The 57671-nt window shown below is 62.5% G+C and carries 50 protein-coding genes, 1 other RNA gene and 1 riboswitch (2 of these 52 only partly in view); of the genes, 32 read left to right on the top strand and 19 right to left on the bottom strand.

Translation table 11 applies throughout. The features are described from left to right. From ASD02_RS13080 to ASD02_RS13110, 7 genes are all read left to right on the top strand, one after another. On the top strand, positions 1 to 240 hold the 3' end of the coding sequence (locus ASD02_RS13080) for an FGGY-family carbohydrate kinase (protein ID WP_025427782.1). The gene continues 1047 nt to the left of window position 1, outside the view; the window shows 240 of its 1287 coding nt (coding positions 1048-1287); its start codon lies beyond the left edge, outside the window; the stop codon is at positions 238 to 240. Then, positions 237 to 1076: a TIGR01459 family HAD-type hydrolase gene (locus ASD02_RS13085; RefSeq protein ID WP_025427781.1), complete on the top strand. Its 840-nt coding sequence runs from the start codon at positions 237 to 239 to the stop codon at positions 1074 to 1076. The genes ASD02_RS13080 and ASD02_RS13085 overlap by 4 nt, the downstream gene beginning before the upstream one ends. Before the next feature lie 14 nt (positions 1077 to 1090). Next, positions 1091 to 2029, top strand: coding sequence for a TIM barrel protein (locus ASD02_RS13090; protein WP_025427780.1), 939 nt, complete (start codon positions 1091 to 1093; stop codon positions 2027 to 2029). Positions 2030 to 2133: 104 nt separating this feature from the next. Then, positions 2134 to 2919, top strand: coding sequence for a DeoR/GlpR family DNA-binding transcription regulator (locus ASD02_RS13095; RefSeq protein WP_025427779.1), 786 nt, complete (start codon positions 2134 to 2136; stop codon positions 2917 to 2919). After that, the gene (locus ASD02_RS13100; RefSeq protein ID WP_025427778.1) at positions 2916 to 3683 is read left to right on the top strand and encodes a triose-phosphate isomerase; all 768 of its coding nucleotides are present in this window, start codon (positions 2916 to 2918) and stop codon (positions 3681 to 3683) included. Before ASD02_RS13095 ends, ASD02_RS13100 begins: the two co-directional genes overlap by 4 nt. Positions 3684 to 3725: 42 nt before the next feature. Then, positions 3726 to 4163 (top strand): RpiB/LacA/LacB family sugar-phosphate isomerase, encoded by a 438-nt coding sequence (locus ASD02_RS13105; RefSeq protein WP_025427777.1) that lies wholly within the window; start codon positions 3726 to 3728, stop codon positions 4161 to 4163. 357 nt (positions 4164 to 4520) lie between these two features. After that, the gene (locus ASD02_RS13110) at positions 4521 to 5798 is read left to right on the top strand and encodes a low temperature requirement protein A (protein WP_025427776.1); all 1278 of its coding nucleotides are present in this window, start codon (positions 4521 to 4523) and stop codon (positions 5796 to 5798) included. A gap of 240 nt (positions 5799 to 6038) precedes the next feature. Here ASD02_RS13110 and ASD02_RS13115 read toward each other — a convergent pair whose 3' ends face one another. The 6 genes from ASD02_RS13115 to ASD02_RS13145 form a co-directional block, all read right to left on the bottom strand. Then, positions 6039 to 6512 (bottom strand): 6,7-dimethyl-8-ribityllumazine synthase, encoded by a 474-nt coding sequence (locus ASD02_RS13115; RefSeq protein ID WP_025427775.1) that lies wholly within the window; start codon positions 6510 to 6512, stop codon positions 6039 to 6041. Between the two features lie 91 nt (positions 6513 to 6603). Then, a riboswitch (FMN riboswitch) is annotated at positions 6604 to 6753 on the bottom strand. 712 nt (positions 6754 to 7465) lie between these two features. Continuing rightward, complete coding sequence (locus ASD02_RS13125; RefSeq protein ID WP_025427773.1) at positions 7466 to 8527, bottom strand: ABC transporter ATP-binding protein; 1062 nt, start codon at positions 8525 to 8527, stop codon at positions 7466 to 7468. Between the two features lie 4 nt (positions 8528 to 8531). Further along, positions 8532 to 9320: an ABC transporter permease gene (locus ASD02_RS13130; RefSeq protein WP_025427772.1), complete on the bottom strand. Its 789-nt coding sequence runs from the start codon at positions 9318 to 9320 to the stop codon at positions 8532 to 8534. Further along, complete coding sequence (locus ASD02_RS13135; protein ID WP_025427771.1) at positions 9317 to 10192, bottom strand: ABC transporter permease subunit; 876 nt, start codon at positions 10190 to 10192, stop codon at positions 9317 to 9319. The genes ASD02_RS13130 and ASD02_RS13135 overlap by 4 nt, the downstream gene beginning before the upstream one ends. Positions 10193 to 10474: 282 nt before the next feature. Further along, a complete protein-coding gene (locus tag ASD02_RS13140; RefSeq protein WP_025427770.1) occupies positions 10475 to 11578 on the bottom strand; it encodes an ABC transporter substrate-binding protein in 1104 nt (367 codons plus the stop codon). A gap of 187 nt (positions 11579 to 11765) precedes the next feature. After that, complete coding sequence (locus ASD02_RS13145; RefSeq protein ID WP_025427769.1) at positions 11766 to 12644, bottom strand: MurR/RpiR family transcriptional regulator; 879 nt, start codon at positions 12642 to 12644, stop codon at positions 11766 to 11768. A 173-nt stretch (positions 12645 to 12817) separates the two neighbouring features. Between ASD02_RS13145 and ASD02_RS13150 the strand changes: the two genes are divergently transcribed. The 7 genes from ASD02_RS13150 to ASD02_RS13180 all read left to right on the top strand — a co-directional run bounded on the left by ASD02_RS13150 (position 12818) and on the right by ASD02_RS13180 (position 22118). Next, on the top strand, positions 12818 to 13591 hold the full coding sequence (locus ASD02_RS13150) for an N-formylglutamate amidohydrolase (RefSeq protein ID WP_025427768.1): 774 nt from the start codon (positions 12818 to 12820) through the stop codon (positions 13589 to 13591). A 111-nt stretch (positions 13592 to 13702) separates the two neighbouring features. Continuing rightward, entirely contained in the window at positions 13703 to 15250 is a 1548-nt protein-coding gene (locus ASD02_RS13155) for an amino acid permease (protein WP_025427767.1), read from the top strand. 95 nt (positions 15251 to 15345) lie between these two features. Next, the gene (locus tag ASD02_RS13160) at positions 15346 to 16710 is read left to right on the top strand and encodes a glutamine synthetase family protein (RefSeq protein ID WP_025427766.1); all 1365 of its coding nucleotides are present in this window, start codon (positions 15346 to 15348) and stop codon (positions 16708 to 16710) included. An 86-nt stretch (positions 16711 to 16796) separates the two neighbouring features. Further along, positions 16797 to 18182 (top strand): aldehyde dehydrogenase family protein, encoded by a 1386-nt coding sequence (locus tag ASD02_RS13165; protein WP_057220757.1) that lies wholly within the window; start codon positions 16797 to 16799, stop codon positions 18180 to 18182. Further along, positions 18179 to 19327, top strand: coding sequence for an iron-containing alcohol dehydrogenase (locus ASD02_RS13170; protein ID WP_025427764.1), 1149 nt, complete (start codon positions 18179 to 18181; stop codon positions 19325 to 19327). The genes ASD02_RS13165 and ASD02_RS13170 overlap by 4 nt, the downstream gene beginning before the upstream one ends. A 234-nt stretch (positions 19328 to 19561) precedes the next feature. After that, positions 19562 to 20281 (top strand): ParA family protein, encoded by a 720-nt coding sequence (locus ASD02_RS13175; RefSeq protein WP_025427763.1) that lies wholly within the window; start codon positions 19562 to 19564, stop codon positions 20279 to 20281. Between the two features lie 289 nt (positions 20282 to 20570). After that, complete coding sequence (locus ASD02_RS13180) at positions 20571 to 22118, top strand: globin-coupled sensor protein (protein ID WP_057220758.1); 1548 nt, start codon at positions 20571 to 20573, stop codon at positions 22116 to 22118. Positions 22119 to 22522: 404 nt separating this feature from the next. Here the strand turns inward: ASD02_RS13180 and ASD02_RS13185 are convergent, their stop codons facing one another. Beyond that, on the bottom strand, positions 22523 to 23812 hold the full coding sequence (locus ASD02_RS13185) for an FAD-binding oxidoreductase (protein WP_025427761.1): 1290 nt from the start codon (positions 23810 to 23812) through the stop codon (positions 22523 to 22525). Positions 23813 to 24302: 490 nt separating this feature from the next. Beyond that, on the bottom strand, positions 24303 to 25730 hold the full coding sequence (locus ASD02_RS13190; RefSeq protein WP_025427760.1) for a L,D-transpeptidase: 1428 nt from the start codon (positions 25728 to 25730) through the stop codon (positions 24303 to 24305). 166 nt (positions 25731 to 25896) lie between these two features. Here ASD02_RS13190 and ASD02_RS13195 point away from each other — a divergent pair, with 166 nt between their 5' ends. The 3 genes from ASD02_RS13195 (at position 25897) to ASD02_RS13205 (ending at position 27666) form a co-directional block, all read left to right on the top strand. Next, positions 25897 to 26742 carry a DUF4432 family protein gene (locus ASD02_RS13195; protein ID WP_025427759.1) on the top strand — a complete coding sequence of 282 codons (846 nt, stop codon included), beginning with the start codon at positions 25897 to 25899 and terminating at the stop codon, positions 26740 to 26742. A gap of 77 nt (positions 26743 to 26819) precedes the next feature. Beyond that, on the top strand, positions 26820 to 27158 hold the full coding sequence (locus ASD02_RS13200; RefSeq protein WP_025427758.1) for a TIGR01244 family sulfur transferase: 339 nt from the start codon (positions 26820 to 26822) through the stop codon (positions 27156 to 27158). Positions 27159 to 27315: 157 nt separating this feature from the next. Further along, on the top strand, positions 27316 to 27666 hold the full coding sequence (locus ASD02_RS13205) for a cupin domain-containing protein (protein ID WP_025427757.1): 351 nt from the start codon (positions 27316 to 27318) through the stop codon (positions 27664 to 27666). A gap of 276 nt (positions 27667 to 27942) precedes the next feature. On the opposite strand, the gene ASD02_RS13210 is transcribed toward ASD02_RS13205, so the two are convergent. The 3 genes from ASD02_RS13210 to ASD02_RS13220 are packed head-to-tail and all read right to left on the bottom strand — an operon-like array spanning position 27943 to position 31584. Continuing rightward, positions 27943 to 29589, bottom strand: coding sequence for a thiamine pyrophosphate-binding protein (locus tag ASD02_RS13210; protein ID WP_025427756.1), 1647 nt, complete (start codon positions 29587 to 29589; stop codon positions 27943 to 27945). 45 nt (positions 29590 to 29634) lie between these two features. Next, positions 29635 to 30588, bottom strand: a complete 954-nt coding sequence (locus ASD02_RS13215) for a DMT family transporter (RefSeq protein WP_025427755.1) — start codon at positions 30586 to 30588, stop codon at positions 29635 to 29637. Between the two features lie 12 nt (positions 30589 to 30600). Then, positions 30601 to 31584 (bottom strand): alpha/beta hydrolase, encoded by a 984-nt coding sequence (locus tag ASD02_RS13220; RefSeq protein ID WP_057220759.1) that lies wholly within the window; start codon positions 31582 to 31584, stop codon positions 30601 to 30603. A gap of 217 nt (positions 31585 to 31801) precedes the next feature. On the opposite strand from ASD02_RS13220, the gene ASD02_RS13225 reads away from it, so the two are divergent. From ASD02_RS13225 to metF, 4 genes are all read left to right on the top strand, one after another. Beyond that, the gene (locus ASD02_RS13225; RefSeq protein WP_082555541.1) at positions 31802 to 32548 is read left to right on the top strand and encodes a ribonuclease; all 747 of its coding nucleotides are present in this window, start codon (positions 31802 to 31804) and stop codon (positions 32546 to 32548) included. A gap of 118 nt (positions 32549 to 32666) precedes the next feature. Beyond that, entirely contained in the window at positions 32667 to 34316 is a 1650-nt protein-coding gene (gene ettA / locus ASD02_RS13230; RefSeq protein ID WP_025427752.1) for an energy-dependent translational throttle protein EttA, read from the top strand. 660 nt (positions 34317 to 34976) lie between these two features. Next, entirely contained in the window at positions 34977 to 35996 is a 1020-nt protein-coding gene (locus tag ASD02_RS13235; protein WP_057211113.1) for a metalloregulator ArsR/SmtB family transcription factor, read from the top strand. A 2-nt stretch (positions 35997 to 35998) separates the two neighbouring features. After that, positions 35999 to 36940 (top strand): methylenetetrahydrofolate reductase [NAD(P)H], encoded by a 942-nt coding sequence (metF, locus tag ASD02_RS13240; RefSeq protein ID WP_057220761.1) that lies wholly within the window; start codon positions 35999 to 36001, stop codon positions 36938 to 36940. A gap of 512 nt (positions 36941 to 37452) precedes the next feature. On the opposite strand, the gene ASD02_RS13245 is transcribed toward metF, so the two are convergent. The 5 genes from ASD02_RS13245 to ASD02_RS13265 all read right to left on the bottom strand — a co-directional run bounded on the left by ASD02_RS13245 (position 37453) and on the right by ASD02_RS13265 (position 43038). Beyond that, positions 37453 to 38391 carry a DMT family transporter gene (locus tag ASD02_RS13245; RefSeq protein WP_025427749.1) on the bottom strand — a complete coding sequence of 313 codons (939 nt, stop codon included), beginning with the start codon at positions 38389 to 38391 and terminating at the stop codon, positions 37453 to 37455. A gap of 412 nt (positions 38392 to 38803) precedes the next feature. Continuing rightward, positions 38804 to 39997, bottom strand: a complete 1194-nt coding sequence (locus ASD02_RS13250) for a lytic murein transglycosylase (protein ID WP_057220832.1) — start codon at positions 39995 to 39997, stop codon at positions 38804 to 38806. Positions 39998 to 40150: 153 nt separating this feature from the next. Continuing rightward, positions 40151 to 40936: a glycoside hydrolase family 25 protein gene (locus tag ASD02_RS13255; RefSeq protein WP_025427747.1), complete on the bottom strand. Its 786-nt coding sequence runs from the start codon at positions 40934 to 40936 to the stop codon at positions 40151 to 40153. 120 nt (positions 40937 to 41056) lie between these two features. Continuing rightward, positions 41057 to 41791 carry a class I SAM-dependent methyltransferase gene (locus tag ASD02_RS13260; RefSeq protein ID WP_025427746.1) on the bottom strand — a complete coding sequence of 245 codons (735 nt, stop codon included), beginning with the start codon at positions 41789 to 41791 and terminating at the stop codon, positions 41057 to 41059. Further along, positions 41788 to 43038: a DUF3419 family protein gene (locus ASD02_RS13265; RefSeq protein ID WP_025427745.1), complete on the bottom strand. Its 1251-nt coding sequence runs from the start codon at positions 43036 to 43038 to the stop codon at positions 41788 to 41790. The genes ASD02_RS13260 and ASD02_RS13265 overlap by 4 nt, the downstream gene beginning before the upstream one ends. Before the next feature lie 177 nt (positions 43039 to 43215). Here ASD02_RS13265 and ASD02_RS13270 point away from each other — a divergent pair, with 177 nt between their 5' ends. Continuing rightward, positions 43216 to 44778: an EAL domain-containing protein gene (locus ASD02_RS13270; protein WP_057220762.1), complete on the top strand. Its 1563-nt coding sequence runs from the start codon at positions 43216 to 43218 to the stop codon at positions 44776 to 44778. Between the two features lie 64 nt (positions 44779 to 44842). After that, complete coding sequence (locus tag ASD02_RS13275) at positions 44843 to 46198, top strand: serine hydrolase (protein WP_057211116.1); 1356 nt, start codon at positions 44843 to 44845, stop codon at positions 46196 to 46198. Positions 46199 to 46236: 38 nt separating this feature from the next. On the opposite strand, the gene ASD02_RS13280 is transcribed toward ASD02_RS13275, so the two are convergent. From ASD02_RS13280 to ASD02_RS13290, 3 genes are all read right to left on the bottom strand, one after another. Further along, positions 46237 to 47229: a lytic transglycosylase domain-containing protein gene (locus ASD02_RS13280; RefSeq protein WP_057211119.1), complete on the bottom strand. Its 993-nt coding sequence runs from the start codon at positions 47227 to 47229 to the stop codon at positions 46237 to 46239. Between the two features lie 116 nt (positions 47230 to 47345). Further along, positions 47346 to 47981, bottom strand: coding sequence for a LysE family translocator (locus tag ASD02_RS13285; protein ID WP_057220763.1), 636 nt, complete (start codon positions 47979 to 47981; stop codon positions 47346 to 47348). A 94-nt stretch (positions 47982 to 48075) separates the two neighbouring features. Continuing rightward, positions 48076 to 49290 (bottom strand): pyrophosphate--fructose-6-phosphate 1-phosphotransferase, encoded by a 1215-nt coding sequence (locus ASD02_RS13290; protein ID WP_025427741.1) that lies wholly within the window; start codon positions 49288 to 49290, stop codon positions 48076 to 48078. 406 nt (positions 49291 to 49696) lie between these two features. Between ASD02_RS13290 and ASD02_RS13295 the strand changes: the two genes are divergently transcribed. From ASD02_RS13295 to ASD02_RS13330, 9 genes are all read left to right on the top strand, one after another. Next, a complete protein-coding gene (locus ASD02_RS13295; RefSeq protein WP_057220764.1) occupies positions 49697 to 50404 on the top strand; it encodes a DnaJ family molecular chaperone in 708 nt (235 codons plus the stop codon). Beyond that, positions 50401 to 51165: an N-acetylmuramoyl-L-alanine amidase gene (locus ASD02_RS13300; RefSeq protein ID WP_025427739.1), complete on the top strand. Its 765-nt coding sequence runs from the start codon at positions 50401 to 50403 to the stop codon at positions 51163 to 51165. The genes ASD02_RS13295 and ASD02_RS13300 overlap by 4 nt, the downstream gene beginning before the upstream one ends. 228 nt (positions 51166 to 51393) lie before the next feature. Next, the gene (locus tag ASD02_RS13305; RefSeq protein ID WP_025427738.1) at positions 51394 to 51921 is read left to right on the top strand and encodes a transglycosylase SLT domain-containing protein; all 528 of its coding nucleotides are present in this window, start codon (positions 51394 to 51396) and stop codon (positions 51919 to 51921) included. A gap of 330 nt (positions 51922 to 52251) precedes the next feature. Then, a complete protein-coding gene (locus ASD02_RS13310) occupies positions 52252 to 53442 on the top strand; it encodes an FAD-binding oxidoreductase (protein ID WP_025427737.1) in 1191 nt (396 codons plus the stop codon). 97 nt (positions 53443 to 53539) lie between these two features. Then, positions 53540 to 53939, top strand: an RNA gene (gene rnpB / locus ASD02_RS16715) — RNase P RNA component class A. Between the two features lie 588 nt (positions 53940 to 54527). Next, entirely contained in the window at positions 54528 to 54968 is a 441-nt protein-coding gene (gene mraZ / locus ASD02_RS13315) for a division/cell wall cluster transcriptional repressor MraZ (RefSeq protein WP_025427736.1), read from the top strand. 14 nt (positions 54969 to 54982) lie between these two features. Continuing rightward, on the top strand, positions 54983 to 56008 hold the full coding sequence (rsmH, locus tag ASD02_RS13320) for a 16S rRNA (cytosine(1402)-N(4))-methyltransferase RsmH (RefSeq protein ID WP_025427735.1): 1026 nt from the start codon (positions 54983 to 54985) through the stop codon (positions 56006 to 56008). 7 nt (positions 56009 to 56015) lie between these two features. Next, the gene (locus ASD02_RS13325; RefSeq protein ID WP_025427734.1) at positions 56016 to 56399 is read left to right on the top strand and encodes a hypothetical protein; all 384 of its coding nucleotides are present in this window, start codon (positions 56016 to 56018) and stop codon (positions 56397 to 56399) included. Next, positions 56399 to 57671, top strand: partial view of a penicillin-binding protein 2 gene (locus tag ASD02_RS13330; protein ID WP_025427733.1) — the 5' portion only. 476 nt of this gene lie beyond the right edge of the window; only the first 1273 of its 1749 coding nucleotides appear in the window; it begins with the start codon at positions 56399 to 56401; its stop codon lies off the right edge, out of view. Before ASD02_RS13325 ends, ASD02_RS13330 begins: the two co-directional genes overlap by 1 nt.

Consider the following 57671-nt stretch of genomic DNA (forward strand, 5'->3'; position numbering starts at 1 on the left):
AAGGCAATCTTCGAAGGCATCGCCGGTATCGAAAGCCTTGCTTATCACAGGCTGACATCGTTCGGCGGACCCAAGCTCGGTTCCATACGCACCGTCGGTGGCGGTGCAAGAAATGCGGCGTGGTCGGCAATCCGCGCGCGCAAGCTCGGCGTGCCGTTCCTGACGGTACGTTCGGAAGAGGCCGCAGCCGGCACGGCGCGGCTGGCGCTTGCCGGTGCAAGACAGGCAGGTGTGTTATGAGTACTGTCATCTCAGGCCTCGGCGATATCGCCGATCGTTATGACGCCTTTCTGATCGACCAGTTCGGCGTGCTGCGCGACGGCCGCAGGCCCTATCCTGGTGCTGCCGAAACGCTGGTGCGGCTGAAGAATCAGGGCAAGCGCATCATCATTCTCTCGAATTCCGGCAAGCGCTCGGCGGAAAACGACCGCCGTCTCGTCGATCTCGGCTTCGTCGCCGGCAGCTGGGACTGGTTCCTGACCTCGGGCGAAGTGGCGTGGCAGATCCTGAAAAAGGAAGGCGGGCAGGCAAGCGGGCCTCCGAAAAAGTGCCTGCTGGTCAGCCGCGACGGCGATCTGTCGCCGCTCACCGGGCTCGACCTCGAGCGCACCGAAGATGGCGCGGATGCGGACTTCGTGCTTCTGGCTGCGAGCGAAGGCGATGTCCTGCCGCTGTCGCACTATGAGGCGCTGCTGGCGCCTGCGGCACGGCGCGGCGTGCCGTGCCTCTGCACCAACCCCGACAAGGTGATGCTGACCAAGAGCGGAATGGCTTTCGGGGCTGGGCGGATTGCGGAGCTTTACGAGGAACTCGGCGGCACGGTGCGCTGGATCGGAAAACCATTCGCCGACATCTACGATTTTGCCCTCGACTTTCTCGGTCATCCCGATCCGTCGCGCGTCTGCGCAATCGGCGACAGCATCGAACACGATATCGCCGGGGCGGCAAGTGCCGGCCTTGAGTCGGCGCTGGTGACCACCGGGATACTGGAGCATGCCTCCGACAAGGAGCGGCAAAAACTCTTTGCCGAGCATGGCGCCACGCCCGATTTCATCCTCCCGAAATTTCTCTGGTAGTCAGGAGTACGGTCTTGGCTTTCACGCTGTCGCTCAACACCAATCCGCTGGTCAATCGTTTTGCCGAGCCTGATGATCTGATCGAGACAATCGGGGAGCAGATCCGCATCGGCTACGTGCAGCTGACGCATGAGTTCGTCAATCCGGGCTGGCCGGCGGCAACGATCTCCAAGACCATCCGTCAGTTCAGGGCAGCGCTTAGCCGCACCGGCGTCAGGATCACCTCGGGCATGACCGGGCCCTATGGCAGGCTCAACCACTTCGGCCACCCCGACCCGGATGTGCGACGCTACTATGTCGACTGGTTCAAGACCTTTGCCGATATCTCCGCCGAGCTTGGCGCATCCGGCATGGGCACGCAGTTTGCGATCTTCACGCTGAGGGACTATGACGACCCGGCCCGGCGCGAGGAGATGATGAAGATCGCCATCGACTGCTGGCGCGACGTGGCGGAACACGGCAAGGCGGCCGGTCTTTCCTATGTGTTCTGGGAACCGATGTCGGTCGGGCGCGAGTTCGGCCACACGATCGCCGAGTGCCGCTCGCTCGACCGGCGGCTCGCCGAGGCGGAGTTGCCGCTCCCAATGAAGATGATGGTCGATATCGACCATGGCGACGTCACCTCCGACGACCCCGATGACATCGACCCCTATGCCTGGGCGGGCGCATTTCCCGAGCGCTCGCCGATCATCCACATCAAGCAGTCGTCGATGAACAAGGGCGGGCACTGGCCGTTTACCGCTGCCTACAACCGGGATGGCCGCATCACGCCGGAGAAGCTGATCGATGCGGTCAAGGCCGGCGGCGGCACCGACAACGAGATCTGCCTGGAGCTGTCCTTCCGCGAGCGGGAACCGACCGACCACAACGTTGTGGAGATGATCCGCGAATCCGTGGAGTTCTGGGAGCCCTACATCGATACCGGGTTCAACCGATCATCAAAATCACACTGAAATATCACAAAGTATCATTAGCTAGATTGAAATATAACATAAAGGTGTTATCTTCTCAGGTGTGATGTCGCGCTCTCGCGGCATCGGGATCGAGGCGGATGACGATGAAGCCGGAAGACAGGCGACAGGCGATCATGGATGTTTTGATGGAGGCCGGCACGGCGTCCGTCGAGGATCTGTCACTCCGTTTCGGCGTCAGCAAGATGACGGTGCATCGCGACCTCGACGATCTCGAACAGGCTGGCCTGTTGCGCAAGGTGCATGGCGGCGCTTCGATCCAGTCGAGCCCGCAGTTCGAAAGCGATTTCCGCTACCGCGAGAAGATTGCCGCCGCCGAGAAGAACCGCATTGCCGAATATGCGGCGAGCCTGATCGAGCCGGGGCAGAGCATCCTCATCGACGACAGTTCGACGGCCGGCGCGATTGCCGGCTGCATCAGGGACATCAGGCCGCTGACCGTCATCACCAACAACCTCGGCGTCATCACCGGTCTGTCCGGTGCGCCCGGCATCAACGTCATCGCGCTCGGCGGCCAGTACAGCAAGAAGTTCAACGGCTTTTTCGGCATCGTCACCGAAGAGGCGCTGCGCTCGCTGCGCGTCGATATCGCCTTCCTCTCCAGCTCCGCAGTCGCGGGAACGGCAGCCTTCCACCAGGACCAGGAGGTCGTGCAGGCCAAGCGGCTGATGGTGAAGTCGGCGGCGCGCAAATATCTCATGGTCGATCACGACAAGTTCGGGCGTTCCGCCCTGCATTTCCTGACAGGGCTCGACGCCTTCGATGCGGTGCTGACCGGCGCCGAGGTGGCGGATGAGCATGCCGCGACGCTCCGCGAGGCCGGAATCCCCCTGGTGACGGTCGACAATCGAAAAGCATCGGAGAAAGCATGAACAAGCCGCAGCTCTGGGTGGGCACAAGCTGGAAGATGAACAAGACGCTGGCGGAGGCCATGGTCTTTGCCGAGAGGCTGGCCGCAGCGGACGGAGCGCGCGACGAGCGCATCCAGCGTTTCGTCATTCCACCCTTTACCGCCGTCAGACAGGTCAAGGAACGGCTCGTGCAAACGGGCGTCAAGGTCGGTGCGCAGAACATGCATTGGGACGACGCCGGCGCCTGGACCGGCGAGGTTTCGCCGGTGATGCTGAGGGACTGCAACCTCGATGTGGTCGAGCTTGGCCATAGCGAACGGCGCGAGCACTTCGGCGAGACCGACCGTACCGTGGGCCTGAAGACGGCAGCGGCGGTGCGCCACGGCCTGGTGCCGCTGATCTGCATTGGCGAGACGCTCGCCGAGCGCGAGGCGGGCGAGGCGGATGCCGTCCTGAAGCGGCAGGTTGAAGGCGCGCTGGAACTGCTGGAAGGCGACGCGCGCAAGGCGACGATCCTGCTCGCCTACGAGCCGGTCTGGGCCATCGGCGTCAACGGCATTCCGGCAACATCAGACTATGCCGACGAGCGCCATAAGCGGATCGCCGACGTGGCGCAAGGCGCGCTCGGCGTGCGCGTTCCCGTCCTCTACGGCGGCAGCGTCAATCCCGGCAATTGCGAAGAACTGATCACCCAGGGGCACATCGACGGCCTGTTCATCGGCCGCTCCGCCTGGGACGTCAATGGCTATCTCGACATTCTGCAGCGCGTCTCGAAGGCGATCTGAGCCCTCGTACCCCGCAGATCAACAAGACGGAAAGGAACAATCATGAAGATCGCAATCGGAGCAGACAGCGCCGGCAAGCCCTTGCTCGACGTCATCGCCGCCCATCTCAAGGGCAAGGCCGACCTCGAAGTCAGCGACCTCAGCCAGTCCGGTTTCTACGCCGACCTGTCGCAGAAGCTGGCGCAGACCATCGTCGATGGCGACAACGAGCGCGGCATCCTGTTCTGCGGCACCGGTATCGGCGTCTGCATCTCGGCCAACAAGGTGCCGGGCATCCGCGCCGCGCTGACCCACGACACCTATTCCGCTGAGCGGGCGGCAAAGTCGAACAACGCACAGATCATCACCATGGGCGCGCGCGTCATCGGGCCGGAGCTGGCGAAGTCGATCGTTGATACCTGGCTCGCCTCCGAATTCGACGCGAACGGCCCGTCGGCCGGCAATGTCGACGCGATCGATCGTCTCGACGCGGCGAAGTAAGCGAGCCAACTGCTAGAGCGTTTCCGGTTTAAACGGAGCCACAGACCCGCTCTATCTCTTTGTTTTTACGCATTTCCTGGCGGAAAGCCGATTCGCACTTTTCCTGGAAATGCTCTAATACCGCAATGCACGTTGATCCTCCCTCGCGCATCGCGGCGAGACGCCCGGCAGAGATGCCGGGCGTCTTTTCCTGATTTGCCACTGCCTAATTCGTTTCAGCGTCGTTTGCGCGTCATGTTTGAGGCGCGGCGCTGTCGGGTGTTTTGGCAGACCGCCGGGGCACTGCCGGCTTGACGAAGCTTCTGTAAATATTTGAACATGCTTGCATATCGTCACGTCAGCGAGGAATGCCGCCCCATGCCCGACGCCCCAACGACACCGCCGCATGCCGGAAGCCACCGCCTGGCGCGCATGAGCGGCCGCGACACGCACGAACACCACCGCACAGCCACGACGCTCGAGCTTCTGTTCGACCTGACCTTCGTCATCGCCTTCAGCCTTGCGGCATCGCAGCTTGCGCATCTGATGGCCGAAGGACATTTCAAGGCGGGGCTGATCGGCTTCTTCTTCGCCAGCTTCGCCATCTGCTGGGCCTGGATCAATTTCACCTGGTTTGCTTCCGCCTATGACACCGACGACTGGGTGTTCCGGTGCGTGACCATGGTGCAGATGGTCGGCGTGCTGATCCTGGCGATCGGCCTTCCCGCCATGTTCCGCTCGGTCGACGAGGGTGCCCATCTCGACAATGGCGTGATGGTGCTCGGATACGTCGTCATGCGGGTGGCGATGATCTTCCAGTGGCTGCGCGCCGCCGGCCAAGATCCGGCACGACGGCAGGCCTGCATGACCTATGTGGTAGCGATCACGGTTGCGCAACTCGGCTGGGTCGTGCAGATCTTCGTCGACTTCTCGATCGTTGTCACCTTCGCCATGGTCGTGGCGCTCACCGTCATCGAGATGCTCGGGCCCTATATCGCCGAGACGCGGCATGGCGGCACGCCCTGGCATGCCCACCATATTGCGGAACGCTACGGCCTTCTGGCAATCATCGCGCTCGGAGAAGGCGTCGTCGGCACGGTCGCCTCGATCACGGCGGTGGTGGATGGGGAGGGCTGGAACCTCGACGTGGCGCTCGTCTGCCTTGCGGGCACCGGGCTTACCTTCGGCATGTGGTGGATCTATTTCCTGTTGCCGAGTGCCGAGGTCCTGCACGTGCACCGCAGACGCTCCTTCGTCTGGGGCTATGGTCACATGTTCATTTTCGCCGCGATCGTTGCGACCGGTGCGGGCCTGCATGTCGCCGCCTATTACATCGAGCACAAGGCGCATATCGGGTCGCTTGCGACCGTGTTGACGGTGGCGGTCCCGGTCGCGGCCTATATCGCTCTGGTCTACGGCATGTATGCCTATCTGCTGCGGCAGTCGGAACCGCTTCATGCCTGGCTGCTCGCCGGCACGATGCTGCTGCTTGCGGCGTCGATCGCGGCCGCGATGGCGGGCGTCGACATGGCGATCTGCCTGATCATTCTGATGTTTGCGCCGTTCGTGACCGTCGTCGGTTTCGAGGCGGTCGGTCATCGCCACCGGATGGCGGCGCTGGAACGGTGCCTTGATGAGGCAGAGCCGGTGCATTGAACGCCGGGAATTGGCTATTCGAAACAGCGGTTTGCCGGCTGTTGCTGGCGGCTTGATTCAGGTGGTTCAGAGGTTGATTCAAGCAGGCGCCGCGAAGCGGCTCGATGGTTGCGCATCGGAGCGCTGAGCGAGCCTTGCCCCTCACCCTAGCCTTCTCCCCGCAGGCGGGGAGAAGGTGGCCGGCAGGCCGGATGAGGGGTGGCGGCCGGATACGGCGCGGGCTTGCGGCCCGCCAGCAGATCAGGCGTTGAGCAGCGCCAGCTTGGCGCGGGCGTCGAGGATCTGGGCGCAGGCATTGGCGGCTTCTTCGCCCTTGGCGACGAAGTGTTCGCGGAAGAAGGCGATCAGCGGCGCGCTTTCCTGGAAATTGTGCGGCGTCAGCACGGCCGACAGCACCGGCACGTCGGTATCGAGCTGGACGCGCATCATACCGTCGAGCACCGTGCCAGCGACGAAGTCATGGCGGTAGATGCCGCCATCGACGACGAAGGCGGTGCCGAGGATCGCGGCGTAACGGCCGGTCCTGGCAAGCTTCTGCGCGTGCAGCGGGATTTCCAGCGCGCCTGGCACGTCGAAGATCTCGACGTCGGCGGCACTGCCGCCGAACTTCGTCCATTGGGCGACGAAGGCATCGACACAGCGGTCGACGATGTCGGCGTGCCAGCGGGCACGGACAATCGCAATCTTGGCGGTGGGGTGGGAAAGAATAGTCATGGTCTCAAGCCTTCCAGGGTTTGGCGTTTCCAATTTTCCCGTCGGGCGAACATGCACGCGCGCGAAACCCCGGTGTGGGGTCCACGTTCCTGCTTGCTCTCTTCCATCCGGACTGTGACCGTCGGCTCCGGAATCTGACCGGATCTGCTGACCTCCGAAGTAGACCTCCGAAGCGCTCGCGGGCTTCGATCTTTCGATCGCTACCGCCGGTGGGGAGTTTCACCCCGCCCTGAGAACAAGAGCGACTATATAGATCGGCCGTGCCTGGTCAAACGCATGACGCGACGAAAATCCGGGAAATCGCGACAGATTTTTTCCGTGCCGTATCGCTCCCGGACAAATCTGTTCCCGTCGGGAGCCGCCGTAGTCTGACCTCGGCCGCGTGCCGCGTCGCCGCCACGAGACATTTATCTGCGGACGCGACGCGGGGCTTCGTCTTCGGCGGCGATCGCGCGTGCGGACCAATGGAGCAGCGCCTGCCTGTCATCAAGGCAAGTGACCGGTGCTTCGTAGTAGCGGTGCACGACCACCGGTTTGCCGCCCTTGTTGTAGGTGAACGGCTGACATCCTTCGCTGAGAAGCGCATCTCTCAGGGGCTGATCAACCCTGAAATAGAGGCGATCCTTGATGCTGATGGCGAACTGGCGATCAGCGACAAGATAGGCCCAAGCCGAAGAAGCGGCCTATGTCAACGGGACCGATATCCGCGAGTTCTTCGTGGATATGGGTGACGAACGCACTCGGCTGCGCTTTAGTCATGGCGGCCGCCGGTGCAAAATGCGCTGTTTTTCATTCGACGGTTCAGGCAATCTCTCCACGGCATGTGCAAGGCAGCTACTGCATGTTTCCTTAAATCCTATTCGATTTAGGGATAAAAACATGCAGCACTTCAAAGCGCTACAGCGACCTTTGCGCGTAACAAGACGCACGCGCTGTAGGGGGACGCTGGAGATCTACTCGCGGATGACGAGCAGGTCCTTGGCGGCAAAGCGGAGCGTGACGTTCGAGCCGAAGGCCGGCGGCGTCAGGCCGGGGTCGTTGAACATGTCGAAGGAGATGACGTCGCCGCCGATGCGCAGCTTGGTGCGGATGACCGAGCCGAGGAAGCTGGTCGAAACCACCTCGCCGGTCAGCGCGGTGTCGCCCCTGGCGCTGTCGGCGATCGAGCCTGCCTCCGGGCGCAGCGCCAGCGAAATGTTGTCGCCACCCTTCATGCCGGCGATCGGCTCCTTCAGCGACACCTGCTGGTTGCCGATGGTGACAGCACCGGCGGCCGGGTCGGCGACCTTGGCTTCGATGATGTTGAGCGTGCCGACGAAGGAGGCGACGAATCGGGTCGCAGGGGTGTTGTAGATCTCGAACGGCGTGCCGATCTGGTCGGCTCGCCCGGAATTCATGACGACGATGCGGTCGGAGATCGACAGGGCTTCTTCCTGGTCATGGGTGACGAAGACAGTGGTGATGCCGAGCTGCTGCTGGATCTGGCGGATTTCCTCGCGCAGCGACACGCGGATCTTGGCGTCGAGCGCCGACAGCGGCTCGTCGAGCAGCAGCACCTGCGGCTTGACGGCGAGGGCGCGCGCGAGCGCCACGCGCTGCTGCTGGCCGCCGGAAAGCTGGTAGGGGAAGCGGTCGGCCAGGTGCTCGAGCTTGATCAGGCTCAGCATCTGCTTGACGCGTGTATCGATCTCCGACTTCTGCGCCCCGGCGACTTTCAGGCCGAAGGCGACGTTGTCGTTGACGTTCATGTTGGGAAACAGCGCATAGGCCTGGAACACCATGCCGATGTTGCGCTGGTTGGGCTTCAGCGTTCCCTGGTCCTTGCTGTCGATGGTGATCGTGCCGCCCGACGGCGTCTCGAAGCCGGCGATCATGCGCAGGATCGTCGTCTTGCCGCAGCCTGACGGGCCTAGGAACGAAACGAACTCGCCCTTGTCGATGACCATGTTGAAGTTGTGCACGACCTGAACCGGGCCGAAGGACTTCTGGATATTGTTCAGTGTCAGGAATGCCATGTGATCAAGCCTTGGCCGGAGCGGATTTCTGGATGCGGGAAACGAGCTGGATCAGACCCATGCTGAGCCAGGTGATGGCGAATGCGATGACCGCGAGCGCCGAAGGCTCATAGGCCTTGTTGGCGCCGACGAGCTGCAGGTACGGACCGAAGGCCGGGCGGTTGAGCAGCGCGGCCATGGTGAATTCGCCCATGACGATCGCAAAGGTGATGAAGGCGCCGGAGAGCACGCCACTCATGACGTTGGGGAAGATGCAGCGAAACAGGATCGTCGGCCATTTGGCGCCGAGGCTTTCGGCGGCTTCCGTCAGCGTGCGGACGTCGATCGCCCGCATCGCGGTATCGACCGCCCGGTACATGTAGGGCAGGGACAGCGTCATGTAGGAGAACATCAACAGCGCATTGGTGCCGGAGATCGAGCCGGTCAGCGGGATCCACGACGAGGAGTTGTAGAGGCGCAGATAGCCGAAGACGATGACGATCGCCGGGATGACCAGCGGCAGAAGGGTGATGAATTCGATGATCGGGCGCACCTGCGGCAGGCGAAGGCGGACCCAATAGGCGGTCGGCACCACCAGCAGCATGCCGAAGACGATGGTCAACACGGCCATCATCATCGAATAGCCGAAGGTCTCGCGGAACTGCAGGTCGGAGAAGACCGAGCGATAGGCGTCGAACGAGTATTCGCCGCGGCGCATGCGCAGCGAGAATTCCAGCGTGCCCAGCAGCGGGATGATGAAGTAGCTTGCACCGATGGCGATGGCGATCCAGGCGCCGAGACGTTGTGCTTTCATTTCTGCCACCGTTCGGCGCGCATACGCAGCCAGATATAGAGAACGTTCGAGATGCCGGTGATGACGATCATGCCGAGCGCCAGCGCATAGCCGAGGTTCGGATTGTGCAGCACGTCGCCGCGGATCTGCGCATAGAGCAGGATCGGCACGATGTTGAGCGAGGACCCGGTCAAGGCATAGGCCGTGGCGATCGCGCCGAAGGCGTTGGCAAACAGCAGGAGCGTGGTGCCGAGCAGGCTCGGCCACAGGATCGGCAGCGCCACCATGCGCCAGTACTGCCAGGTCGAGGCGCCAAGGATTTCAGAGGCTTCGCGCCATTCTTTCTTCAGACCATCGAGCGCCGGCGTCAGGATCAGCACCATCAGCGGGATCTGGAAATACATGTAGGTGATGGTCAATCCGAAAAACGACAGCAGGTTGAAGCCGGTCGAATAGAGATTGAAGCCGAACCATTCGCGCAGGAAGACGGTGACGAGGCCGGTGCGCCCGAGGGTCGCGAGGAAGGCGAAGGCGAGCGGCACGCCGGCGAAGTTCGAGGCGACGCCCGAAAAGGTCAGGAGGCCCGAGCGGATCCAGGTCGGCACGCCGCCGAGCACGATTGCCCAGGCGAGGAAGAAGCCGATCAGCGCGCCGCCGATCGAGGACGCGATCGAGATCCGGATCGAGATCCAGTAGGCGCTGAGGATCGAGGGCGTGAACAGATCGCCGATGTTCTTGAAGGTAAAGCTGCCATCGGGCGTCAGGAACGCGCCGGTGACGAGATAAAGCGTCGGGATGATCAGGAACAGCAGCGCGAAAAGCATGAAGGGGGCAATGCCGAGCCAGTCGATGACGGCTCGCTTGCTGATCAAGGTCGGTGAAGCGGTGCTCATATAGGCTTTCTGTCCCGAGGCTTGCAGTGACCTTTGCGCGTCCGCATGAACGCACAAAGATCGCCTTAGCGCTTTGATTTGCTGCAAAATTCCTTAGATCGATACCGAGCTAAGGAATTGTGCACGAGATTAAACCATGTCGCGCAAAAGCGTGTTGCGGTTTGCGACAACGACATGCGCAAAAACAAGACCTTAAAGCGCAGCAAGCGAATCCTGGTGATCGTGACGCGCTTTAGGGAAACCTCCCCGCGCCGAGGCGCGGAGAGGCGGAAGTCATGGATATTACTGCACGTTTGCGCCGACGACGCTATCCCACTTGGTGGTAATCGCTTCCTTGCCCTTGGCCTGCTCTTCGAGCGTCGGGAAGACAGCCTTTTCGTAGGCTGCTGCCGGCGGCAGCTTGTCGAGCAGTTCCTGCGGGATCTTGCCGTTCTTGGCGAGGTCGTTGAAGCGGATCGGGTGGCAATAGCCCTTCAGCCAGCCGAGCTGACCTTCGTCGGAATAAAGATACTCCATCCACAGCTTTGCCGCGTTCGGGTGCGGCGCGTAGGCCGAGATCGCCTGGACGTAGACGCCGGCGACGACGCCCGAAGCCGGAACGACGACTTCAACCGGCGGGTTGCCGTTGAGGCTGTCGCGCCAGGAAAGGCCGTTGTAGTCCCAGGCGATCACGACCGGGGTCGAGCCCTGCGCGAGCGAGGCGGACTTGCCGATAACCGGAACGAAGTTGCCGGCCTTGTTGACTTCGGCGAAGAAGCCGAGGCCCGTTTCACCAGCCTTGACGGCATCGGTTTCGCCAGCGGCGAGGCCGGCGGCGTAGACGGCCTGAACCGCCTGGTTGGAGGCGCGCGGGTCGCCGGCCATGGCGACCGAGTTGGCGTAGTCCGACTTCTTCAGGTCGGCCCAGTCCTTCGGCACGTCCTTGACGATGTCGGTGTTCACCACGAAGGAGAGAACGCCGTAGTAGTCGCCGTACCAGTAACCTTCGGCGTCCTTGGCCGAATCCGGGATCGAATCCCAAGTGGAGACCTTGTAGGGCTGGATCAGGCCTTCGGCCTTGGCCGACGGACCGAAGGAGAGACCGACGTCGATGACGTCAGGCGCCTGCGGGCCGGTGTTGCCCTTGTTGGCCTTGATGGCTTCGATTTCGTCGCCCGAACCGGCATCCGGGTTCAGCTCGTTGACTTCCAGGCCATACTTGGCCTTGAAGCCTGCGATGACGTCGCCATAGCCGCACCAGTTGTGCGGAAGTGCGATGGTGGTCAGCGAGCCTTCCTTTTTGGCGGCGGCGATGAGCTCTTCGCTCGGCTCGGCAGCGGCGATGGCCGTCGTTGCCAGAAGCATGGCGGTGGAAAGCGAGAGCAGGCGTTGAGTCGTTGAAATCACTGGCGTTCTCCTTATGGGTTTTCAGTCAATTTCGGCGATGCTGTTAAAGAGATGCGATGAAACTTGTGTGACAGCGATCTGTCTGTTCGCGCCGCGCATGTCGTTGGAAGAACAATTCTTTTTTCGACACGGCGCCTTCACTGAAACACACGTGCATAAAATTCCGTGAACGTGCCGGCCACTCCTCCTAAACCGGTTTGCGAAAGATGCGGGTCGAATCGAACAATCCCTCTAGCGTCTTCATCCGGTCGCGGGTTGCGTCCCAGTTGGTGCTCTGGACGGCCTCGATCAGGGCCTCGACCAGAAACAGGATCACCACTGAACTGTCCCAGGCCGAGGGCACCTCGATCTGCGAGCGGAAGACCTTGGAGGCGGATTTTGCCACCGGCGAGCTCCAGCGATCGGTGAAGAGGACGATCTCGACGCCGCGTTCGCGCGCCGATTTCGCCAGCGTCTCCATTTCCTGCTCGTAACGGCGGATGTCGAAGAGAATCAGCACGTCGCCGTGGCGCATGTCGAGCACGTAGTGTGGCCATGCGCTGGCATTCGACGCGATTTCGGTGACACCAGGGCGGATCACCTGCAGATGGGTGAAGAGATAATCGGCAACGGCGCGGGTGATGCGGCCGCCAAGCAGATAGACGTTGCGCTTGCGGTCGGCGATAAGGGCGACCGCCTCGTCGAATTCGCGCGGCTCGATCTGCGCCAGCGTCTCGCGCATGTTGTTCATGGCGGCATCGGCAAAGCGATTGAGCGTGTGGGTGCCCGGCGCGCTTGCGGCCCAGCGGTCATGCTTGGTGATCGGGTTGGAAATCGTGGCTTCCAGCTCCTGGTGCAGCCGCGACTGGAAATCGGGAAAGCCTTTGAAACCAAGCTTTTGCACCATGCGGGCGACGGTCGGAGTCGATACGCCAGCGTTCTCGGCGACCGTGGTGATCGAACCGAGTCCCGATACGGGATAGTTGTCGAGAAGTGTCTCTGCCAACTGTCTTTCCGCGCGGGTCAGCGCGGCGAAGTGGGCGTTGATCACATCCGACACCGTCGTGGGTGTCGCCTTGCTAGTCATAGTCTCCCCTGAACTGGTCTAACGCCAGTTTGTGACAGATTAAACATCGCTGTCACAATTGGAGTCAATCGCAATTTTGAAGAGATCGTTTCAGATTTCGATTGACACTCGCTAATCTCTGAACAAATCTTTTCATTAACGAACGTCTAACGGGGCAAGAGGGGATGCCGGTGTTGACGCGACTTTTGACCGATACAGATGGCGATCCGGTTGCGATCGAGAACGCGGCCGGGAGAGGCGATATCGTTCTCGTTTGCGAACATGCGTCGCGCCGGGTGCCGGAGCGTCTCGGTTCGCTCGGCCTTTCGCCGCAGGCGCTCGAAAGCCACATTGCCTGGGACCCGGGCGCGCTCGCGGTTGCAGAGTTTCTGTCGCGCAAGCTCGACGCGGTCCTGATCTACCAGCGCTTTTCGCGCCTTGCCTATGATTGCAACCGCCCGCCGGAGGCCGACGGCGCCATGCCTGCCGTCAGCGAAGTCTATGAGGTTCCGGGCAACCGCGACATGGCGGAGGAGGAGCGCCGGGCACGGGTCGACGAGATCTACCTGCCGTTTCACGACGCCATCAGCCAGTTCGTGACCGAGCGCAAGGCCAAAGGCCGACCGCCGGTGGTCGTCACGATGCATTCGTTCACGCCCGTCTATTTCGGCAAGCCGCGTTCCGTCGAAGTGGGCATCCTGCATGATGCCGACAGCCGGCTCGCCGATCAGATGCTGACCTTCGCAACCAGGGGCAAGGTCGCCTACGATATCCGCCGCAACGAGCCTTACGGGCCGGCCGACGGCGTTACGCACAGTCTGATCGAATACGGCGTCCACAACGGGCTGCCGAATGTGATGATCGAGATCCGCAACGATCTCATTCGAAACGAGATCGGCCAGAGGGTCATGGCCGATTATCTGGAAGGGCTGCTCAGCAAAGGCGTGGCAGCGCTTTCAGCAAAATAAAGACCCTGGGGAGCGGCTTTGCCGCGGTCCTGTTCCGGCTTGCCGGGGCAGGTGGTGATGGGACCCTGCTGCAATGGGGCGGTCGGGTCTGAAGAAATCAGGGGAAGAAAAATGTCAGACTACAGTGATCTCGACAAAAAGCAGGACATGCAGGTCCTGCATTCGATGGGCTATGCCCAGGAGCTCGAGCGGCGAATGAGCCAGTTCTCGAACTTCGCGGTCTCATTCTCCATCATCTGCATTCTCTCCGGCGGCATCAACTCGCTGGCGCAGGCGACGTCGGGTGCGGGTGGGGCCGCAATCGGCATCGGCTGGCCGCTTGGCTGCTTCATTTCGCTCGTCTTTGCCGTCGCCATGGCGCAGATAAGCTCGGCCTATCCGACGGCCGGCGGCCTTTATCACTGGGGCTCGATCCTCGGCAACCGCTTCACCGGCTGGGTAACCGCCTGGTTCAACCTGCTCGGTCTCGTCACCGTTCTCGGCGCCATCAACGTCGGCACCTATTACTTCTTCATGGGCTCGTTCGGCACGCCGTATTTCGGTCTTGCGGATACGACGCTCACCCGCATCATCTTCCTTGCGGTCATCACGGGCGCTCAGGCGCTGGTAAACCACATGGGCATCGGGCTTACGGCCAAGCTCACCGACTTCTCGGGTTACCTGATCTTCGCAACGGCGATCCTGCTTGCGCTCGTGTGCCTTGCCGTCGCCGACAGCTACGACATCGCCCGCCTCTTCACCTTCTCCAACTATTCCGGCGAGACGGGTGGAAACGTATGGCCGGCGACCTCGGGCACCTGGGTGTTCCTGCTCGGCCTGTTGCTGCCGATCTACACGATCACCGGCTACGACGCCTCCGCGCACACCTCGGAAGAAACCGTAAAGGCGGCAGAATCCGTGCCGCGCGGCATGGTCTCGTCGGTGCTGTGGTCGGCGCTGTTCGGCTACATCATGCTTTGCTCCTTCGTGCTGATGCTGCCGAACATGGACGAAGCCGCCAAGCAGGGCTGGAACGTGTTCTTCTGGGCAATGGACGCGCAGGTTCACCCTGTGATCAAGGACGTGCTCTACCTCGCCATCCTCGTCAGCCAGTGGCTGTGCGGCCTGGCAACCGTCACGTCGGTCTCGCGCATGATCTTCGCCTTCTCGCGTGACGGCGGCCTGCCGGCGTCCAAGGCTCTGGCCAAGGTCAGCCCGAGCTACCGCACGCCGGTGGCTGCGATCTGGACCGGTTCGATCCTCTCCGTGCTCTTCGTCTGGGGCTCGTCGCTGGTCTCGATCGGCGAAACGCCGGTCTATACGATCGTCGTATCGTGCACCGTCATCTTCCTGTTCTTCTCCTTCGCGATCCCGATCACGCTCGGTCTGTTCGCCTGGGGTACGTCGAAGTGGGACAAGATGGGTCCGTGGAACCTGGGCGAGGGCATGTTCAAGCTCTTCGCGGTGCTCTCGATCATCGCCATGGTGCTGATCTTCGTTCTCGGCATCCAGCCGCCAAACGACTGGGCGCTCTACATCACCGTCGGCTTCTTGGCGCTGACTGCGATCATCTGGTTCGGCCTGGAAAACCGCCGGTTCCGCGGTCCGCCGATCGGCGATGAAGTGGCTCGCCGCCAGGCGGAAATCGCCGCTGCCGAAAAGGCGGTCGGCCAAGTCTAACCAATAATGAAATGGGCGGGAGCGCATCTGCAGCTTCCGCCTTTCTTTTTGCGGCCACGGGAACGGCCGCTTGCCGAAACATGGGATGAAATTTGATGAGCTATTCGTTCGAGCAATTGAAAGAGGATGTCGCCGCCGGCCGCATCGATACGGTTCTCGCCTGCCAAGTCGACATGCAGGGCCGGCTGATGGGCAAGCGCTTCCACGCGCAGTATTTCGTCGACAGCGCCTGGCAGGAAACGCATAGCTGCAACTACCTGCTGGCGACCGACATGGAGATGGAGACCGTCTCCGGCTACAAGGCGACGAGCTGGGAGAAGGGCTATGGCGACTACACGATGAAGCCGGACCTTTCGACGCTGCGGCGCATTCCGTGGCTCGAAGGCACCGCACTCGTGCTGTGCGACATGCTCGATCATCACACCCATGCCGAAGTGCCGCATTCACCGCGCGCCATCCTGAAGAAGCAGATCGCGCGGCTGGAGGCGATGGGCCTCAAGGCGTTCATGGCGAGCGAGCTCGAATTCTTCCTGTTCGATCAGACCTATGACGACGCGCGCCAGTCCGGCTATCGCGACCTGCAGCTGGTCAGCGGCTACAACGAGGACTACCACATCTTCCAGACCACCAAGGAAGAGGATGTAATGCGGGCGATCCGCAACGGCCTGCAGGGCGCGGATATCCCGGTCGAGAATTCCAAGGGCGAGGCGTCCGCCGGCCAGGAAGAGATCAACGTGCGCTATGCCGACGCGCTGACGATGGCCGACCGGCATGCGATCATCAAGAACGGCTGCAAGGAGATTGCCTGGTCGCGCGGCAAGGCGATCACCTTCCTCGCCAAGTGGAACTATTCGGCCGCGGGCTCCTCCTCGCATATCCACCAGTCGCTGTGGAGCCCTGACGGCAAGACGCCGAAATTCTTCGACAAGGACGGCAAATACGGCATGTCGGAGCAGATGCGCCAATATGTGGCCGGCCTGCTCAGCCACGCCAGCGAGATCACCTATTTCCTCGCGCCCTACATCAACTCCTACAAGCGCTTCATGGCCGGCACCTTCGCGCCGACCAAGGCGGTGTGGAGCAAGGACAACCGCACGGCCGGCTACCGCCTCTGCGGTGAAGACACCAAGGCGATCCGCATCGAGTGCCGCGTCGGCGGCTCCGATCTCAACCCTTATCTCGCCTTCGCGGCTTTGCTCGCGGCCGGCATTTCCGGTATCGAAGGCAAGATGGAACTGGAAGCGCCCTTCGTCGGCGATGCCTACGGCGGCAAGAACGTGCGCGAGATCCCGCGCACCCTGCGCGCCGCCACCGAGGCGCTGACGGGGTCCAAGATGCTGCGTGCCGCCTTCGGCGACGACGTCATCGACCACTATGTCCGCGCGGCCGAGTGGGAGCAGGAAGAATACGACCGTCGCGTCACCGACTGGGAAGTGGCGCGCGGCTTCGAGCGGGCCTGACAAGGCCGGAAACTTAGATCTCAGTGGCCGGTCCGGTACCAAGGGCCGGCTACGCCGTCATTCGAAATGGAAGCAGGAAGACGATCATGAGCATGATCAAGTGTATTTCTCCGGTGAACGGAGAGGTTTATGCCGAGCGCCCGGCGCTGCCGCTGGAAATGGCCAAGCAGGCCGTCGCCCACGCGCGCCAGGCGCAGAAGAGCTGGGCCCGCCGTCCGCTGGACGAGCGCGTCAACCTGGTACTATCAGGCGTTGCCCGTCTCAACGAGATGGTCGACGAGGTCGTGCCGGAACTGGCCTGGCAGATGGGCCGGCCGGTGCGCTACGGCGGCGAGTTCAAGGGTTTCAACGAGCGCTCGAACTATGTCGCTTCGATTGCTGCCGACGCGCTGAAGCCGATCCTCGTCGAAGAGAGCGACCGCTTTGGCCGTCGTATCGAGCGCGAGCCGCATGGCGTGGTCTTCGTCATCGCGCCGTGGAACTACCCCTACATGACCGCGATCAACACGGTCGCGCCGGCGCTGATGGCCGGCAACACGGTGGTCATCAAGCATGCCAGCCAGACGATCCTCGTCGGCGAACGCATGGTGCGCGCCTTCGTCGAGGCCGGCGTTCCGGCCGACGTGTTCCAGAACGTTTTCCTCGACCATGAGACGACGGCGGCGCTGATCGCGGCGAAAAGCTTCGACTTCATCAACTTCACCGGCTCGGTCGAAGGCGGCCGGTCGATCGAGCGCGCGGCCGCCGGAACGTTCACCGGTCTCGGCCTCGAACTCGGCGGCAAGGATCCGGGCTATGTCATGGAAGACGCCGATCTCGATGCGGCCGTCGACACGCTGATGGATGGCGCTACCTTCAATTCCGGCCAGTGCTGCTGCGGCATCGAGCGCATCTATGTGCATGAATCGCTCTATGACGCCTTCGTCGAGAAGTCGGTTGCCTGGGTGTCGAACTACAAGCTCGGCAACCCGCTCGATCCGGAAACGACGCTTGGCCCGATGGCGCACAAGCGCTTCGCCGCAACTGTGCGCGAGCAGATCGCCGATGCGATCGCCAAGGGCGCCAAGGCGCTGGTCGATCCGAAACTATTCCCGCAGGATGATGGCGGCGCCTATCTCGCGCCGCAGGTGCTTGTTGATGTCGATCACTCGATGGCCTTCATGCGCGAAGAAACCTTCGGTCCGGCGGTCGGCATCATGAAGGTGAAGAGCGACAGCCAGGCGATCGAGCTGATGAACGATTGCCAGTACGGTCTGACCGTGTCGCTGTGGACCCAGGATGCGGACCGCGCCTCGCGCATCGGCCGCGACCTTGAAACCGGCACCGTTTTCATGAACCGCGCCGACTATCTCGATCCGGCCTTGTGCTGGACCGGCGTCAAGGAAACCGGCCGCGGCGGCTCGCTTTCGGTCATCGGCTTCCAGAACCTTACCCGTCCGAAATCCTACCATCTGAAGAAAGTCACAGCATGACGATCACCGCGAACTGGAGCTACCCGACCGCCATCAAGTTTGGCGCCGGCCGGATCAAGGAGCTTGCCGAACATTGCAAGGCTGTCGGCATGAAGAAGCCGCTGTTGATCACCGACCGTGGCCTGGCGCCGATGCCGATCACGCAGAATGCGCTCGATATCCTCGAGGCCAACGGCCTTGGCCGGGCGATCTTCGCCGACGTCGATCCGAACCCGAATGACGTCAACCTCGCCGCCGGCGTCAAGGCGTTCAAGGACGGCGGCCATGATGGCGTCGTCGCCTTCGGCGGCGGTTCCGGCCTCGATCTCGGCAAGTGCGTGGCCTTCATGGCCGGCCAGAGCCGCCGCCCGGTCTGGGACTTCGAGGATGTCGGCGACTGGTGGACACGTGCGAGCGTCGAAGGCATCGCGCCGATCGTCGCGGTGCCGACGACAGCGGGCACCGGCTCAGAGGTTGGCCGCGCCAGCGTCATCACCAACTCCGCCAGCCATGTGAAGAAGGTGATCTTCCACCCGAAGTTCCTTCCAGCCGTCACCATCTGCGACCCGGAACTGACGGTCGGCATGCCGAAAGTGATTACCGCCGGCACCGGCATGGACGCCTTTGCCCATTGCCTGGAAGCCTATTCTTCGCCGTTCTACCATCCGATGTCGGCCGGTATCGCGCTTGAAGGCATGCGCCTGGTCAAGGAATACCTGCCGCGCGCGTACAAGGACGGCACCGATATCGAAGCACGCGCCAACCTGATGAGCGCGGCCGCCATGGGTGCCGTCGCCTTCCAGAAGGGGCTCGGCGCGATCCATTCGCTGTCGCATCCGGTCGGTGCGATCTACAACACCCATCACGGCATGACCAATGCCGTGGTGATGCCGCCGGTGCTGCGCTTCAACCGCAGCGCGATCGAGGACAGGATCGTCAGGGCGGCCGCCTATCTCGGCATTTCCGGTGGCTTCGACGGTTTCTACGACTACGTGCTGAAGCTGCGCGAGGAACTCGGCGTTCCCGACAAGCTTTCCGCACTCGGCGTCGGCACCGACCGTATCGACGAGATGTCGGAAATGGCGATCGTCGATCCGACCGCCGGCGGCAACCCGGTTGAACTGACGCTCGATGCGGCCAAGAAGCTGTTCAGGGAGTGCATTTGACCGCCGGCAAGTCGCTCTAAAGTAACTGACCGTTAATTTTCTTCGGCCCGGGAAACCATTGGTTTTCCGGGCTTTTTCGCGCCCTGCCTGCGGATTTGGCAGGGCGGGGGTTAATCTTCGCCAACGAAAATTTCCAATTCGTTAACCATGTTCTGAAAGGTTCTATTAAGCGGCATTGCCCGGCGAAGCATCGGTTGGGCAGGCCACGGAACACAGGACAGAATGAGGAAGAAGATGGCGGTCATCACATTCGCCAATGCAAAGGGCGGCGCGGGCAAGACGACGGCGGCGCTGATCCTGTCGACGGAACTGGCGAGACAGGGACACCGTGTTGTGGTCCTCGATGCCGATCCGCAGCGTTGGATCACCAGCTGGGCGGAAAACTCCGGCCAGATCGCCAATCTCTCCGTCATCTCGCATATCACGCCGGCATCGCTGGAATGTCATATCCGGGAAATGAAGGACGAAGCCGACTACATCATCATCGACCTCGCCGGCGCCAAGGATCAGATCGTCGCTTTGGCTCTCGCTCTTTCCGACCAGGTGCTGATCCCGGTGCAGGGCTGCGCGATGGATGCGCGCGGTGCCGTGCAGATCCTCGAGCTCATCCGCCAGATCGAGGACAGGTCGCGTGTGCGCATCAACCATTCCGTCGTTCTCACCCGGGTCAATTCTCTGGTGACGACGCGGGCGCTGCAGACCATCAAGACTTTGCTTGCTTCGCGCGGCGTCTCCGTGCTCGACACGCCGATCGTCGAGCGCGTTGCCTATCGCGAGATTTTCGACTGCGGCGGCACGCTTCAGTCGATGGATGATACCCGCGTCAGCAACCTCGACAAGGCCCGCGAAAATGCAGCTGCGCTTGCCAAGGAAGTGCAGGCTCTGACGCCGGTGAGGGCGCGCCGCTCCTGGGCTTCGCGTGCACCATCCTGGGCGACGCGGCGCGCGGCCTGATCAGGGATCGGCATACGAAGTTAGCCGCTTTGAAGACTGCCATAACCGGAATTGATGTTCGTCAATTCCGGTTGAATCGCGTTGCGACCACCCGAAAAGGCTGTTGCCCGTAAGGCTTCCTTTACCATGGGCTTATACCAGTGCTGGTGGAAAGCGATTGCACCTTATGGCGGTTTGCGAGGGTGCAGGTAGCCGCCATGATTGCGGCAAGGATTGTGGATTCGACCTTTCTCGCTTGGTCTCCCGTCCAGCTTCCATGATCCAGCAAGAGCATGCAGGGAAATCGCGCATGAAAACGGAACACGTCGCTGCCGGCAAGGAAGACATTGCCGGTCGTCTCAATTTCATGGCGCTTGACGATGCCGCCAAGGCGAGCCTGAAGGCCCTGAAGCCGATCCTCGAAAAGGAGCTGGCGCCGGCGCTCGACAAGTTTTACGCCCGGGTCAAAAAGACGCCGGAGACGAACCGCTTCTTCTCGTCGGATGCGCACATCAACCGCGCCAAGGGCGCGCAGGTCGGCCACTGGGCCAACATCGCCGACGCCAATTTCAACGACGAATATGGCGCGAAGGTCCGCACCATCGGCCAGGTGCACGCCCGTATCGGGCTGGAGCCGCGCTGGTATATCGGCGGCTACGCGCTGATCGCCGAACATCTGATCACGGAGATCGTCAAAGCGAATTGGCCAAAGGGCGGTCTGTTTTCGCGCCAGACGACCTCGGCGGAAGAGATGAGCGCGATGCTTTCGAGCCTCGTCAAGGGCATGTTCCTCGACATGGACCTGTCGATCTCGGTCTATATGGACGCCTCCGACGTCACGAAGCAGCGCGCGGTGCAGGAAGAGGTACTGGCGACCGAACGCAAGCTCGTCAGCCAGACCTTCGGCGTTGCCCTGAAGAAGATCTCCGACGGTGACCTGACGGCGCGCATCGCCGCCGATTTGCCGGTTGCCTACGAGGAACTCGGCGAGAACTTCAACCATGCGATCAGCGAGCTTGCCCGCGCGATCGGCGGCATCGAGGCCGGCGCCAGCCAGATCCATCTGAGCGCCAAGGAAATTGCGGCAGCAGCCAACGATCTCGCCAAGCGCACCGAACGCCAGGCGGCAAACCTCGAGGAGACGGCCGCTGCCGTCGAACAGGTGACGCGCACCGTCAAGCAGACGGCCGAAGGCGCCGATCAGGCGAACTCGACGGTGATTGCCGCCCGCGCCAATGCCGAGCGGAGCGGCGAGGTGGTCAGCCACGCGATTGAGGTGATGCAGGAAATCCAGACCTCGTCTGCGAGCATCGCCCGCATCGTCGACGTCATTGACGAGATTGCCTTCCAGACCAACCTGCTTGCGCTCAACGCCGGCATCGAGGCGGCGCGTGCCGGCGAGGCGGGCAGGGGCTTTGCGGTTGTCGCTTCGGAAGTGCGGGCGCTCGCCCAGCGCTGCGCCGATGCGGCCAAGGACATCCAGGGCCTGATCGCCAAGTCGCGCGGCCAGGTGGATGATGGCGTCAGCTCGGTCAACCAGGTCGCCCAGTCGCTGCAGCAGATCGTCTCGCAGGTGGTCGAAGTCAGCTCGGTCTTCGGCAACATCCGCGCCAGCACGGCGGAACAGGCCACCGGCCTGCAGGCGGTCAATACGGCGATCGGCCAGATGGATCAGATCACCCAGCAGAATGCTGCCATGGTTGAAGAAGCCAATGCCGCGAGCCAGGCGCTGACGGTGGAATCAGAACAGATCGCGCTGAAGCTGAAGGCGTTCCAGACGTCTACCCAGGTTCACGTCGGCACCGCGTCCGGTTATCGCCGCGCGGCCTTAGCCCACGTATCGCAGTATGGGCAATAGCGCCTCGGATCATCCCGGTCCGGGGCGCTGTCTATTATAGCCAGAGTTTTATGAGCGCACTTGGATCGCCGGCGAAGTTCGTAGGAATTTCGGCGTCCGCTGTGATCATGGTAAGTTTTGACCACTCAGTCAGCCCCGAGCTTGTCTTCGTGACGTTCCGTCCCCGGGCTTCACTTCTCCGGTCGTCATCCTCGGGCTTGACCCGAGGATCCCGTTCTGCAGTTCCACGAAAGCACATGCCAATTTCGCGTGGCAGGCCCTGGATCCTCGGGTCAAGCCCGAGGAAGACGGAGGATGGGGTGCCACCTGCGCATGAACGTGCGTCGACATGGCGCCCGTCTCAGACGGAGTTCACCATCTTCGATGTCTGCAAGGGATGTCTCGTCGCGCGTTGACGAAACCGCTCAGAACCGGCGGTCGACCAGATGCTTGGCCTGTGCGCCCGCATGGTAGAAGGCGGACTTGACGCTGCGCCAGGTGTCGGGCGTCACAGGCGTTTCGGCAAGCGGGATCGCGGAGGTCTGGCCGGTGACGTGGTCGGCGAGCGCCTTGCCGAAGACGGTGCCGGGTGCGATGCCGCGGCCGTTGTAGCCGCTGACGGAGACGACGTTCGGCGCCAGCGTATGCATGGCCGGCAGGTTGTTGGTCGTCATGCCGATGCGGCCGTCCCACCAGTATTCGAAGCGGAAATCGCCGATATAGGGGAAGAGCTTGCGCACGGAGCGGGCGGCGAAGGCGCGGTGCGTGCCCTCGGCCATCGCATCGAGCCGGCCGATCGAACCGAAGATCAGGCGGTTCTGCTGGTCCATGCGGAACGAGGTCATGACAAGGCCCGTATCCCATGTGCCCTGGCGCTCCGGCAGGATGCGGCTTGCGACCTTTTCCGGGAGCGGATTGGTGGCGAATTGGAAGTAGGGCAGGATCGTCAGTTCCTGCGTGTGTTCCTGCCACGGGGTCTCGGCAAACATGCCGCCATAGGCATTGGTGGCGAGGATCACCTGCTTGGCCCTGACGATGTTCTGGCCGGCTCTCAGCACCCAGGTTTCGCCCTTGCGTTCGGCGCCGACGAGCGCAGTGTCGGTATAGATCTCGGCACCGGCGGCAAGGGCCGCACGGGCAAGGCCGCGGGCATAGGCAAGCGGCTGGATCGTGCCGGCGCGACGATCGAGAAGCGCACCGGAGAAACCTTCAGCGCCCGAGAGCGCGCTCGATCGCTCGGCCGAGAGAACCTCGACCGGCGCTCCGCGCTTCTTCCATTGGGTCTCGCGGTCGCTGATATCCTTCAAGCCTTCGGCGCCGACGGCCATGTGCAGGGTGCCGTTGCGGACGGCTTCGCAGGAGATGCCGTGCTTCTCGACCAGGGCATAGACCATTGCCGGGCCGTCGCCGAGTTCGCCGAGCAGGCGGTTGCCGGCCTCGAGCCCCAGCGTCGCGATCAGATCGTCGGGCTTGACCCACATGCCGGCATTGACGAGGCCGACATTGCGGCCGGAGCCGCCGAAGCCGATCATCTTCGCCTCGATCGCCGTGGCCTTGACGCCTTTTTCCGCGAGATGAAGTGCAGCCGAAAGACCGGTGAAGCCGCCGCCGATGATGGCGACATCTGTCGTCAGGTCGCGGGCAAGCGGGCGCGTGTCCGGCGCTGCCGGTGCCGTCGCATGCCAGAGGTTGGGCAAGGTGCGCTCGGTCGCCATCGCGGACATTCCTTCGGTCAAGGGCCTGAAATTTAGAGGTGGCTAAGTGATAGGGCCATCGCCTCGAAAATTCTCATGACAATGTTTCATGAGGTCATGAGGGGTTTCATGAGGTCATGAAGGTTGACTGTGGGGCGTCCGCAAAAAAATGACCGCAGCCGGTTCGTGGGCGGCCGCGGTCTGGGTCGTGTCGGTGGAGTAGTCGGGTGTAAATGTCTTTGCCGGGTCGGCGGTCCGCCGCACCGGCCCTATGGGTTCCGATGAAAATAACCTGACCGATGACGTCATCGATCAGGCAAGCTCATTTTCAACGGAGACATGTCGCTGTCACTCCCCCAATTGGGGGACGGGATGCGAAAAAAGCTGCGATTTCAGTCAATTCCACCGGGGTTCCTACGCGGCAACGCTTGCCACGGTCGGCAAAGAAGAAAGCCCGGGTGGTACCCGGGCTTTGATCGTTTTCTGCGGGATGTATCGAGCGGCTGATGCCTCAGTCTGCGAATTCGACCGTGACGCCGACACTCACCATCTTGGCAAGTTCCGTTGCGTCCCAGTTGGTCAGGCGAACGCAGCCGTGGCTCTGGGTCTTGCCGATCTTGGAGGGCTCCGGCGTGCCATGAATGCCGTAGGTCGGCTTCGAGAGCGCGATCCAGACCGTGCCGACCGGGCCGTTCGGCCCCGGCTGCAGCGTCAGGATCTTGTCGTTGTTGCCCTGCTTGAAGTTGATCTTCGGGTTGTAGGTGTAGCCGGGATTGAGCGCGATGCGCTCGACATTGACGATGCCTGACGGCGAGGGCGTGTCGGACGAGCCGATCGTTGCCGGGTAGGCGGCGACGAGCTTGTCGGCGGCATCATAGGCCAGAACCTGCTTGCGGGCCTTGTCGGCAACGATGCGCGCGACCTTTTCCTTGCGGTTTTCTCCGGGATTGATGACCTTGATGATCGTGCCCGGAATGGTGAAGTCCACGCCTGGGTTGAGCTCGCGCAGATAGGTCTCGTCCATGTGGAACTTCTCGCCGAGCATTTCGGTCGTCGCGGTGAAGGACATGTGCGGCAGCATCGCCTTGTGGGCGTAGTCGTCGGGGATCGAGGCGACATAGGGGCCTGCGGCATCGGCGGCCGTGATCGTATAGCTGGTGATCGGCAGGCCGCCGTTCATGCGCAGGCGCTCGAGGATATCTTCGGTGTTGTTCGGATCGAGCGTTTCGCCGGTTGACTGCTGCCAGGCCTCGATCGCCTTGGTGACGTTCGAGCCCATCTTGCCGTCGATGACGCCGGGCGAGAAACCTTCGCGGTCGAGGAAGACCTGCAGCGCGGTGATTTCGGCGCGCGACTTGGACTTGACCGATATGGCCGGCGGCATGGACTGCCGCAATGGCTGCTCATATTGCGGATCGATCGCCGCCTCTTCGCTGCCGTCGATCAGGCCGGGCAGGCTGTTGGGCAGGTCGTTGCGCTCGACCGAGGGCGGCACCACGTCGCGATAGGCCGGATCGCGATAGTCTTGAATGGATCCGGTGACATCGCCCGGCTCGGAATAGCCGTAGCCGCGGTCGCCGTTGCGGCGGTTGGAATAGACATCGACGTCGCCCTGGCGGCGATAGGCGCGATAGCCGTCGGACGGTACTACGGTTGCGACCACGTTGCCCCAGTTGTCGACCAGCACGGTGCGGCCGCGACGGTCACGCATGGTGCGCACTTCATCGGGGCCCGGCATATAGTCGAGAATTTCGCCTTCCGGCGTCACCAGCATCACGTCGCCATTGCCGCGGCGATTGCGGCCGTAACCTTCCTGAGCAAAGGCGGATGCAAGATCCACGGCGAGGAAGCCGGCTGCGGCGAGGAGCGAGAGGCCGGTGCGGGTCGCTGACGTCACGATAAAACCTGTTCTCATGGTGGTTGATGTGGCGCGGTACATTTGGATTTCGACGTTAATGTGAAAAAAGTGAATTCATCATGAATAAGCGGTTAAATTCTATCTAGGCGCACCCTTAGCAGCTTTCAACCGATGAAAAACAGCCCCTGTCGGCTATCATGTCTTTGTGATCGCTGTGATTCCCGTGAGTTGGACTGGAGGCTGGTGCATGCGAACGAGATTTGATGCACCCGATAACGAACAGGAGAATCATCTGCTGTTCGACCGTCTGTCGGCACTCGATATCGCCGCCTTCGTCGTTGATGGCGTCGATCTTTCGCCGGGTACCGCGATCCCCTCCGATGGCGACCCGCGCATCGACCGGGCACTCGCCGGTTTTCTCTTTACCTGCGGACCAGACCACATCCGCCATCCCGAACCGATTGCCGGCCGCGGGGAAGGCACGCGCTATCCCTTGCACGGTTCGCTTGCCGGCACGCCGGTCAAGCACACGCACATGTCCGCCGACACCACGCTTTGCATCGCCACCGTCGAGGTCAATCTTGCCGATGGCGGCCACGCGCTCCTGGAACGGCGCTGGCATGTGGATGCGGACCGACATGAGGTGATGCTGGAAGACCGGCTCACCAACACCGGCGCCGGCGCCTTTCCGCCGATGATGATGTACCACCTCAATATTGCCGGCCGACTGGTCGGCGACGCGACCCGCATAACCAGTCCGTCTTTTGCCGAGGGTGAACGGGCCTGGCGCTTCGGCGAGGGCGAGAGCGCGCATTTCTGCATCCCGGCCAGCGTCGGGGCCGACGGCTGGTCCGAAGTGGCGCTTTCGCCGCTGGTCGGTGCGGGCGGGAAGTGCTTGGCGGTGCGCTTTCGCGCCGACACGCTGCCTTACTTGCAGATGTGGCGCTGTCAGCGTGGTGCGGCCGATGTCATCAGCATCGAGCCTGCGTCGCATCGCCTCGCCAAGCGGCCGGAGCTTGCTGCTGCCGGTGAGCTGCAACTGCTCGAGCCCGGGCAGACACAGACCTATGCGCTTGCCTTCGGTGTCTCCTGACTGAGCGATTGGAATTGACGCCGGCGGGCACCGCGCCTACATCAGTGGCCAAGGTTTTTTGCAGGGATTAAGCGACCATGGACATCCGCCCGATCAACGATGAATACTCGGTTTCCGGCCAGATCACGGTCGAAGACCTCGACCAGATCAAGGCGCTTGGCTTCAAGTCCATCGTCTGCCACCGCCCCGATTTCGAGGCGCCGGACCAGCCGACCTTCGATTCCATCGCAGCGCGCGCGCAGGAGCTGGGCATCGAGACCATGCACATCCCGGTCGGCCCGATGGGCGTGACGGCGGATGCGGTCCAAAAGATGGTCGACGCGCTTGACGAATTCCAGCGCCCGATGCTCGGCTATTGCCGCTCCGGCGCTCGCTCGACGGCGGTCTTCCAGCAGACACAGCATATTCGCGGCTGAGCCGGCCTACCGCAGCATAAGGGCGCACTTCGTGCGCCCTTTGCGACGATGTGTCCTCGGGTCCACATAGCCCCCAAGGGATGCATGCCCCAGGGAATGCGCACCTGACGCGCCGGCTCGACCGCGGTTCGGATACACGAACGGCGGAGGATATGGCATGACGGGAATACATTTGATCGAACGCGAGCAGTGGGCTGAAAAGCCCGATGTCTGGCAGGGCGAGTTCCAGGGCGGCTCCTATGGCGCCGACGTTTCGGTGATGTTTTATACCACCGACAAGGTTGGCGGCGGGCCGAAGCTGCACCGTCATCCCTATCCCGAGACCTTCATCATCCGCACCGGCCGCGCGCTGTTTACCGTCGGCGATCGCAAGATCGAGGCAGAAGCCGGGCAGATCGTCGTGGCGCCGGCCAACGTGCCGCACAAGTTCGAAAACCTCGGACCTGGGCGCCTGGAAACCACCGACCTGCATGTGACCGGTGCGTTTGCGACGGAGTGGCTGGAATAAGCAAGAAGCGGCAACTCAGTATAGAGGAGGACACCACCTCCCTGCGTCGTCGACACGACGCAGCTGGATTCCTGTGACAAGCACAGGAATGAGGGAGCGCTAGGAGGTGTCGCAGCGCGCATGCCGCGTTTGCGGAGATGTGCGATCACGTCGGAAACGGGCTCGGTTGGCCGCAACAGTTCCATGCCCTCATTCCTGTGCTTGTCACAGGAATCCAGCCACGGCGCGTCGGCGCCGTGATTGAAGCGTGCTCGAAGGAAAACCTGCCCGTTCCGCTCAGCCTTTCCTTATTTCGCTCAGCGTGCGCGTCGGGGTGATGGCTTCCGGATCGAGCTTGATCTCGATGATCGCCGGCTTGCCGCTGGCGCGGGCGCGCAGGAATGCATCGGCAAACTCCTCAGTCTTTTCCACCGTCTCGCCGTGGCCGCCATAGGCGCGGGCAAGGGCGGCAAAGTCAGGATTGGTCAGGTCCGTGGCGCTGACGCGGCCGGGATAATCCCGCTCCTGGTGCATGCGGATCGTGCCGTAGATGCCGTTGTTGACAACCACAGTGATGATCGGCAGGCGGTAACGCACGGCAGTTGCGAATTCCTGACCGTGCATCAGGAAACAGCCGTCGCCGGCAAAGCAGATGACTTCGCGATCCGGGTGCAGATGCTTGGCGGCAACGGCTGCCGGCAGGCCGTAACCCATGGAGCCGGAGGCGGGGGCTGCCTGTGTTGCGTATCTGCGGAAGCGGTGGAAGCGATGCACCCAGGTGGCGTAGTTGCCGGCGCCGTTGGTGAAGATGGTGTCTTCCGGTGTGTTCGCCTCGATCCAGTTCATGATCGGGCCCATGCGCACGTCGCCGGGGCCGGTTTCCGGCGGTGTCGACCACTTGAGGTAACCTTCATGCATCGCCCTGGTGCGTGCCGACCACACCGGCTCGGCCGCTGGCGCGAGCCCTTCGAGTGCTGTGACGAAATCGCGGGGGCTGGCGGCGATCGGCAGTTCCGGCCGATAGACGCGGCCGAGTTCGGATGCATCGGGGTGGACATGGACAAGCGTCTGGCGCGGATAGGGCGCATCCATCAGCGTATAGCCGGACGACGGCATTTCGGAGAAGCGCCCTCCGACCAGAAGCACCAGATCAGCTTCCTTGATCTCTTTTGCCAGCGCCGGGTTGATGCCGATGCCGACATCGCCGGCATAGTTGGGGTGCAGGTGGTCGAACAGCATCTGGCGGCGGAAGGAGCAGCCGACAGGCAGGCTCCAGCGCTCGGCAAAGCGCTGGAATTCGGCGACGCTGTCAGCCGTCCAGCGCGTGCCGCCGAGGATGGCGATCGGGCGCTTGGCGCCTTCGAGCAGCGCGCCGAGCTGCTTGATCTGGGACGGACCCGGATGGCCCTCGACCGGCTGGTAGGGCTTTGCCGCTGGCGCCTCGGCGCTGCGCGTAAGCATGTCCTCGGGAAGCGTCAGCACGACCGGGCCCGGCCGGCCTGAGGTCGCGACCGCGAAGGCGCGGGTGACGAATTCGGGAATGCGGGCGGGATCGTCGATCTCGCCGACCCATTTCGCGACCTCGGTGAAGGCGCGGCGATATTCGATCTCCTGGAAGGCTTCGCGCTCGCGAGCCTCGCTCTGGACCTGGCCGATGAACAGGATCATCGGGATCGAATCCTGCCGGGCCACATGCAGGCCGGCCGACGCATTGGTGGCGCCGGGGCCGCGCGTTACCATGCAGATGCCGGGCTCGCCGCTGAGCCGCCCCCAGGCATCGGCCATCATTGCAGCGCCCCCCTCCTGGCGGCAGACGACGACATCGATGTCGGTGTCGTAGAGCGCATCCAGCACCGCCAGATAGCTTTCCCCCGGTACGCAGGCGATGCGTTTGACGCCATTGGCGACGAGCGCGTCGACGACGAGCTGACCTCCAGTTTTCATGCTTTCCTCCCGATAGTCATTCTTTTGTTTTCAGATCACTTGTTTTCAGATCGCCGGCGAAACCGGAGCGATGCTCGCGGTCTTGTCGACCCGGCGTTCCCGCCAGATGATGTAGAGGCCGGAGCCGATGATGATGGAAATGCCCAGCCATTTCAGCGCGTCGGGCAGGTCGCCGAAGACGAGCCAGCCGAAGATCGTCGCCGAGACGATTTCGAGATATTGCAGCGGCGCCAGCACCGAGGCGGGGGCGGAGCGATAGGCATAGACCCCAAGCACGCCGGAGATAGTGGCGGTGACGCCGACGCCGAGCAGATAGAACCAGGTGTTGCCCTCGGGCCAGACCGGGTCGAAGATACCAGATCCGCTGCCTTCGCCGAGCCAGAGCAGTACGAGACAGAAGAGACCGCCCCAGATGCCGGCATGGAACTGCATCGACCACGGGTCCTCATTCTGCGCCACCATGCGCGTCACCAGCAGGAACACCGCCAGGCCGAAGGCGGCGACGATCGGCAGCAGCGCGATCAGGCCCACCTCCTGCATGCTTGGCTGGATGACAAGGAGCGCGCCGAGGAAACCGACGGCACAGGCGGTGTAGCGCCGCCAGCCGATCGTCTCCTTGAGGAAGATGCTGCCGAGGATGGTGAGGATGATCGGCTCGACGAAGAAGATGGCGATGGCGTCGGCCACCTCCATTACCTTCAGCGTGGTGATGAAGGACAGCATGGTGACGACAAGCAGGCCGCCGCGCAGCGCGTGCAGCCCGGTCTTGCGCCAGGTGAGGTCGAACAGGCTGCCGCGCACGAGCACGATCGGCAGGATGAAGACGACCTGCAGGATGAAGCGCACGGCGGTGATCTGTGCCGACGGTACTGTCGAGATCGCGAGCTTGGCGAAGATGTCGATCAGCGGCGACAACAGCACCGAAAGGACCATCAGCGTCAGGCCGAAGGAGATGCGGTCATTGGCGTTGGAGGTCTTGGGGAGGGACATGTCTGCCATGATGATGTCGGGTCAGGTCCTCTTGCCGGCCACAGCCTTGGCGGCAACAGAATGGCCGACAGAAGATTTGCCGACGGCCGATTGGCACCAGGCCGCAAACTCCGCTGTTGCCTTCTCACGGCCGATTTCGTTGAGCGTCTCGTGGCGCATGCCCTCATGGATCGTTACCGATACATCCGTCATTCCGCGCGCCTTCATGCGCTCGCCGAGCCAGCGGACGGCACCGCCGTTTTCGGTCGAGGGATCGGCGCTGCCGCCGACGAGATGAACAGGCAGGCCGGCGGGCAGGCGCGCCAGCCGGTCGGCCCGTGCGCCGGCAAAGGCGAGCCGCATCAGATCCAGCCAGAGCGACACCGTCGCGTCGAAGCCGCTCAGCGGATCGGCGATATATTTGGCCACCTCCGCCTCGTCGCGCGACAGCCAGTCGGAATCGGTCTTGCGATCCTTGATCGCCTGACCCCAGGCGCCAAAAGTGAGCTTCGACAACAGCGGGCTCGGCACATCCGAGCCCTTGAGCGCCTTTTCGATCTTCAGGATCAACTGGCCGCCGCGCCCGGCGATACCAGGGCGGAAATTCGAGTTCCAGACGGCGAGTGCATCGTAGAGACCTGGATCGGTCTCGGCGGCGTTGAGCGCGATCAGCCCGCCCATCGAGTGACCGAAGAGGATGACCGGCAGGCCGCCCGGATGGGCGGCGGTGGCGAGCGTGCGCATGGCCCTGATGTCGGCAAACACCTTGTCGAGACCTGAGCTGTTCGAGAACATGGCCAGCGGCGCATCCGGCGCGCGCGTCGCGCCATGTCCGCGATGGTCGTGGGCATAGACGTGAAAGCCGTGGCCGGCCATCGCCTCGGCAAAACGGGCATAGCGGCCGGAATGTTCGGCAAGGCCATGGCTGACAAGAAGAATGCCACGCGCGTCGGCAGCTGCCGGAAAATGGCGCCAGTTCAAGATAGCGCCTGTCGGGCTCTGATGCGTCCTCACCTGCCCGAACATGCCTTCTCCCGGACCAATCGTCAGACTCTGCCGATATCAAATCGATTTACAGGGGAAAGGCAATCGCTGCTTGTTGATCGTTACGCATGAGGTCACAAGCGATTTCGCGGACCTGTAATTAACAGTTGCAATTTTCCCGTTTTGAGCGATATTTGTTCCCGTTTTGTTTTATCGGGAGAGTGTCATGGCATGTTGGAGTAAAGCGGTATCAAGTCCAATGACAATTGTTGCGATGGCGCTGGCAATGCTGCTTGCTCCATCCTCGTTTGCCTTGGCGCAAGAGAAGGTTGATGCCGCGGCGGAAGGCGCCTCGGGCCGCACGGAATATGTGCTTGCCGTCAGCTGGCAGCCGGGCTTCTGCGAGACGCGGCCGCAACGCAAGGAATGCGCCAACCAGACGGCCGAACGTTTCGATGCCACGAACCTGTCGCTGCACGGGCTCTGGCCCTTGCGCAAGAGCTATTGCGGGGTGGCGGCCGAGATGCGCACCCAGGACCGCAAGGGCGACTGGCTCGATCTGCCGAAGCTCGCCATGGCCGATGATACGGCGGCGCGGCTGCTGGTCGCCATGCCGGGCGTTCAATCCGGCCTCGATCGTCACCAATGGTTGCGCAGCGGCACCTGCCAGACGGCACCGGTCGACGACTATTTCGCCACGCAACTGCATATGCTCGACGAGCTCAACCGGTCCGCCGTCGGCGCGCTCTTTCGGGCGCGTATCGGCTCGGAACTCGATGAGAAGGCGATCAAGCAGGCTTTCGACCAGAGCTTCGGCGCAGGGGCCGGCGACCGGGTGCGCATGCGCTGCCAGACGGTCGCGGGACGCAGCGTCATCACCGGCCTGACGATCGGCTTGACGGGAGACGTTTCGGGCAAATCCAGCCTCGCGCCGCTGATCCAGGCGGCGGGGCCGACGGAGTTCAAATGTGCCAAGGGCATTGCTGACGCGGCAGGCCGCGGATAGCGGCTGACAAGGCGCTCCGGCATGGGATAGGCGGGGGCAAACGCCTTTGGCGATTGCCCCTTTGCACTAATTCGCCTACATAGCGGGCAAATTTCCTTCCCATGCGGAGCATTCTTTTATGGCACGTCAGTTCATCTATCATATGGCCGGGCTCAATAAGGCCTATGGCGCGAAGAAGGTCCTGGAGAACGTTCATCTGTCGTTCTATCCGGACGCGAAGATCGGTATCCTCGGCCCGAATGGTGCCGGTAAGTCGACGGTGCTGCGCATCATGGCCGGCCTCGACAAGGAATATACCGGCGAGGCCTGGATCGCCGAAGGTGCGACCATCGGCTACCTGCCGCAGGAGCCGCAGCTCGACCCGACCAAGACCGTGCTCGAAAACGCCATGGAAGGCGTTGCCGCCAAGACGGCGATCGTCGAGCGCTACAACGAGCTGATGATGAACTATTCCGACGAGACGGCGGAAGAGGGCGCAAAGCTTCAGGACATCATCGACAGCCAGAACCTGTGGGATCTCGAGAGCCAGGTCGAAATGGCCATGGAAGCGCTGCGCTGCCCGCCGGGTGATGCAGACGTCACAAGTCTTTCGGGCGGTGAAAAGCGCCGTATTGCGCTCTGCAAGCTGCTTCTGTCGCAGCCGGACCTGCTGCTGCTCGACGAACCGACCAACCACCTCGACGCCGAGACGATCGCCTGGCTCGAAAAGCACCTGCGCGAATATCCCGGCGCCGTGCTGATGATCACCCACGACCGCTACTTCCTCGACAACGTCACCGGCTGGATCCTCGAACTCGACCGCGGCCGCAGCATTCCCTACGAGGGCAACTATTCGGCCTACCTCATCGCCAAGGCCAAGCGCATGCAGCAGGAAGGCCGCGAAGAGGCTTCCCGCCAGAAGGCGATCGCCCGCGAGCAGGAATGGATCGCATCCAGCCCGAAGGCCCGTCAGGCCAAGTCCAAGGCGCGTATCCGCTCCTACGACGAACTGGTCAACGCCGCTGAAAACCAGCGTCCGGGCGACGCGCAGATCATCATCCCGGTCGGCGAGCGTCTCGGCCAGGTGGTCATTGAAATGGACGGCGTCACCAAGGGGTACGGCGACCGCCTACTCATCGACGGCCTGTCGCTGAAGCTGCCGCCGGGCGGCATCGTCGGCATCATCGGCCCGAACGGTGCCGGTAAGACGACGCTCTTCCGCATGATCACCGGCCAGGAACAGCCCGACAGCGGCTCGATCCGTATCGGCGAAACCGTGCACCTCGGCTATGTCGACCAGAGCCGCGACGCGCTCGACGGCAACAAGACCGTCTGGGAAGAAATCTCCGGTGGTGCCGAAGTCATCAAGCTCGGCAAATACGAGATGAACTCGCGCGCCTATTGCTCGACCTTCAACTTCAAGGGCGGCGACCAGCAGCAGAAGGTCGGCAATCTTTCGGGTGGTCAGCGCAACCGCGTTCACCTCGCCAAGATGCTGAAGAACGGCGGCAACGTGCTGCTGCTCGACGAACCGACCAACGACCTCGACACCGAGACGCTGGCGGCACTTGAAATCGCGCTGGAAAACTTCGCCGGTTGCGCCGTTATCATCAGCCACGATCGCATGTTCCTCGACCGTCTGGCGACCCACATCCTCTCCTTCGAAGGAGACAGCCAGGTCGAATGGTTCGAAGGCAACTTCGAAGACTACGAGAAGGACAAGATCCGTCGCCTCGGCCCGGATTCGGTCAACCCGAAGCGCGTCACCTACAAGCGCCTGACGCGCTAACACTCTGGCACGTCGCGTGAGCCTCGGCTTGCGCGACGTGCGCCCCGCTCAAAGCGTAGCGATTTCCAGGATTCGCTTGCTGCGCCGTAAGCTCTGGTTTTGCACATTTCGTTATCGCAAAACCGCAGCGCACCTTTGGGTGACGTGCTTTCAGCCCTGGCTCGGAAACGATTTAAGGGAGAAGGCATGCCACAGCTTTGACGTTGCGGCATCCTGCCCCGTCTCGTTTCGCGCCAGTCTCAGCCGCCTGCTTGCATATGTCGTATCCCGAACCGATGGCTGGTTCGGGCGATACGCTCTCCCGCCAACCATTCCATAGAATGCGTCATGGACGCTGCGGTGCGTGACCCTTGCCGCTGGCCCTCTCGTTGAAACCGCTTCTTTGGATGCGTCGTCCACATTGCGCTGCGTTGAGACTGTGGGCATCCGCGGTCAAGGGCGGGAGCGGGCCGCGAGGCGGAGAGCGCAGGGCAGGGTCAGTGGCACGCCACGCCGCAAAGGCATCGTCAACGGGCGGAGCGCAAGCTTCGCCCGTTTGCGTGTCGAAACGGTGGAAAATCCTGTTCCTGGAGCGGCATAGTTTGGTCTCTTCGCGCAAATCCGCTTGCGCTACATCCGCAAATCACATAAACATATCTTTATGTGTTGATGGGGAATGATATGGCGGATCAGAGAGAGCTTGGTCTCGACGCGCTGGTGGATGTGCTGAAGGCTGCGGGTGAGCCGACCCGCATGCGCCTTCTCGCGCTGCTTGCCGCTGGGGATCTCACCGTCACTGATCTTACCGAAATTCTCGGACAATCGCAGCCCCGCATTTCGAGGCACCTGAAGCTCCTGGCCGAGGTCGAACTCGTCGACCGCTATCAGGAAGGCGCCTGGGCCTATTTCCGCCTTCGCCAGGAGGGCGCCCGCGTGTCGCTGGTCAGGGCGATGCTTGCATCCGCCACCGGCGACGACGCAGTTCTGTCGCGCGATGCATCCCGGCTCGTCACCTTGAAGAAAGCGCGGGCCGAAAAGGCGCAGGCCTATTTCAGCCGCAACGCGGCCGGCTGGGACGAGCTTCGGCGCCTGCATGTCAGCGAGCGGGATGTGGAGACGGCACTGCGCGACATGGTTGGCGACGAGCCGGTCGAGAGCCTGCTGGATCTTGGCACCGGCACAGGGCGCATCCTGCAACTGTTCGAAGGGCTCTATCGGCGCGGCATCGGCATCGATGCCAGTCGCGACATGCTGGCCGTTGCCCGCTCCAATCTCGACCGCGCCGGCATCACCAAGGCGTCGATCCGCCACGGCGATATCTTCAACTTGCCGCTTGATGGCCAGTTCTTCGATCTCGTCACCATCCACCAGGTGCTGCATTTCCTCGATCAGCCGGAAGCGGCGATCGCCGAGGCGGCACGCATGCTGACGCCAGGCGGGCGGTTGGTGATCATCGATTTTGCGCCGCACGGGCTGGAGCACTTACGCGACGAGCATGCCCATGCGCGGCTTGGCTTCTCGCATCAGGCGATGACCGACTGGCTGGCAAAGGCCGGGCTCGCCCTGGAAAAGACGACCGATCTGTCGCCGGAAGGCACGGACGGAGGAAAACTGACGGTGACGATCTGGCTTGCGCGCGATCAGCGGGCCGTCGAGGAGAGCGAAGCGCCACATCAGCGCATGCAAGCAGGGGGAATTTGAGAATGACGGCACAGACGCTTTATCCCGCCGAGCGCGGCAATCTGCGGCTTTCCTTCGAATATTTCCCCCCCAAGACCGACGAGATGGAAGCACAGCTCTTTCAGACTGCGGAAGATCTCTCGGTCTTTTGTCCCGCCTTCGTCACTGTCACCTATGGGGCCGGCGGTTCGACCAAGGCGCGGTCTCTGACAACAGTCAGACGGATGATCGAGGAGAAGGGCTTTGCCAACACGGCCGCGCACCTGACCTGCGTCGGCGCGCCGAAGGCCGAGGTGGACACTGTTATCGACGAATTTCTCGCTTTCGGCGTTCGGCACTTCGTCGCATTGCGCGGCGATCCGCAGGGCGGCATCGGCAGCACCTATCAGCCCTTTCCCGGTGGTTACGAGAGCAGCTCCGACCTCGTGCGGGCGCTTCGCGATCGTGGTGACGTCGAAATCTCTGTGTCGTCCTATCCGGAAAAGCACCCGGAAAGCCCTGATGTGGCGGCTGACATCGACATGCTGAAGCGCAAGGTGGATGCGGGCGCGACGCGGGCGCTTACCCAGTTCTTCTTCGACAACGACGATTTCGAGCGCTACCTCGAGCGCGTCCGCCGGGCCGGCATCGAGATCCCGATCGTGCCCGGCATCCTGCCGATCAACAATCTCGGTCAGGTGCAGAAGTTCGCCGGTCTTTGCGGCGCCAGCGTGCCGGAGGTGATCGTCACCCGCCTTTCGCATCTGGAAGGCCAGCCGGCCGAGCGCTTCAAGGAGGCGACGCATATTGCTGCCGAGCAGATCGTCGATCTTGCCCGCCGCGGCGTCAGGGACTTCCACCTCTATACGATGAACCGTTCGCCGCTGATCACGGCCGTCTGCGATCTCGTCGGGTTCGAGCGTGCGGACGAGGCGTCGCGGGGCGAGGATATCTCGCTGAAGGCGTTTGCCGGTGCGGCGGCGTAGAACGCAAAACAATCCGAAAAAGCGAAAGCGCATGAAGGTGTCCTTCATGCGCTTTCTTTTTTCCTGCAGCGTCGGGGCAGATTGCTCTTGTCGATCTAGCCCAAAAATTTCTGCCGCAAATTGGATTTCCGGAAAAGTAAAGTCCCTATTTCGGTTTGGACTCTCAGCGGCCTGACTTCAGATGAAGAGCATTGTGGCCACGAATACGAACGCTGCACTAATCATGAGGACATTCAACGAATGTGTAAGTCCCATCGAAGACCCTCCTTGCGCTGACGGTTAAAACATAGGGCGAATTAACGGCGCTTGAAAGGGAAACTTGTGCTGCAGTGCGAAAACGCGTGATCACAATTGCCTTGTCAACAGGGCTAATGTTTTGAAATTAAATCGCATTTTATGCCGCCACATTTTTTTCACAATCACTGCCGGAAGGTTAATGTAAACGCTTGTAACCGTGCGTGAGTGCTTCTAAAGGGCACGCTTTCTGCCGTATCCGGCTTGTTCGATTCCTCTTATGCGGCGCGCTTCATCCGCAAGATCCTGCCGTCCAAAACGGCAAGGCCGGCGGCAATCAGCGCCATACCGCCCACATCCGCTGGCTGCAGCGTCTCACCCAGAAAGAGATAGCCGAGCAGGATTGCGCTTGGCGGGACGAGAAGCGTGACCAGCGAGGCGTTGGTGGCGCCGGCTTCGCCCATGATGCGGAAGAACAGGATGTAGCCATAGGCGGTGGAGACGAGCGCCAGCGCCAGGATGGCAAGCGTCGCGTCAAGCGGCGGCATCGGCAGGGCCCAGGGCGTATCGACGAGGGCTGCGACCGGCAGCATCATCAGCGTCGAGGCGGTCAACTGGCCGGCCGCGGTGACCGGCGGGGCAAGGCCGCGAAAGCGCTTGCCATAGGTTGCCGCCAGGCCATAGCTGACGGCGGCAAGCACCGGCAGCATCAGCGCCCAGAGCGGCACGCTGCTGGCGTTGCCGAAAAGCCCGGCGATGGCGCTTGGCCCGATGAGCACGATGGTGCCGGCGAGGCCGAGCAAACAGCCGCCGATCTTGGCGGAGCTGAGTTTCTCGTCGTCGGTCGCCATGTTGGCGATGATCACGGTCCAGACCGGCGTGGTTGCATTCAGGATCGCCGCCAAGCCGGCGCCGATCTGGGTTTGCCCGAGAAAGATGAAGGCATGTGGGATGGCGTTGTTGATCAGGCCCATCAGCAGGAATTCGCGCCAGCGGCTGGCGAGCGCCTGATAGATGCCGAAACGCCTGCGGATGTAGAGATGCAGCGCCAGGGCGGCGAGGCCGAGCCTCAGGAACACCAGGGTGAACGGCGGCACGTGCGCGACGGCGACACGGGCAAAGAAGAACGATCCGCCCCAGATGAGCCCAAGCAGGGCGAGAAGCGCCCAGGTCCGCATCGTCATCTGCTGGCTGCCGGTCTGTCCTAGTGCGTTCATGGGTCTGCTCGCGCTTTCTGCGCGGCCGCTGTCGGTCAAATCGACCAGTCGGGATGCGCAATCGAATTGGGCGCTTTCTCCGCTGCATGCCTCCGGCGTCTGAAAGGCTGCATGAAAAGGCGTCACACAGATCTAGCGCGGCGCGTTGAAGTGCACCACCCACTTCTTGCCATCCGCGGTGCGCGAAAGCGCCAAGCATCGATGTCTACTGCATGTTTCCTTAAATCCTATTCGATTTAAGGACAAAGACATGCAGCAATTCAAAGTGCGACAGCGACCTTTGCGCGTCCAATAAGACGCGCGGCGATGTAGGATCGTTCGATAAGGGAGAACGTCTGTCCACTTCGGCCGGTTTCGATCGAAGCGGACAGACGAATGGTCGCCCGGCCAAAATCCGGCCGGAAGATCGCGTTTACAGCGAGTTCAGCAGTTCCAGGGTTGCCCAGCCGTCGGCGGGACGGCCGAGACGCAGCTGTTCCTTCTGCAATGCTGCGCGGGTGCCCGAGCCGAGGATGCCGTCGACCTTGCCGACGTCGTGGCCAAGGGTCTGCAGCTTGGCCTGCAGCGCCTTCATGCCGGTGTCGTCGAGGCCCGGTTCCGGATTGCCGCCCTCATAGGTCGGGGCGCCGCCAAGGCGGGTCGCGAAATAGGCAGCCGAAGTCGTGTAGATGAACGACTGGTTCCACTCGAGATAGACGTTGAAGTTGGGGTAGGTGAGGAAGGCGACGCCCTTGCGGCCCTGCGGCAGCACCAGAGAGGCTTCGAGATTGCCGAAGGCGGTGTCACCGTTGCGCGGCTTGACGCCGAGCGCGAACCAGTCGCTCGCCTTCATGCCCGGCTGCAGGCCGGTCTTTTCCCAAGGCAACTGCTCGGGAACGCTGACTTCCTGGATCGCCGGCTGGCCGGCCTTGAAGCCAAGGCTCTGGATGAACTTTGCGGCGGTCAGGATTGCGTCCGGCGAGCTCTTCTTGAGATTGACGTGGCCGTCGCCATCGCCATCGACGCCATAGGCGATGATATCTTCGGGCAGCATCTGCACCTGGCCGATTTCGCCGGCCCAGGCGCCTGTCGTCGTTGCCGGGTCGAGGTCGCCGTGCTGAACCATCTCGATGGCGGCGATGAGCTGCGGGCGGAACATTTCCGGCCGGCGGCAGTCATGGGCAAGGGTCACCAGCGCATTGCGGGTGTTAAAGTCGCCCTGAACGGCGCCGAAGTCCGTCTCCATCGCCCAGAAGGCGGTGATGACGGGGGCCGGCACGCCGTATTCCTTTTCGGCACGGGCGAAGACGTCGGCATATTCCTTCATCTTCTGCGCGCCGATATCGAGCCGCGACTTGCTGACGGTGCGTTTGGAGAATTCGGTGAAGGTCTGCTTGAACACGCCCTGGGCGCGGTCGCGGCTCAGCACTTTCTGGTCGATGGCGGCACCGGCGAGCGCACGGTCGACGACGTCGGCCGGAACGCCCTTGGCGACCGCCTCCGCCTTGACGCCTTGCAGGAAGGCGCCAAGATCGCCGCCGCATGCCGGCGCTTGCGCGAGAACGGGGGAGGCTGTCAGCGCGAGGAGCGCGACGGATGCAAGAGCATGCCGGGCTTTGAGGATCATCATAATTCCTTTCTGTCGCCGCAGGGCGCGAAGCGCCGCCGCTGGCGGTCAATGTACCAAAGATGCAATCTGCTGCTGCTCTCTCAGAGCATTATGACGGAAAGAAGAAAATGGGTCGGTTTGCCGCGCTTCTGCACAGAACCGTGGCTGTCGTCATCCCGGCTTGGAAACGGCGGCGACCCAATTCTTCCAGTTCTTGGCCGAGCCGGCAAAGACGTTGATATCGGTGGTGCCGTCAATGCCCGGTATCACGCCGGTGCTGGTATATTGCCAGAATGCCCAGCGGCGCTCGACATAGACTTCGCCCGGATGCTTGGCGACGGAGCGAACCCAGAAGTGGTGCTCCTTGAACTGGTCGACGAGATTGTCGCGGTGGAAATCCACAGAGGTATAGATGATCGGCCGCTTGCCGTAATGGGCCTCCAGCCGGTCCATGAAGCGCTTCATCTCGACGCGGACCTCGTCCGGCGATGGGCGGTGGCGGCAGGTCTTGGATTCGCCGTTCCACTCGACGTCGAGGACCGGTGGCAGGTAGACGGCGCTCTTCGGCACATTGGCGATGAACCAGTTGGCCTGGGCATCCGCGGTCGAGCAGAAATAGTAGAAGTGATAGGGCGCATAGGGAATGCCGGCGGCGCGAGCGCGCTGCCAATATTCGTTGAAGCGCGTATCCACCCTGTCCTTGCCTTCCGTCGCCTTGATGAAGGCGAACGAGACGCCGGAATTCTTCACCTTCATCCAGTCGATATCGCCGTTCCATTTGGAGATGTCGATGCCGTGGATGTTGTGGTGGTGCGGCGTGCGGCCACCGAAATCCTGCGGGTCGGTATCGCTGAAGCGCGGCGGGATCGATGCGGTCTGCAACAGATCGTAGTCGGTCGACGAACAGGCGGAAAGGAGAGTGGCAATGGGCAGCAGTGCCAGAAGAAGCCGGCGCATGGAGGTCCTGTTTCGAAACGAACGACGATCCTGCCTCACACGATGGCTTTCATGATGGTGATGTCCCCCAGTGAGGCGTGAACCTCATTTTCACCATATCATCGTAAAAATTGAGTTAGCTCAAGCGGGAATTGCGGCAGCACTTCGGTCGCCAAGCCGTGCAGCGGCCGGATTTGTCACTGACGCCGCTGTTACGGCCGGGCGGTGGTAGACCGCAAGCCAGGCATAACCCCGGCCGATGGCCCGGCGCTCGAGCTGTGCGCCGTCGCGTCTTGCCCGCTCTCCCAGCACCTCGAACAGTGTTTCGCGCGGGGTCACATGGAAGCGCGTCAGCCAGCCGCGCAGCAGGCGGCGGAAGCTTGCCGGCAGCCGCTCCTGCTGGCCGAAATCGGCAATATGCAGCGAGCCGCCGGGGTTCAGCGCGTCGATCGCCGCTTCGATCGCGCCCTGCCAGTCCGGTATCATTGACAGGGAGTAGGAGATGACAATCCGGTCGAAACCGGTTTCGCCGAAAAGCTGGGGCTGGAAGCTGGTGGCGTCGGCGATGCGCAGCGTGGCCGCCGAACTGCCGCGGCGGCTGAGCTTGGTTTCCGCCGAGGCCAGCATCTCCGCGGAGATGTCGAGGCCGAAGAGCCGGGCCTTGGGAAAGCACGTTCCGATGAGCGCGAGGTTGCGCCCCGTGCCGCACCCGACTTCGAGCACGGAGGCGCCCGCGCCCGCGTTCAGCTCGCGGATCAGCGTGTCGCGGCCGAAGAGATAATACTTCCGCGTCAGATCGTAGACGTGCCTTTGATAGCGATACATTTGGTCCATGCGCCGCTGGTGGCTGATCTCGGCGTGCTCCACCCCGCTCATGCTTTCTTCCGGTAGATGTGGAAGCCGCCATAGATGGCCGAGCGATCGGCGTTGCCGAGCTTCAGCGATGTCTCGGCATCATAGTGCCACTGCTCCATCAAAGCCGTGGAGAGGCGGCCGGGAAGGATGCTCTCTTCAGCGGCCGTGCGGAAGATCACTGTAGCGGCTGCGTCTGCGGTGCGGGTGATCTCGGTCCAGAGATCGTTCAACTGCTGGTCGTTCATCCAGTCCTGGGCGTCGAGCAGCACGTAGCGGTCGACCGATCCTGCCGGCTTCTTCGCCAGAAGCTCGGTGAAATTGGCGTGGTGGACCTCGACGCATTCGGCACGATCGCGGACCGTCTCGTAGTTGCCGGCATGCAGGTAGGCCGGAAGCTCGCCTTCGTGCGGCAGGGGATAGCGGCGTGCGAAGGCCTGCCAGGCGAAGTAGTTTTCCTTGAGCGGGAAATGACAGGTCAGCTTTTCCAGGCGGTGGCGAAGCACGGAGGCAAGCGACTTGTCGTTGCTCAGGCTCGCCAGCTCGTCGAACTGCTGCGGCGGGATGCCGAGGCCGAACAGCGAGCTCTTCTGGCTGGTGATCCAGCGAATGAACGGGCGCTCGAACAGCGGCGCCAGTCGCGTGTCGAAGAACTGGCGCTGCTCGCGCATGGAGCTGGCCTGGACGAACTCTTCCGGATTGACGCCATGCAGTCGCGCCAGGATGTGGCTTGCGGCGATGAAGCGGCCAAGCAGGCCGGTGCGATAGATGTTGCGGCCGAAGACGCCGATGCGCCGGCGCCCGGTGACGCTGCGGCCGTTCCAGTAGCTGCGGGTGGCCTGATCGACCTTCGGGGCGATGAACAGGTCGAAGGCCTGCACGTTCGATGGCGTGCCCTGCGTTGCCAGGAACCGGATAACGTCCTTGTGAGCAGGCAGATGGCGGAAGGCGGCAAGCTTCAGCCGGTTGAGCGCGATGTGGTGCGGATTGAGATCGACCACGTCGATGCGACCAGGGCCGGCGGACAGGTAGGTCAGCATGTTGCAGCCGCCGGAACCGATGGTGACGATGCGGTGTCCAGGGCGAAGCTGCATTGCTTCCATGTCGACGATTGGGTCTTCCCAGATCTGCGGATAGACGAGGCCGGAGAAGAGCAGGCCAAACAGGCGCTCGGACAGGCCGGCAAGCGAAAGGGTCTTGTGTTGCAGGAGGGCGTTTTTTAGCTTGGGATTTTTTCTGCCAAAGCCGACGTCAGGGGCAAGTTCGGTCATCTCTGCCGCTCATCCAGTTGAAACTTAGCCGCTTCTAAAGTGACTCGGCTACACTTTGATGACGGGTTTTTTCACAGCTGCTGCGCCGCACAAAAAATGCCGACTACGATTTTTCACCCATAAGAATTCATTAAACCCTGGCGTGCTAGCTCCTCCCTATATTCGGGGGGCGTCGACATGATGTTAAGAACGTTTCTGCCGAAGCCCGAGCAGCGATTTGCAGCTGCCGGCACGGCACTGGGGGCACTGTTTCCAGCGATCTGGCTGACCACGGAAACGTTGTTCACGGATGGATCCTTTACACATTGGAATTTTTCCGGAGCACTTGCGGCGGGCGTCATGCCCTTCGTCGCCGGTGCCTCTTTCTACCGCTGGTCCTATTCACGACGGCTGGAGCGCGAGTTGCGCGCCGCGCGCCGCGCCGAGCGGCGGCTGCGCAACGAGGTTCACCGCGACCGGTTGACCGGGCTTGAAAACCGCTCGGCGCTGGAGGCCGATGTGCTTCGCGCGCTTCGCTCCGATGGCACGGCATTCGAGCGCAGGCCGCTGCTGCTCATCGACCTCGACCGGTTCAAGGCGGTCAACGACACGATGGGCCATGATGCCGGTGACCGGTTGCTGAGCGGCATCGGCACTCGGCTGCGGCGGGCGTTTTCCGGCGAGGCGACGGTCTATCGGCTCGGTGGCGACGAATTCGTGCTGCTTGGTCCGGGTTCTCCGTCGGATGCCGAGGTCGCGGCGCTTGCCGGCCGGGTGAAGGCGCTGTTCGACGCGCCGTTCGATCTTTCGGACGGCCAAGTGGCATCCGGCTGCAGCATCGGCGTTACGTTCCTGGAACCAGGCGACCTGTCGACCGGCTCCGTGTTGAAGCGGGCGGACCTGGCGCTCTACGAAGCCAAGGAAATGCGCGGTAACAGCCATGTCATCCACGCGCCGCACCTTGCGCGAGCCGCGGAAATGCGCGCCGAGGCCGAGCGCGACCTTGCCCGCGCGGTCGCCCAGCGGGAATTCTTTCTGGAATACATGCCGATCGCCGGTGCAGCGAGCGGCGCCATCCGCGGCTTCGAAGCATTGCTGCGCTGGCTGCACCCGGTCCGCGGCGTCATCGACATGGAGGCTTTTGTTGAGCCGCTCGAACAGGGAGCACTGGCACTCTCGGTCGGCAACTGGGCCCTTCGGCAGGCCTGCAGGCAGGCGGCGAGCTGGCCATCGCCGGTCGGCCTGACGGTGGCACCCCTCGCGCTGCAACTGCGGGATCGCGATTTCCTCGGCCATATCAAGGCGTGCCTGGACGAGGCGGGACTGGCGCCCGGCCGGCTGACGATCGAGGTGGCAGAAGCGTCCTCGACCGGCGATATGGGGCTGATCAGTGAAAATCTGCACGGTCTGCGTGCGCTCGGCGTGCGCATCGCGCTGAGCGGTGGCGCTGCTGCCTCGCTGCCGCTCAACCTTGTCGGGGAGCTTAAGCCGGACCAACTGACTGTGGATTTGCCGGCGATCCGCAGGTCGCATGGCAGCGAGCGCAGCGTCGCGCTGCTCGCCTGCCTCGTCAAGACAGGGCAGGTGCTGCGGCTGCCGATGGCGGTGCGCGGCATCGCCAGGGAAAGCGAAATGGACTGCGCCCGCACCGCAGGCGCTGTAGAAGCCTGGGGGCCATGGATATCCCCGGCATTGCCCGCGCGCGACCTCTCAGCCCTGTTGCGCGATAGGGACGGCGAAGACGCCCGTCGGCTCGCATAAAGGCAAGGGCTTTTCCTTTCGTTCAAATGCTGCTTCTCTCTCTCGCGTCAAACGGGAGAATGCGATGGCACGCGTATTGAAAACTGTCGGGGCTGCGGTTGTCGTGGCCATTGCCTGCGTCGGTGGGTGGCTGGCCGTGGCGCCGCCGGGGCTGCTGAAGGTCGGCGATGGCTACGCCGCCAAGATCGTCTGCTCGAATGTCTTCATCGCCGGGCGTGACGGGCAGGCGGTGCTTGCCGACGACGTCCAGGCGCCGGGCCATCCGTTGTTGAAATTCATCAGCGTCTCGGTCGACCGGGAGAAGCGGCTGGTGTCTGCCCGCATCTTCGGCTTTGCCGCCCCGGCCCATGCGGTCTATCGCCCAGGGCTCGGCTGCGCCAACGTTTCCGACGACGATCTCGCTGCCCTGGCTCCAGCGGTGGAGCCGTCGACGCCTGACATCGCCCGATCGGCCGATGTCTCCTGGCCGGACGGCGACAAGGCGGATATCGATCCGGCCGTTCAGGCATTGATCGAGGATGGCAACCTTGCCGGTCCTGGCATGCGCGCGATCTCGGTGGTGCGCGACGGACATCTGATTGCCGAGACCTACGGCGCGGGCTTTAATCGCTCGACGCCGCTTCTCGGCTGGTCGATGACCAAATCGGTGACATCAGCGCTGATCGGCATGCGCGTCGCCGAAGGGCACATGGACGTGACGCGCGCCGGCCTGCTGCCGGAATGGAGCGGCGACGCGCGCGCCAAGATCAGGCTTGCCGACCTCATGGGAATGGAGAGCGGCCTCGAGTTCAACGAGGGCTACGGCAATGTCAGCGATGTAACGCGCATGCTCTATCTCGAAAGGGACATGGCGGGCTTCGCCGCAGCCAAGCCGGCGACATCGAAGCCGGGCTCGACCTTCAGCTATTCCAGCGGCACGAGCACGCTGTTGTCGCGGCTCTGGATGCAAAGCTTCGACGACCCCGCCGCAGCGCTTGCCTATCCGCGCGATGCCCTGTTCCTGCCGCTCGGGATGACGAGTGCGGTGCTCGAGACCGATGCCAGCGGCACCTTTGTCGGATCGTCCTACATGTATGCAACGGCGCGCGACTGGGCGCGTTTTGCGCAATTCCTGCTTCAGGACGGCAACTGGAAGGGTAGGGGGCTGTTGCCTAGGGATTATGTCGCTTTCATGCGGACGCCGACCAAGGCATCCGGCGGCGAATATGGCGCGGGCCAGGTGTGGCTGCAGGAGAATGGGGTTCGCGCCGGCACAGGCGTCTTTCCTGCCGATGCCTTCTGGATGCTCGGGCATGACGGGCAGGCGATCTTGCTGGTGCCTTCGCTTCGCCTTGCGGTCGTGCGCCTGGGGCTGACGCCGTCACGCGGTGGTTACGACGTGCAGCAGCTCAACGCCAAAATAATAGAGGCGCTCGATTGAGCGCCTCCTGAAACGTTCACCAAAACGATCCGGCGTCGTTATTTCATGCCGAGTTCTTCGAGCAGGCCCTTGCGCTTGGCGTGGTAGTAATAGCCGCTGGCATAGAGCTTGACCGCGCCGTCGTGCTTGTTGTCGGCAACCATCCAGGCGCCGTGCAGGTACTTGGTCGCATACATCAGGTTGGTTTCCGCATCGAACAGGCCTTCGGCCGGGCCTTCGTAGCCGAGCCCCTTGGCGGTGTTGTAGCGGATCTGCATCAGACCGTAATTGCCCTTGCTGTAGGCGCGCGGGTTGTAGTTGCTCTCGCGCTTGACGACGCGGTGCACGAGCTCGACGGGAATGCCGTTGAGGTCGGCGTAATGCTTGATGAGCTTGTCGAGTTCCGGGCGCGAGCTGGTCGGCGCCTTGGTCAGCTTCATCGAATCGGGAATGACGCTGGCAACGGCGGCGACGCTCGAACCGATCACGCCCATCTTCGGCTTTTCGGTGGGCACGATCATGCGGTTGGCGACGAGCGTTTCGAGGCCGACGGGCTCGCCGGTGTCGAAGTCCGATTCCATCGCGGCAGCAACGGCAAGCGTCGAAACGGGAAGATCCTGGACGCGGCTCGTCTTCGGCGAGACGAGGGCGGATGCGCTTTCCGGCAGGACAGCGGCATTGGCAGAAGCTGCTACCGGCGTCGCCATGGCGACGGCCTGCGCTGCGCCCGGCTTGCCGCCGGGAACGGCGACGACCGTCGGTGCCGGACCGGCGGCCTGCGCGAGATCAGTGCCGACGGGAAAGGTGGTTGCCATGCCGGCCGTTTGTGCCGACAGGGCAGCGGATGCCGCGGTTGCCGCGCCATCCGGTGTCGGAAGGGCATAGGCCGTCATTTCGGTGCCGGGTTTTGCAAGCGGGGTGACCGTCTGCACGGCCGTAAGCTCTTCCACCGAGGTATGCTCGACAGTCGAGCACCCGGAGACGAGTGTCGCCGACAGAATAGCTGCCACGCCAAACGTCTGTTTTGAAAGGGAAATACGGAATTTCGGCATGCTGTCACTTTCGTGCTTCTGGGCCCCGCAGCCCCGGCAAATCAACGGCGATTAGCCGCCATGCGTGAATCTCCATTAACCCATGGGGCGTCGCGCAGCAAGCGCACGAGCGAATTTCAGGCCGACGCCCGCTTCATGGTTGCCGTCAGAAGCCCGGCGCCGATGAGCAGCGAGCCGCCCGTGCGGTTGACGATCCGCCTGATATTCGGCTTCGAAATCGTGCTTTTGGCGGCGGTCGCAAGCGCTGCATAGAGGCTTGCGTTGAGGATGGCGAGCGTCAGGAACGTTACCTCGAAAATCGCCATCTGGGTAAAGAGCGGCTGCGACAGATCGAGGAACTGCGGCAGGAAGGCGACGAAGAAGACGATGCTCTTCGGGTTGAGTGCGGTGACGGCATAGGCATGGAAAAAGATGCGCAGCGGCCGTTCCTTGGCGGGCGCATGCTCACCGGTACCTTCGCTTCCGGCAACCGGTGCCCGCCAGAGCTGGATGCCGAGCCAGACGAGATAGGCGGTCCCCACCCATTTCAACACGGTGAAGACCGCAGCGGAGGTGGCGAGCAGTGCGCCGAGCCCGAGCATCGATGCGGTCATGGCGGTGAAATCACCGAGCGCCACGCCGGCAACCGTCGCGCCCGCCGTCTTGCGGCCATGGCCGAGCGCATAGGAAATGACGAGCAATATGGTCGGGCTGGGAATGGCGAGCAGCACTGCAGAGGCAGCGGCAAAGGCAAACCAGTGTTCGAACGACATGAAAAAGGCTCCGCGCTTGAGGGCTTTCCGAGACTGATCTCGGGAGGGAGCCACCAAGGCGCGGAGCCGTCAACTGTTAATCAGAGATCTCTGATCAGTCTTCCGCCTGCCACTTCTGGCCAATGACATCCATGACGTTGCCGAACCACTTCGTCGAGGTGTCGAAGTGCTTGCCGCCCTTGATGCGCGGGAACTCGATGGTGCGCAGCTTGCCGCCCTGATCCTCGTCGTGGCCGGTGACGCCGGAGACCTTGTTAAGCGCGCTTTCGACCGCCAGGTCGACCATGCTCTGGATCAGGCGGAGATCGTCGACGTTTGCCGGCGCGGAGCGGGCGTAGTAGCCCGACTTCTGCACCATCGACCGCTCGGCGCCGAGAAGGGCCGCGAACTGCTTGGAGAACCAGTTGCCGACATTGATGGTGTCGATCTTCACGTGGCCGAAGGCGTCGCGCTTGACGGTTTCGCCGGCAGCTTCCCGCTCAGCGACGATCGCGTCGAGGCAGGCGCCTTCGCTGACGAACAGCGTGACGAAGCCCGAGTGGTTCATGACGGCGCGCAGCCGCTCGGCCTCGGCCTCGAGGTCGAACTTGATCTCGGGCAGGTAGAGGCCGTCGATGTTCTTCAGCTGCTTGTTCATCATGAAGCCGTCGACGAACTGCTTGTCCTCAGTCATCTGGACATAGGAGCGGGCGGTTGCCGCCGTCAGCCAGCCGCAGTGACGGCCCATGACTTCATGGACGACGAGCGTGCGCGGGGCAGCGCTCTGTTCGTTGCTGACATGATCGAAGAAGCGGGCGCCATGTTCGGCGGCCGTCCAGGCGCCGAGTGACTGGCGGATCGGCACCACGTCGTTGTCGACCGTCTTCGGCAGGCCGACGACCGTCAGGTCGTAGCCATTGGCGCCGAGATAGGCGGCAAGGTCGGCGGCGGTGGTGTTGGTGTCGTCGCCACCGATCGTGTGCAGGATGCCGATGCCGTCGGAGGCGAGGCGCTCGGCAGCGACGCGCAGCGGGTTTTCACCCTCCTTGACCAGGCCGCGCTTGACGCAGTCGGCAGCGTTGGTGAGCTTGACGCGGCTGTTGCCGATCGGTGAGCCGCCGTGGCGGTGCAGGATATGCGCATTTTCGCGCATGTCCCTGGTGATCTCGATGCGGTCGCCAAGCAGCACGCCCTGGTAGCCGGAGCGGTAGGCCACCAGCTCGTAGTCGGGCGCGATGTCGGTGTAGCGTTCGATCAGGCCACCAACGGCGGATGACAGGCAAGGCGCCAGCCCGCCGGCCGTCAGCATTGCGACTTTCTTCTTGGCCATGTTTCCTCCTCGGGATTCGGCATGCAATTGGTGGGGCCTCTCTAGCGTAAATCCGATGGAAGTTAAATGACAGGTCTGTGGATGTCCGGTCGGCAAGTGCTTGGGTTTTGTCGCCTCGGTCTCGAAAACGACCGTGGACATGATGCCGCGCAAACCGCGGCGGCAAGAGGCAGGCTCGGCGCCAACCCGCTGTGGGGCAGGGGGTTGAGCCTCTTCCCGAAGGTGCTGACCTGTTCCCCAGGGAACAGGTGGGAACCCTCGCGCTGGCGCAACGTTACCGCAACGGATTGACAATAGTGAGGGGCCATCACAAATTCGTCATTCCCGTGGTTCGCCGCAGGCCACCGCTTGCAATTTGCCACCACAATAGTCCATGCTATAGGCTGGAGAGACAGGAAAATCGTGCATGTCATTCTGGGATAGCCTCCTCAAAATCGTCACCGCCACCGGCAACGCACTTGCCGGTGTGGTCGAGGCCGTGCGCACACTGTTCGAAGGCGACCCGGAAACCCGGCGCAAGGTGGCTTTCTCCGTGGCGATGATCGCGCTTTCGGCCAAGATGGCGAAGGCCGACGGCGTCGTGACCGAGGCGGAGGTCTCGGCCTTTCGCGATATCTTCGAGTTTCCCGCCGATCAGGCCCAGAATGTTGCCCGTCTCTATAACCTCGCGCGCCAGGACGTCGCCGGTTTCGAAGCCTATGCCGAGAAGATGGCGTCGCTCTGCTCGTCCTGCGAGAGCAATTGCCCGATCCTGGAAGACATCATCGACGGGTTGTTCCACATCGCCAAGTCCGACGGCGCGGTGCATGAAAAGGAACTGGCCTTCCTGATGCGGGTCGCCGAGATCTTCCACATGGACGAAGCGCATTTCGAACGGATCATGGCGCGCCACGTGCACAGCGACGGCCGCGATCCCTATCAGGTGCTCGGCGTTTCGCCCAAGGACGACTTTGCTAAGATCCGCAGGCACTACCGCGTGCTGGTGTCCGAGAACCATCCGGACATGCTGGTTGCGCGTGGCGTGCCGCAAGAGTTCCATGCGATCGCCAATGACCGCATGGCCGCGCTGAACGCCGCCTATGAGGCGATCGAGAGAGAACGCCGCGCCGCATGACGTCGAAATACTGCGACTACTCGGGTGCACGTTTCATGCCGTCGCCCAACTTCGGCGACCGTGCGGATGCGCGGGTGCCCGATATGATCGTGCTTCACTACACTGGGATGCCGACGGCGAAATCTGCGCTCGAATGGCTGTGCCGCCAGGAAAGCCAGGTTTCGAGCCACTATTTCGTCCACGAGGACGGTCGCGTCGACCAGCTCGTGCCGGAGACGCTGCGGGCCTGGCATGCGGGCAAAAGCTTCTGGAAGGGCGAGACGGACATCAATTCCTGCTCGATCGGCATCGAGATCGCCAACGCCGGTCACCCCGGCGGGCTACCGGATTTTCCCGAAAAACAGATCGCTGCGGTCGTCGAATTGTGTCGGGACTGTGGCGAACGGTGGTCGATCGCCCCGGAACGGGTCCTCGCACACAGCGATATTGCGCCAATTCGCAAGGTCGATCCGGGTGAAAAATTTCCGTGGGATCGCCTGCATCGCGAGGGCGTCGGGCACTGGGTGGAGCCGGCGCCGATCGGCGGCGGTCGCTTTTTTCAGCGCGGCGATCACGGCCAACCGGTCGAGGCGATCCAGTCCATGCTGTCGCTCTATGGTTACGGCATTGAAGTCACTGGCGAATTCTGCGAAAAAACCGAGGGCGCCGTCGCCGCCTTCCAACGGCATTTTCGCCAGGAAAGGGTCGACGGCATCGCCGATATCTCGACCCTCGATACGTTGCACCGTCTGCTTGCGGGACTACCGCAGTTTGGTGCCTGACGCGCAAAATTTTTGCGTGCTAAATTAGCTTTCCCGGTCTTTTGTCGCACAAATTTGCTGCGTTGCCACATGTTTACCATGATGCGGCATTCATTTGCCGCTCATTGGAACTGCAGGGAACGTCAGGGCGCAACGCTCATTTCCTGTCAATGAAACGATCGGGAAGTGAGGCTTGAACGGCGGGGTGCGCCGTGCCGCCCATTCCCCAGACCGGAGACTTCAAACTACATGAGAATATCGTCTGTTGCTGCGGTGGCGGCATGCTTTGGCATGTTCTTCGCCGGGATTGGTACGTCGTATGCGGGGAATATCGACAAGACCATCAAGACCTCATCCCTCAAGTCAGTTACACGGACGACAGGTTACCCGAAACCGGAAATCTTAGAAGGCACGCAGTACACAATCCTGATCCAGTCCTACGCCAAGCAGTACGGCGTTCCGGCGGACCTGGCCCATGCGGTGGTCAAGGTCGAAAGCAATTTCAATGCCATGGCGCGCGGCAGTGCCGGCGAAATCGGCCTGATGCAGATCAAGCCGGCGACGGCGCGCATGATGGGCTATTCCGGCTCCTCCAAGGGTCTCTACGATCCCGAAACGAACATCAAGTTCGGCATGAAGTATCTTGCTGTGGCGCATGAGCTTTCCGGCGGCACCACCTGCGGCACCATCCTGAAGTACAATGCCGGCCACGCTGCCAAGCGCATGAACCCGGTCTCCAAGCGTTACTGCGGCAAGGTCCAGAGCATCATCGACTAAGTGATGCCGTCCGTATGGCGCGCACCAGGTCGTGCGCGCAAAGCATGTTTTACAGCGCCGCGCGTCTTATTAGACGCGCAAAGGTCGCTGTAGCACTTTAAACTTGCTGCATAATTTCGTCCTTAATCGGATCCGATTTAAGGAATTATGCAGTAAGGGGCATTGTTTCTATCGAATACCGAGCATCATCCGCTGACCGTCCTTGAGCGGTGGCAGATGCTCCAGCCGGACAGGTCTCGCGTTCCGGCGATCTTCGAAATGTGATGCCCCCGCAGTGTCATAACTGCACTGACATGCTATCTCCGCCTGATCGAGATGATGGGGACGGACATGTCGGAAAGCTTTGATTTCATCATTGTCGGCAAGGGCATGATGGGGGCGGCCGCAGCACGGTACCTGGCGCTTTCCGGCGCACGGGTGGCCTTGGTCGGGCCGGACGAGCCCAGCGACTGGGCCAATCACGGCGGCGTCTTTTCCAGCCATTACGACAATGCCCGAATCACCCGCACGATCGACGACGATCCCGTCTGGGCGCGTCTCGCCAAGCGTTCCATCGACCGTTACAGAGAGATCGCCGGGCAAAGCGGCATCGATTTCTATGCGGAAGTCGGCTGCCTGATCGCCGGCCCGGCGCCGGGCGGAAGCTACGACTATATCGAGAAGGTCGCCAAGGCTCGCGACGCGCTCGGCGTCGAGGCGCCGCTTCTGGACGAAGATGCACTGTCCGAACGCTTTGCCTGGTTCCGTTTCCCCCAGGGCTTTGCCGGCATCCACGAGGCGCAAGGGGCCGGCTACATCAATCCACATGCGCTCGTTCTGGCGCAGACGATCTGTGCGGAAAAGGCCGGCGCCCGGATTGTCCGCAGCGAAGTGGCGTCCGTATCCGAGGCCGGCGACCGCGTCGTCGTCACGACGACAGAGGGCGCAACACTCACTGCGGGACGCGTGATCGTTGCCGCCGGCGGGTTTTCCCTTTCCGACACGCTTCTTCCCCGACCGATCGACCTCGTCGTCAAGGCGCGCACCGTGTTCTTCGCGGAGGTCGCGGCTGACGATCTGCCAACCTATGACCATATGCCATCGCTGATCGGTGCGTCGCCGGAGCAGGCGAAGAGCTACTACCTGCTGCCGCCGGTCGCCTATGCCGACGGCAAGCATTACATCAAGATCGGCGGCGATCCGACCGACCGCATTCTCAAGAGCGAGCCCGAGGTGCGGGCGTGGTTCCGGGGCAGCGCCGGCGCCGGAGCAGCGGAACACATGGGCGGATTGCTCGCCGAGGTGATGCCCGGCTTCAAGCCCGCTTCGACGCATTTCCGCCCCTGCGTGACGTCGTTCACCCGCCACGGCTTTCCCTATATCGGCTTTGCCGGCGGCGATCGTATTGCCGTCGTCACGGGTGGTAACGGCCAGGCGGCGAAAAGCTCCGACGAGATCGGTCGGCTTGGCGCCAAGCTGGTGATGGATGGTCGGATCGACGATCCGGCCTATGAAACGGATTTCGCCGTCTCGTTCCGCTAAGCACTGAAGTAAAAGTGTGGCGGCGTGCCAAAGCCGAAACGTCGAGATCGCCGTTTTTCTCTGGCGCTCGGCTTCCCGGTCGGTTAAGGACCGCCTGCCAGTTGGCCGGGCAGCCGCGCTCCGCAAGTGCCGAAAGGCCGCGGGGGGAGGAAAGTCCGGGCTCCACGGAAATACGGTGCCGGATAACGTCCGGCGAGGGCGACCTCAGGGAAAGTGCCACAGAAAGCAAACCGCTCCGCTTGCGGAGTAAGGGTGAAAGGGTGGGGTAAGAGCCCACCGCGGACATGGCGACATGGACGGCACGGCAAACCCCACCGGGAGCAAGACCGAATAGGGATGACGCGGGCGCGCAAGCGTCCAGCCTGTTTCCGGGCCAGTCATCCGGGTGGGTTGCAAGAGGCTGCGTGCAAACGTAGTCCCAGATGAATGGCTGCCACGTTCCGTTGTCTTCGGGCAATGGGGCCATACAGAACCCGGCTTACAGGCCAACTGGCGATTTCTTCCTTCTATAGCGCCGCGCGTCTTGTTAGACGCGCAAAGGTCGCGGTAGCACTTCGAATTGCTGCATGTATCCTTAAATCGAATACGATTTAAGGATACATGCAGTAGACGGCGATGCTCTTAGCAGCAGCGAGGCTTTGGGCAGCGCAAGTTCGGCTGACGTCCTTTGCTCTTTGTGCCAGCTAGGACGCGAAAACCATGGCCGCAGCGCCGTCCGCCCGCTTGGCTGCAATCTTGCTGATATTCCGATTTCCCAACGATTTGAAGCCGTTTGGCCGTCGCATTGCGAGGCATCGGGGGTGCTTTCGTAACCCTTCGTTAAACTTAACAACCTATCAATATTTGATCAGCTACCCAGCTGTTCAAGAGCCAATCCCATTGACGCCCATATGGTCCCATGATATCCCATAATGGTACTGCGCAAGGGCCGCGTCGTGGCCCGTCATCGCAAAATTCCAGTGTCTCCCGGCTTCGGGAGATGGGCGGACATGTTGGTGTCCGGCGGGGGCGTTTTGTGGGTGTGGTCGAGTGTTCCCGCGGGTCGATGATAATGGCCCGTCAGTCTTGGGCGGCCGTTTCGCGTCATGAACCGCTTCTTGTCAAATGCTACCAATCGGATCGATGCAAAGGGGCGGGTGTCCGTGCCTTCGGCGTTTCGTTCCGTGCTGTCGGATGGAGGCGTTCGAGAGCTATACTGCTTCCAGGATTTCGTCTTTCCGGCGATCAGCGTCGGTGGGCCGGAGCTCCTGGATCGGTTCGAGAGGCAGATGGCGGCCGAGGATCCTTTTTCTCCGGCGGCCAACGAGATGTCGCTGCTCGTTCACGGGGGCGGGGTCTTCGTCAAGCTCGATCCGGAAGGTCGGTTGATGGTGACGGATTTCATCCGCGACTTCACCGGTATCTCGACCGACGTGATGTTCGTCGGGCGGGGCGATTATTTTCAGCTCTGGGAGCCGCAGGCCTTTGCAAAGGCGCAAGCGGCGGCCCGGGAAGGGCGCAAATCACGGGGGTTGCGTCCGGAATAGAATGGAGAGGCGGAATGGTGACGGAACAAGGCGGAGGAACTTCTGAAGCCGATGGCGGACCGGTCCGTCACATTCCCGTCCTCCTGAGCGAGGTTCTCGCGGCGCTCGATCCGGCCCCCGGCAAGGTCATTCTCGACGGCACGTTTGGTGCCGGCGGTTATGCATCCGCCATCCTCGATGCTGGCGCCGATGTGATCGCGCTCGATCGCGATCCGACGGCGATCGCCGCGGGCCAGTCGATGGCTGCGGCCGCGGGTGGTAAGCTCAAGCTCATTCACTCCCGTTTTTCGCAGCTCGCCGAGCATGCGCCCGCCGGCAGTCTCGACGGCGTGGTGCTCGATATCGGCGTGTCGTCGATGCAGATCGACGAGGCCGAGCGCGGCTTCTCCTTCCAGAAGAAGGGCCCGCTCGACATGCGCATGTCGGCAGCCGGCGTTTCTGCCGCCGACGTCGTCAACCGGGCCAAGGTTTCCGATCTCATCCGCATCTTCGGTTTCCTCGGCGAGGAAAAGCAGTCGGGCCGCATCGCCCGCGCCATCGAAAAGCGCCGGGCCGAAACGCCGTTCGAAACCACCCGCGATCTCGCCGGGTTGATCGAAATCGTCACTCCGCGCAAGGCCAAGGACAAGATCCATCCGGCAACCCGCGTCTTCCAGGCGCTGCGCATCTTCGTCAACGATGAACTCGGCGAACTCGCCCAGGCGCTTTTTGCCGCCGAGCGGGCGCTGAAGCCGGGCGGCCGTCTCGTGGTCGTCACCTTCCATTCGCTCGAAGACCGGATCGTCAAGGCTTTCTTCCAGGATCGCTCGGGCAAGGCTGCGGGTTCGCGCCATCTGCCACTGGTGACCGCGCGTGCGGCAACCTTCACACCAGTTGGAAAGCCTATGGTGGCCGCCAGCGAGGAAGAAGCGTCCCTCAATCCGCGCGCCCGGTCTGCCAAGCTCAGAGCCGGTATCCGCACGGAAGCGCCATCGCCGGGAAACGATCTATCCATTTTCAATCTGCCGGAACTGGCGAGCCTTGCACGGTTGGGGGGCTGAGAGAGATATGCTGCGAACACTCGACATAGTCCTGATCGTCGTCATGACGGCAGCCGCCACGGTCACCTACACGATCAAGCATCGTGCCGAAAACAAGCTGGAAGAGGTGCGCAGGCTCGATGCCGCCATCAAGCTGGAAGAAGACACGATCGACCTTCTGCGCGCCGACTGGGCGCTGCTGACGCAGCCGAACCGGCTGGAACGTCTGGTTGGCGCCTTCGGCGCTGATCTGCAACTGGCACCGACGCCGTCGACGCAACTCGTGCGCCCGCAGGAGCTGCCGATGCTGAAGGCCGACGTGCCGCCGACGGAAGAAGAAAAGAAGCTCGCCGCCGCCAAGGCGTCGGAGAAAAAGACCGATAATATCGCAACAGGTTCGGTGGCGCGCTGATGTCGTTTCTCTCCCGCATCATGGTCTTGAAGAGCAAGGCGCATTTCTCCGCAGGCGGCAACAACCTGCCGGCCGAGGCCAAGCTCAACGTCACCTTCCAGGGCACACGCAAGAAGACCACCAATCAGGCGAAGAACCGCGTGGCGATCATCATCGCCAGCTTCGGCATCGTCTATGCGGTCATCGGTGGCCGCCTGGTGCAATACGGCATGGCGCAGCCGGAGACGGTTTCGAGTATCGGCCGCGCCGACAATCTGATGGCCTCGCGCCCGGATATTCTCGACCGCAACGGCGAGATCCTCGCCACCGACATCCGCACGGTCTCTCTCTATGCCGAGCCGCACAAGATCGTCGATGCGGATGAGGCGGTCGAGCGGCTTGCAACCGTGCTGCCCGATCTCAACGCCCGCGACATCTACAACAAGCTGAAGTCGAAATCGCGCTTCCAGTGGCTGCGCCGCCAATTGACCCCGAAGCAGCAGAGCGAAATCCTGGCGCTCGGCATTCCCGGCGTCGGTTTCCGGCCGGAAAAGCGCCGCTTCTATCCGGGCGGCCCGACCGCCGCCCATGTTCTCGGCCACGTCAACATCGACAACCGCGGTGTTGCCGGCATGGAGCGCTACATCGACGGGCAGGGGCTCGCCGATCTCGCCGCCATCGGCATGACCAGCGATGCCAAGCTCGAGCCGGTCAAGCTGTCGATCGACGTTCGGGTGCAGAACATCGTGCGCGACGTCATCGATGCCGGCATGAAGAACTACCAGGCGCTGGCCGCCGGGGCCGTGGTGCTCGACGTCAATACCGGCGAAGTGCTGGCGTTGGCGTCGGTCCCCGATTACGACCCGAACAAGCCGGCCGAAGGTGCCGAAGAGGGCTGGATGAACCGCATGTCGAACGGCACGTTCGAGATGGGCTCCACCTTCAAGACGTTCACGATCGCCATGGGTCTCGATTCCGGCAAGGTAACGCTCAACGACAGCTTCGACGCCTCGGCACCGATCCGCATCGGCGGCTTCACCATCAAGGACTTCCACGGCAAGCGCCGGGTGCTGACCGTTCCGGAAATCTTCCAGTATTCGTCGAACATCGGCACCGCCAAGATCGCCGACCTGATCGGCATTCCCGGCCACAAGGAATTTCTGACCCGGATCGGCCTGCTGTCGAAGCTGCCGACCGAGCTGCCGGAAGTCAAATCCCCGAGCCAGCCGCGCGAATGGAAGAAGATCAACTCGATCACCATCTCCTTCGGCCACGGCGTTTCGACGACGCCGC

This window comes from Ensifer sp. Root1252, assembly GCF_001425885.1.
Classification (GTDB): domain Bacteria; phylum Pseudomonadota; class Alphaproteobacteria; order Rhizobiales; family Rhizobiaceae; genus Ensifer; species Ensifer canadensis.

Coding starts and splice junctions, on each gene's coding strand:
- ASD02_RS13245 (WP_025427749.1), bottom strand. CDS start 38,391: ATGAACGCACTAGGACAGACCGGCAGCCAGCAGATGACGATGCGGACC.
- ASD02_RS13235 (WP_057211113.1), top strand. CDS start 34,977: ATGGCGGATCAGAGAGAGCTTGGTCTCGACGCGCTGGTGGATGTGCTG.
- ettA (WP_025427752.1), top strand. CDS start 32,667: ATGGCACGTCAGTTCATCTATCATATGGCCGGGCTCAATAAGGCCTAT.
- rsmH (WP_025427735.1), top strand. CDS start 54,983: ATGGTGACGGAACAAGGCGGAGGAACTTCTGAAGCCGATGGCGGACCG.
- ASD02_RS13325 (WP_025427734.1), top strand. CDS start 56,016: ATGCTGCGAACACTCGACATAGTCCTGATCGTCGTCATGACGGCAGCC.
- ASD02_RS13255 (WP_025427747.1), bottom strand. CDS start 40,936: ATGCGCCGGCTTCTTCTGGCACTGCTGCCCATTGCCACTCTCCTTTCC.
- ASD02_RS13270 (WP_057220762.1), top strand. CDS start 43,216: ATGATGTTAAGAACGTTTCTGCCGAAGCCCGAGCAGCGATTTGCAGCT.
- ASD02_RS13285 (WP_057220763.1), bottom strand. CDS start 47,981: ATGTCGTTCGAACACTGGTTTGCCTTTGCCGCTGCCTCTGCAGTGCTG.
- ASD02_RS13085 (WP_025427781.1), top strand. CDS start 237: ATGAGTACTGTCATCTCAGGCCTCGGCGATATCGCCGATCGTTATGAC.
- ASD02_RS13310 (WP_025427737.1), top strand. CDS start 52,252: ATGTCGGAAAGCTTTGATTTCATCATTGTCGGCAAGGGCATGATGGGG.
- ASD02_RS13265 (WP_025427745.1), bottom strand. CDS start 43,038: ATGACCGAACTTGCCCCTGACGTCGGCTTTGGCAGAAAAAATCCCAAG.
- ASD02_RS13100 (WP_025427778.1), top strand. CDS start 2,916: ATGAACAAGCCGCAGCTCTGGGTGGGCACAAGCTGGAAGATGAACAAG.
- ASD02_RS13210 (WP_025427756.1), bottom strand. CDS start 29,589: ATGAAAACTGGAGGTCAGCTCGTCGTCGACGCGCTCGTCGCCAATGGC.
- ASD02_RS13205 (WP_025427757.1), top strand. CDS start 27,316: ATGACGGGAATACATTTGATCGAACGCGAGCAGTGGGCTGAAAAGCCC.
- ASD02_RS13175 (WP_025427763.1), top strand. CDS start 19,562: ATGGCGGTCATCACATTCGCCAATGCAAAGGGCGGCGCGGGCAAGACG.
- ASD02_RS13295 (WP_057220764.1), top strand. CDS start 49,697: ATGTCATTCTGGGATAGCCTCCTCAAAATCGTCACCGCCACCGGCAAC.
- ASD02_RS13280 (WP_057211119.1), bottom strand. CDS start 47,229: ATGCCGAAATTCCGTATTTCCCTTTCAAAACAGACGTTTGGCGTGGCA.
- ASD02_RS13145 (WP_025427769.1), bottom strand. CDS start 12,644: ATGACTAGCAAGGCGACACCCACGACGGTGTCGGATGTGATCAACGCC.
- ASD02_RS13190 (WP_025427760.1), bottom strand. CDS start 25,730: ATGTACCGCGCCACATCAACCACCATGAGAACAGGTTTTATCGTGACG.
- ASD02_RS13220 (WP_057220759.1), bottom strand. CDS start 31,584: ATGTTCGGGCAGGTGAGGACGCATCAGAGCCCGACAGGCGCTATCTTG.
- ASD02_RS13160 (WP_025427766.1), top strand. CDS start 15,346: ATGAGCTATTCGTTCGAGCAATTGAAAGAGGATGTCGCCGCCGGCCGC.
- ASD02_RS13125 (WP_025427773.1), bottom strand. CDS start 8,527: ATGGCATTCCTGACACTGAACAATATCCAGAAGTCCTTCGGCCCGGTT.
- ASD02_RS13165 (WP_057220757.1), top strand. CDS start 16,797: ATGAGCATGATCAAGTGTATTTCTCCGGTGAACGGAGAGGTTTATGCC.
- ASD02_RS13275 (WP_057211116.1), top strand. CDS start 44,843: ATGGCACGCGTATTGAAAACTGTCGGGGCTGCGGTTGTCGTGGCCATT.
- ASD02_RS13250 (WP_057220832.1), bottom strand. CDS start 39,997: ATGATCCTCAAAGCCCGGCATGCTCTTGCATCCGTCGCGCTCCTCGCG.
- ASD02_RS13180 (WP_057220758.1), top strand. CDS start 20,571: ATGAAAACGGAACACGTCGCTGCCGGCAAGGAAGACATTGCCGGTCGT.
- ASD02_RS13300 (WP_025427739.1), top strand. CDS start 50,401: ATGACGTCGAAATACTGCGACTACTCGGGTGCACGTTTCATGCCGTCG.
- ASD02_RS13225 (WP_082555541.1), top strand. CDS start 31,802: ATGACAATTGTTGCGATGGCGCTGGCAATGCTGCTTGCTCCATCCTCG.
- ASD02_RS13135 (WP_025427771.1), bottom strand. CDS start 10,192: ATGAGCACCGCTTCACCGACCTTGATCAGCAAGCGAGCCGTCATCGAC.
- metF (WP_057220761.1), top strand. CDS start 35,999: ATGACGGCACAGACGCTTTATCCCGCCGAGCGCGGCAATCTGCGGCTT.
- ASD02_RS13290 (WP_025427741.1), bottom strand. CDS start 49,290: ATGGCCAAGAAGAAAGTCGCAATGCTGACGGCCGGCGGGCTGGCGCCT.
- ASD02_RS13195 (WP_025427759.1), top strand. CDS start 25,897: ATGCGAACGAGATTTGATGCACCCGATAACGAACAGGAGAATCATCTG.
- ASD02_RS13215 (WP_025427755.1), bottom strand. CDS start 30,588: ATGGCAGACATGTCCCTCCCCAAGACCTCCAACGCCAATGACCGCATC.
- ASD02_RS13185 (WP_025427761.1), bottom strand. CDS start 23,812: ATGGCGACCGAGCGCACCTTGCCCAACCTCTGGCATGCGACGGCACCG.
- ASD02_RS13260 (WP_025427746.1), bottom strand. CDS start 41,791: ATGAGCGGGGTGGAGCACGCCGAGATCAGCCACCAGCGGCGCATGGAC.
- ASD02_RS13305 (WP_025427738.1), top strand. CDS start 51,394: ATGAGAATATCGTCTGTTGCTGCGGTGGCGGCATGCTTTGGCATGTTC.
- ASD02_RS13130 (WP_025427772.1), bottom strand. CDS start 9,320: ATGAAAGCACAACGTCTCGGCGCCTGGATCGCCATCGCCATCGGTGCA.
- ASD02_RS13095 (WP_025427779.1), top strand. CDS start 2,134: ATGAAGCCGGAAGACAGGCGACAGGCGATCATGGATGTTTTGATGGAG.
- ASD02_RS13110 (WP_025427776.1), top strand. CDS start 4,521: ATGCCCGACGCCCCAACGACACCGCCGCATGCCGGAAGCCACCGCCTG.
- ASD02_RS13115 (WP_025427775.1), bottom strand. CDS start 6,512: ATGACTATTCTTTCCCACCCCACCGCCAAGATTGCGATTGTCCGTGCC.
- ASD02_RS13105 (WP_025427777.1), top strand. CDS start 3,726: ATGAAGATCGCAATCGGAGCAGACAGCGCCGGCAAGCCCTTGCTCGAC.
- ASD02_RS13155 (WP_025427767.1), top strand. CDS start 13,703: ATGTCAGACTACAGTGATCTCGACAAAAAGCAGGACATGCAGGTCCTG.
- ASD02_RS13200 (WP_025427758.1), top strand. CDS start 26,820: ATGGACATCCGCCCGATCAACGATGAATACTCGGTTTCCGGCCAGATC.
- mraZ (WP_025427736.1), top strand. CDS start 54,528: ATGAACCGCTTCTTGTCAAATGCTACCAATCGGATCGATGCAAAGGGG.
- ASD02_RS13170 (WP_025427764.1), top strand. CDS start 18,179: ATGACGATCACCGCGAACTGGAGCTACCCGACCGCCATCAAGTTTGGC.